The sequence below is a fragment of the Actinokineospora sp. NPDC051303 genome, assembly GCF_055586285.1.
Genome location: NZ_JBVJIN010000010.1, coordinates 28,229 through 83,451, shown reverse-complemented (window position 1 = coordinate 83,451; position 55,223 = coordinate 28,229). Strand labels below are relative to the sequence as shown.

At 71.1% G+C, this 55,223-nt stretch carries 58 protein-coding genes and 1 pseudogene (1 of these 59 cut by a window edge); 35 read left to right on the top strand and 24 right to left on the bottom strand.

The window, feature by feature from the left end:
- The 3 genes from ACZ6SD_RS10605 to ACZ6SD_RS10595 all read right to left on the bottom strand — a co-directional run.
- A protein-coding gene (locus tag ACZ6SD_RS10605) for a GH92 family glycosyl hydrolase (protein ID WP_465316667.1) crosses the window boundary here: on the bottom strand, window positions 1–88 show its beginning. The gene continues 3,005 nt to the left of window position 1, outside the view; the window shows 88 of its 3,093 coding nt (coding positions 1–88); it begins with the start codon at window positions 86–88; its stop codon lies beyond the left edge, outside the window.
- 118 nt (window positions 89–206) lie between these two features.
- Window positions 207–1,577 (bottom strand): pyridoxal phosphate-dependent decarboxylase family protein, encoded by a 1,371-nt coding sequence (locus tag ACZ6SD_RS10600; protein ID WP_465316666.1) that lies wholly within the window; start codon window positions 1,575–1,577, stop codon window positions 207–209.
- A 98-nt stretch (window positions 1,578–1,675) separates the two neighbouring features.
- Window positions 1,676–2,599, bottom strand: coding sequence for an NmrA/HSCARG family protein (locus tag ACZ6SD_RS10595; protein ID WP_465316665.1), 924 nt, complete (start codon window positions 2,597–2,599; stop codon window positions 1,676–1,678).
- Between the two features lie 105 nt (window positions 2,600–2,704).
- Between ACZ6SD_RS10595 and ACZ6SD_RS10590 the strand changes: the two genes are divergently transcribed.
- The gene (locus ACZ6SD_RS10590) at window positions 2,705–3,271 is read left to right on the top strand and encodes a TetR/AcrR family transcriptional regulator (protein ID WP_465316664.1); all 567 of its coding nucleotides are present in this window, start codon (window positions 2,705–2,707) and stop codon (window positions 3,269–3,271) included.
- A 56-nt stretch (window positions 3,272–3,327) separates the two neighbouring features.
- Here ACZ6SD_RS10590 and ACZ6SD_RS10585 read toward each other — a convergent pair whose 3' ends face one another.
- A complete protein-coding gene (locus ACZ6SD_RS10585; RefSeq protein WP_465316663.1) occupies window positions 3,328–4,026 on the bottom strand; it encodes an alpha/beta fold hydrolase in 699 nt (232 codons plus the stop codon).
- Between the two features lie 118 nt (window positions 4,027–4,144).
- Between ACZ6SD_RS10585 and ACZ6SD_RS10580 the strand changes: the two genes are divergently transcribed.
- The 6 genes and pseudogenes from ACZ6SD_RS10580 to ACZ6SD_RS10555 all read left to right on the top strand — a co-directional run.
- Window positions 4,145–4,483 (top strand): winged helix-turn-helix transcriptional regulator, encoded by a 339-nt coding sequence (locus ACZ6SD_RS10580; RefSeq protein WP_465316662.1) that lies wholly within the window; start codon window positions 4,145–4,147, stop codon window positions 4,481–4,483.
- A 372-nt stretch (window positions 4,484–4,855) separates the two neighbouring features.
- Entirely contained in the window at window positions 4,856–5,884 is a 1,029-nt protein-coding gene (locus tag ACZ6SD_RS10575; RefSeq protein ID WP_465316661.1) for a DUF4158 domain-containing protein, read from the top strand.
- Entirely contained in the window at window positions 5,856–6,782 is a 927-nt protein-coding gene (locus tag ACZ6SD_RS10570) for a hypothetical protein (protein WP_465316660.1), read from the top strand. The genes ACZ6SD_RS10575 and ACZ6SD_RS10570 overlap by 29 nt, the downstream gene beginning before the upstream one ends.
- Window positions 6,783–6,930: 148 nt before the next feature.
- Complete coding sequence (locus ACZ6SD_RS10565) at window positions 6,931–7,263, top strand: hypothetical protein (protein WP_465316659.1); 333 nt, start codon at window positions 6,931–6,933, stop codon at window positions 7,261–7,263.
- Window positions 7,264–7,285: 22 nt separating this feature from the next.
- Window positions 7,286–8,371: a hypothetical protein gene (locus ACZ6SD_RS10560; protein ID WP_465316658.1), complete on the top strand. Its 1,086-nt coding sequence runs from the start codon at window positions 7,286–7,288 to the stop codon at window positions 8,369–8,371.
- A 225-nt stretch (window positions 8,372–8,596) separates the two neighbouring features.
- Window positions 8,597–9,076 (top strand): annotated as a pseudogene (locus ACZ6SD_RS10555) (recombinase family protein); the annotation flags it as partial.
- A gap of 320 nt (window positions 9,077–9,396) precedes the next feature.
- Here the strand turns inward: ACZ6SD_RS10555 and ACZ6SD_RS10550 are convergent.
- Window positions 9,397–9,831 (bottom strand): hypothetical protein, encoded by a 435-nt coding sequence (locus tag ACZ6SD_RS10550; protein WP_465316657.1) that lies wholly within the window; start codon window positions 9,829–9,831, stop codon window positions 9,397–9,399.
- Window positions 9,832–10,230: 399 nt separating this feature from the next.
- On the opposite strand from ACZ6SD_RS10550, the gene ACZ6SD_RS10545 reads away from it, so the two are divergent.
- Both ACZ6SD_RS10545 and ACZ6SD_RS10540 read left to right on the top strand, forming a co-directional pair.
- Window positions 10,231–10,758, top strand: a complete 528-nt coding sequence (locus ACZ6SD_RS10545) for a hypothetical protein (RefSeq protein WP_465316656.1) — start codon at window positions 10,231–10,233, stop codon at window positions 10,756–10,758.
- Window positions 10,759–10,862: 104 nt separating this feature from the next.
- A complete protein-coding gene (locus ACZ6SD_RS10540; RefSeq protein WP_465316655.1) occupies window positions 10,863–11,594 on the top strand; it encodes a hypothetical protein in 732 nt (243 codons plus the stop codon).
- On the opposite strand, the gene ACZ6SD_RS10535 is transcribed toward ACZ6SD_RS10540, so the two are convergent.
- Window positions 11,591–12,238: a TetR/AcrR family transcriptional regulator gene (locus tag ACZ6SD_RS10535; protein ID WP_465316654.1), complete on the bottom strand. Its 648-nt coding sequence runs from the start codon at window positions 12,236–12,238 to the stop codon at window positions 11,591–11,593. The two genes, ACZ6SD_RS10540 and ACZ6SD_RS10535, sit on opposite strands and share 4 nt — an antisense overlap.
- A 68-nt stretch (window positions 12,239–12,306) precedes the next feature.
- On the opposite strand from ACZ6SD_RS10535, the gene ACZ6SD_RS10530 reads away from it, so the two are divergent.
- Window positions 12,307–13,728, top strand: a complete 1,422-nt coding sequence (locus ACZ6SD_RS10530) for a carotenoid oxygenase family protein (RefSeq protein WP_465316653.1) — start codon at window positions 12,307–12,309, stop codon at window positions 13,726–13,728.
- Window positions 13,729–13,732: 4 nt separating this feature from the next.
- Here ACZ6SD_RS10530 and ACZ6SD_RS10525 read toward each other — a convergent pair whose 3' ends face one another.
- From ACZ6SD_RS10525 to ACZ6SD_RS10515, 3 genes are all read right to left on the bottom strand, one after another.
- On the bottom strand, window positions 13,733–14,407 hold the full coding sequence (locus tag ACZ6SD_RS10525) for a J domain-containing protein (protein WP_465316652.1): 675 nt from the start codon (window positions 14,405–14,407) through the stop codon (window positions 13,733–13,735).
- Between the two features lie 90 nt (window positions 14,408–14,497).
- Complete coding sequence (locus ACZ6SD_RS10520) at window positions 14,498–15,811, bottom strand: M20/M25/M40 family metallo-hydrolase (RefSeq protein ID WP_465316651.1); 1,314 nt, start codon at window positions 15,809–15,811, stop codon at window positions 14,498–14,500.
- 8 nt (window positions 15,812–15,819) lie between these two features.
- On the bottom strand, window positions 15,820–16,647 hold the full coding sequence (locus ACZ6SD_RS10515; RefSeq protein WP_465316650.1) for a M55 family metallopeptidase: 828 nt from the start codon (window positions 16,645–16,647) through the stop codon (window positions 15,820–15,822).
- Between the two features lie 91 nt (window positions 16,648–16,738).
- Here ACZ6SD_RS10515 and ACZ6SD_RS10510 point away from each other — a divergent pair, with 91 nt between their 5' ends.
- From ACZ6SD_RS10510 to ACZ6SD_RS10485, 6 genes are all read left to right on the top strand, one after another.
- On the top strand, window positions 16,739–18,529 hold the full coding sequence (locus ACZ6SD_RS10510) for an ABC transporter substrate-binding protein (protein ID WP_465316649.1): 1,791 nt from the start codon (window positions 16,739–16,741) through the stop codon (window positions 18,527–18,529).
- Window positions 18,530–18,535: 6 nt separating this feature from the next.
- Window positions 18,536–19,555 (top strand): ABC transporter permease, encoded by a 1,020-nt coding sequence (locus tag ACZ6SD_RS10505; RefSeq protein ID WP_465316648.1) that lies wholly within the window; start codon window positions 18,536–18,538, stop codon window positions 19,553–19,555.
- Complete coding sequence (locus ACZ6SD_RS10500; protein WP_465316647.1) at window positions 19,552–20,394, top strand: ABC transporter permease; 843 nt, start codon at window positions 19,552–19,554, stop codon at window positions 20,392–20,394. Before ACZ6SD_RS10505 ends, ACZ6SD_RS10500 begins: the two co-directional genes overlap by 4 nt.
- The gene (gene nikE, locus ACZ6SD_RS10495; RefSeq protein ID WP_465316646.1) at window positions 20,395–22,020 is read left to right on the top strand and encodes a nickel ABC transporter ATP-binding protein NikE; all 1,626 of its coding nucleotides are present in this window, start codon (window positions 20,395–20,397) and stop codon (window positions 22,018–22,020) included.
- Between the two features lie 102 nt (window positions 22,021–22,122).
- Complete coding sequence (mptB, locus tag ACZ6SD_RS10490; RefSeq protein ID WP_465316645.1) at window positions 22,123–23,706, top strand: polyprenol phosphomannose-dependent alpha 1,6 mannosyltransferase MptB; 1,584 nt, start codon at window positions 22,123–22,125, stop codon at window positions 23,704–23,706.
- A 157-nt stretch (window positions 23,707–23,863) separates the two neighbouring features.
- Entirely contained in the window at window positions 23,864–24,256 is a 393-nt protein-coding gene (locus ACZ6SD_RS10485; RefSeq protein ID WP_465316644.1) for a hypothetical protein, read from the top strand.
- Window positions 24,257–24,374: 118 nt separating this feature from the next.
- Here the strand turns inward: ACZ6SD_RS10485 and ACZ6SD_RS10480 are convergent, their stop codons facing one another.
- Window positions 24,375–25,292 (bottom strand): S66 peptidase family protein, encoded by a 918-nt coding sequence (locus tag ACZ6SD_RS10480; RefSeq protein ID WP_465316643.1) that lies wholly within the window; start codon window positions 25,290–25,292, stop codon window positions 24,375–24,377.
- Window positions 25,289–27,262 carry an alpha/beta hydrolase family protein gene (locus ACZ6SD_RS10475; protein ID WP_465316642.1) on the bottom strand — a complete coding sequence of 658 codons (1,974 nt, stop codon included), beginning with the start codon at window positions 27,260–27,262 and terminating at the stop codon, window positions 25,289–25,291. Before ACZ6SD_RS10475 ends, ACZ6SD_RS10480 begins: the two co-directional genes overlap by 4 nt.
- Window positions 27,263–27,373: 111 nt before the next feature.
- On the opposite strand from ACZ6SD_RS10475, the gene ACZ6SD_RS10470 reads away from it, so the two are divergent.
- From ACZ6SD_RS10470 to ACZ6SD_RS10455, 4 genes are read left to right on the top strand one after another with little or no spacing between them, the layout of a single operon-like run.
- A complete protein-coding gene (locus ACZ6SD_RS10470; RefSeq protein WP_091446823.1) occupies window positions 27,374–27,940 on the top strand; it encodes a DUF3090 domain-containing protein in 567 nt (188 codons plus the stop codon).
- Window positions 27,941–27,945: 5 nt separating this feature from the next.
- Complete coding sequence (locus ACZ6SD_RS10465) at window positions 27,946–28,740, top strand: SCO1664 family protein (RefSeq protein WP_465316641.1); 795 nt, start codon at window positions 27,946–27,948, stop codon at window positions 28,738–28,740.
- 19 nt (window positions 28,741–28,759) lie between these two features.
- Window positions 28,760–29,707 (top strand): MBL fold metallo-hydrolase, encoded by a 948-nt coding sequence (locus ACZ6SD_RS10460; protein ID WP_465316640.1) that lies wholly within the window; start codon window positions 28,760–28,762, stop codon window positions 29,705–29,707.
- Between the two features lie 14 nt (window positions 29,708–29,721).
- Window positions 29,722–30,945 carry an epoxide hydrolase family protein gene (locus ACZ6SD_RS10455; RefSeq protein WP_465316639.1) on the top strand — a complete coding sequence of 408 codons (1,224 nt, stop codon included), beginning with the start codon at window positions 29,722–29,724 and terminating at the stop codon, window positions 30,943–30,945.
- Window positions 30,946–30,962: 17 nt separating this feature from the next.
- On the opposite strand, the gene ACZ6SD_RS10450 is transcribed toward ACZ6SD_RS10455, so the two are convergent.
- Window positions 30,963–31,742 carry a VOC family protein gene (locus ACZ6SD_RS10450; RefSeq protein WP_465316638.1) on the bottom strand — a complete coding sequence of 260 codons (780 nt, stop codon included), beginning with the start codon at window positions 31,740–31,742 and terminating at the stop codon, window positions 30,963–30,965.
- 124 nt (window positions 31,743–31,866) lie between these two features.
- Between ACZ6SD_RS10450 and ACZ6SD_RS10445 the strand changes: the two genes are divergently transcribed.
- The 3 genes from ACZ6SD_RS10445 to ACZ6SD_RS10435 all read left to right on the top strand — a co-directional run bounded on the left by ACZ6SD_RS10445 (window position 31,867) and on the right by ACZ6SD_RS10435 (window position 34,346).
- Window positions 31,867–32,694 carry a DUF3097 domain-containing protein gene (locus ACZ6SD_RS10445; RefSeq protein WP_465316637.1) on the top strand — a complete coding sequence of 276 codons (828 nt, stop codon included), beginning with the start codon at window positions 31,867–31,869 and terminating at the stop codon, window positions 32,692–32,694.
- Window positions 32,695–32,764: 70 nt separating this feature from the next.
- Window positions 32,765–33,199 (top strand): NfeD family protein, encoded by a 435-nt coding sequence (locus tag ACZ6SD_RS10440; RefSeq protein WP_465316636.1) that lies wholly within the window; start codon window positions 32,765–32,767, stop codon window positions 33,197–33,199.
- An 82-nt stretch (window positions 33,200–33,281) separates the two neighbouring features.
- Window positions 33,282–34,346 carry an SPFH domain-containing protein gene (locus ACZ6SD_RS10435; RefSeq protein WP_465316742.1) on the top strand — a complete coding sequence of 355 codons (1,065 nt, stop codon included), beginning with the start codon at window positions 33,282–33,284 and terminating at the stop codon, window positions 34,344–34,346.
- Between the two features lie 65 nt (window positions 34,347–34,411).
- Here the strand turns inward: ACZ6SD_RS10435 and ACZ6SD_RS10430 are convergent, their stop codons facing one another.
- Together ACZ6SD_RS10430 and ACZ6SD_RS10425 are read right to left on the bottom strand one after the other, a co-directional pair.
- Complete coding sequence (locus ACZ6SD_RS10430; protein WP_465316635.1) at window positions 34,412–35,149, bottom strand: class I SAM-dependent methyltransferase; 738 nt, start codon at window positions 35,147–35,149, stop codon at window positions 34,412–34,414.
- A 241-nt stretch (window positions 35,150–35,390) separates the two neighbouring features.
- On the bottom strand, window positions 35,391–36,485 hold the full coding sequence (locus ACZ6SD_RS10425; protein ID WP_465316634.1) for a DNA glycosylase AlkZ-like family protein: 1,095 nt from the start codon (window positions 36,483–36,485) through the stop codon (window positions 35,391–35,393).
- A gap of 97 nt (window positions 36,486–36,582) precedes the next feature.
- Here ACZ6SD_RS10425 and ACZ6SD_RS10420 point away from each other — a divergent pair, with 97 nt between their 5' ends.
- Window positions 36,583–37,389 carry a GNAT family N-acetyltransferase gene (locus ACZ6SD_RS10420; protein ID WP_465316633.1) on the top strand — a complete coding sequence of 269 codons (807 nt, stop codon included), beginning with the start codon at window positions 36,583–36,585 and terminating at the stop codon, window positions 37,387–37,389.
- 4 nt (window positions 37,390–37,393) lie between these two features.
- On the opposite strand, the gene ACZ6SD_RS10415 is transcribed toward ACZ6SD_RS10420, so the two are convergent.
- The 3 genes from ACZ6SD_RS10415 to ACZ6SD_RS10405 form a co-directional block, all read right to left on the bottom strand.
- Window positions 37,394–38,305, bottom strand: coding sequence for a sucrase ferredoxin (locus ACZ6SD_RS10415; RefSeq protein ID WP_465316632.1), 912 nt, complete (start codon window positions 38,303–38,305; stop codon window positions 37,394–37,396).
- Between the two features lie 115 nt (window positions 38,306–38,420).
- Window positions 38,421–39,386 carry a helix-turn-helix transcriptional regulator gene (locus ACZ6SD_RS10410; RefSeq protein ID WP_465316631.1) on the bottom strand — a complete coding sequence of 322 codons (966 nt, stop codon included), beginning with the start codon at window positions 39,384–39,386 and terminating at the stop codon, window positions 38,421–38,423.
- A gap of 52 nt (window positions 39,387–39,438) precedes the next feature.
- Complete coding sequence (locus tag ACZ6SD_RS10405) at window positions 39,439–40,101, bottom strand: O-methyltransferase (protein WP_465316630.1); 663 nt, start codon at window positions 40,099–40,101, stop codon at window positions 39,439–39,441.
- Between the two features lie 85 nt (window positions 40,102–40,186).
- On the opposite strand from ACZ6SD_RS10405, the gene ACZ6SD_RS10400 reads away from it, so the two are divergent.
- Together ACZ6SD_RS10400 and ACZ6SD_RS10395 are read left to right on the top strand one after the other, a co-directional pair.
- Window positions 40,187–41,041: an SRPBCC family protein gene (locus tag ACZ6SD_RS10400; protein ID WP_465316629.1), complete on the top strand. Its 855-nt coding sequence runs from the start codon at window positions 40,187–40,189 to the stop codon at window positions 41,039–41,041.
- A gap of 9 nt (window positions 41,042–41,050) precedes the next feature.
- Complete coding sequence (locus ACZ6SD_RS10395) at window positions 41,051–41,572, top strand: DinB family protein (protein WP_465316628.1); 522 nt, start codon at window positions 41,051–41,053, stop codon at window positions 41,570–41,572.
- Between the two features lie 98 nt (window positions 41,573–41,670).
- Here the strand turns inward: ACZ6SD_RS10395 and ACZ6SD_RS10390 are convergent, their stop codons facing one another.
- Window positions 41,671–41,943 (bottom strand): hypothetical protein, encoded by a 273-nt coding sequence (locus ACZ6SD_RS10390; protein ID WP_465316627.1) that lies wholly within the window; start codon window positions 41,941–41,943, stop codon window positions 41,671–41,673.
- Window positions 41,944–42,047: 104 nt separating this feature from the next.
- Entirely contained in the window at window positions 42,048–43,028 is a 981-nt protein-coding gene (gene add / locus ACZ6SD_RS10385) for an adenosine deaminase (protein ID WP_465316626.1), read from the bottom strand.
- Window positions 43,029–43,162: 134 nt separating this feature from the next.
- Here add and ACZ6SD_RS10380 point away from each other — a divergent pair, with 134 nt between their 5' ends.
- From ACZ6SD_RS10380 to ACZ6SD_RS10365, 4 genes are all read left to right on the top strand, one after another.
- Window positions 43,163–43,576: an STAS domain-containing protein gene (locus ACZ6SD_RS10380; protein WP_465316625.1), complete on the top strand. Its 414-nt coding sequence runs from the start codon at window positions 43,163–43,165 to the stop codon at window positions 43,574–43,576.
- 443 nt (window positions 43,577–44,019) lie between these two features.
- Window positions 44,020–44,820, top strand: a complete 801-nt coding sequence (locus ACZ6SD_RS10375) for a class I SAM-dependent methyltransferase (protein WP_465316624.1) — start codon at window positions 44,020–44,022, stop codon at window positions 44,818–44,820.
- Between the two features lie 15 nt (window positions 44,821–44,835).
- Complete coding sequence (locus tag ACZ6SD_RS10370) at window positions 44,836–45,393, top strand: acyl-CoA thioesterase (RefSeq protein ID WP_465316623.1); 558 nt, start codon at window positions 44,836–44,838, stop codon at window positions 45,391–45,393.
- Between the two features lie 111 nt (window positions 45,394–45,504).
- Window positions 45,505–46,047 (top strand): VOC family protein, encoded by a 543-nt coding sequence (locus ACZ6SD_RS10365; protein WP_465316622.1) that lies wholly within the window; start codon window positions 45,505–45,507, stop codon window positions 46,045–46,047.
- A 117-nt stretch (window positions 46,048–46,164) separates the two neighbouring features.
- On the opposite strand, the gene ACZ6SD_RS10360 is transcribed toward ACZ6SD_RS10365, so the two are convergent.
- Window positions 46,165–46,524: a hypothetical protein gene (locus tag ACZ6SD_RS10360; protein WP_465316621.1), complete on the bottom strand. Its 360-nt coding sequence runs from the start codon at window positions 46,522–46,524 to the stop codon at window positions 46,165–46,167.
- 530 nt (window positions 46,525–47,054) lie between these two features.
- Here ACZ6SD_RS10360 and ACZ6SD_RS10355 point away from each other — a divergent pair.
- Both ACZ6SD_RS10355 and ACZ6SD_RS10350 read left to right on the top strand, forming a co-directional pair.
- Complete coding sequence (locus ACZ6SD_RS10355; RefSeq protein ID WP_465316741.1) at window positions 47,055–48,035, top strand: tyrosine-type recombinase/integrase; 981 nt, start codon at window positions 47,055–47,057, stop codon at window positions 48,033–48,035.
- 10 nt (window positions 48,036–48,045) lie between these two features.
- On the top strand, window positions 48,046–48,984 hold the full coding sequence (locus tag ACZ6SD_RS10350) for an RluA family pseudouridine synthase (RefSeq protein ID WP_465316620.1): 939 nt from the start codon (window positions 48,046–48,048) through the stop codon (window positions 48,982–48,984).
- A gap of 66 nt (window positions 48,985–49,050) precedes the next feature.
- On the opposite strand, the gene ACZ6SD_RS10345 is transcribed toward ACZ6SD_RS10350, so the two are convergent.
- On the bottom strand, window positions 49,051–49,269 hold the full coding sequence (locus tag ACZ6SD_RS10345; RefSeq protein WP_465316619.1) for a hypothetical protein: 219 nt from the start codon (window positions 49,267–49,269) through the stop codon (window positions 49,051–49,053).
- On the opposite strand from ACZ6SD_RS10345, the gene ACZ6SD_RS10340 reads away from it, so the two are divergent.
- Window positions 49,262–50,131, top strand: a complete 870-nt coding sequence (locus ACZ6SD_RS10340; RefSeq protein WP_465316618.1) for an alpha/beta hydrolase — start codon at window positions 49,262–49,264, stop codon at window positions 50,129–50,131. The two genes, ACZ6SD_RS10345 and ACZ6SD_RS10340, sit on opposite strands and share 8 nt — an antisense overlap.
- A 41-nt stretch (window positions 50,132–50,172) precedes the next feature.
- Here the strand turns inward: ACZ6SD_RS10340 and ACZ6SD_RS10335 are convergent, their stop codons facing one another.
- Window positions 50,173–50,721 carry an EF-hand domain-containing protein gene (locus ACZ6SD_RS10335; RefSeq protein ID WP_465316617.1) on the bottom strand — a complete coding sequence of 183 codons (549 nt, stop codon included), beginning with the start codon at window positions 50,719–50,721 and terminating at the stop codon, window positions 50,173–50,175.
- Between the two features lie 305 nt (window positions 50,722–51,026).
- The gene (locus tag ACZ6SD_RS10330) at window positions 51,027–52,220 is read right to left on the bottom strand and encodes a hypothetical protein (RefSeq protein ID WP_465316616.1); all 1,194 of its coding nucleotides are present in this window, start codon (window positions 52,218–52,220) and stop codon (window positions 51,027–51,029) included.
- Window positions 52,221–52,375: 155 nt separating this feature from the next.
- Here ACZ6SD_RS10330 and ACZ6SD_RS10325 point away from each other — a divergent pair, with 155 nt between their 5' ends.
- The gene (locus ACZ6SD_RS10325; protein ID WP_465316615.1) at window positions 52,376–53,614 is read left to right on the top strand and encodes a tyrosine-type recombinase/integrase; all 1,239 of its coding nucleotides are present in this window, start codon (window positions 52,376–52,378) and stop codon (window positions 53,612–53,614) included.
- Between the two features lie 17 nt (window positions 53,615–53,631).
- Here the strand turns inward: ACZ6SD_RS10325 and ACZ6SD_RS10320 are convergent, their stop codons facing one another.
- Entirely contained in the window at window positions 53,632–54,465 is an 834-nt protein-coding gene (locus ACZ6SD_RS10320; protein ID WP_465316614.1) for a phosphotransferase enzyme family protein, read from the bottom strand.
- A gap of 232 nt (window positions 54,466–54,697) precedes the next feature.
- Here ACZ6SD_RS10320 and ACZ6SD_RS10315 point away from each other — a divergent pair, with 232 nt between their 5' ends.
- Window positions 54,698–55,102 (top strand): peptidase inhibitor family I36 protein, encoded by a 405-nt coding sequence (locus ACZ6SD_RS10315; RefSeq protein ID WP_465316613.1) that lies wholly within the window; start codon window positions 54,698–54,700, stop codon window positions 55,100–55,102.
- The last annotated feature ends 121 nt before the right edge of the window (window positions 55,103–55,223 follow it).

Here is a 55,223-nt window from a genome sequence, read left to right as displayed (position 1 = left end):
CCCCGTCCGCTGCGCCGCCCTGGTCCGGCGTGTCCGTCCAGGCGGGCACCGGATCGGCGGCTTCAAACGACGTGCGGAAGGCGTCCACCAATCCAGCCTACGGCGAGACCGGGCCTATTTCGCCTGATCAACCACCCACCCGTGCCCTGCCCACTGTCTAGCAAGGAGATGCGGCGCAGCGGAGGTGTGACAGTGGTTGAGGCCGATCAGTTCGCCGCGGCGGCCCGAAGGATGGCTGCGGCCGAGCGCTCGACGTCGGACTCGGTGGTCGACCAGTTGGAGACCGAGATTCGCAGGTAGCGACGACCGCGCCAGGTGGTGCCGCCCAGCCAGCAGGTGCCGTCACGTTGCACCGCGTCGATGATCGCGTCGGTGCGGTCGTCGTCGCCGAATCCGACCAGGACCTGGTTCAGGACGACGTCGTTGGCGATCTCGGCGCCACCTTCGGCGAGGATCGTGGCGAACAGCCGCGCAAGCCCGCAGCAGCGGTCGACGAGGTCGGCCACACCCTCGCGCCCCAACTCCCGCAAGGCCGCCCACACCGCGAACACCCGTGCGCGACGCGAAGCCTCCAGCGTGAGGTCGCCCATTCCGGACAGCTCGGCAGAGCCTGCGAGGTAGGGAGCGCGATAGGCGATGGTCTCGGCGTGCAGCGCCGGGTGAGCGCAGAACGCGAAGCCGGAGTCGTAGGGGACGTTCAGCCACTTGTGACCGTCACACGCCCAGGAGTCGGCCAGCTCCAGGCCGTCGACCAGCGCCGCTGTCGCCGGGTTGGCGCCTGCCCAGAGTCCGAAGGCGCCGTCGATGTGGACCCAGGCGCCGTGCCCCTTCGCGAGTGCGCAGGCGGCGCGCAGGTCGTCGCAGGCGCCGGTGTTCACGTTTCCCGCCTGCAGGCAGACGATCGTGGGACCCTCGCCCGCGGCCAGCACCCCGGCCAGGTCCGCGACGTCGATCGCGCCCTGCGGACCCGCGGCCACCGCCTGAATCGCCCTGGTTCCGATACCGAGCAACCGCAGCGAGCGGTCAATGGTCGCGTGCCGTTCCACGCTTGCGACAACCCGGAGAGCGGGCGCCCCAGCCAGGCCGTCCCGTTCGACGTCCCACCCGGCTTGAGCCAGGACGTGGTGACGCGCCACCGCGAGCCCGACCGTGTTGGCCGCCTGGCCTCCGGTGACGAACCCGGTCGACGCGGTGGCCGGAATGCCCAGGAGATCCCTGAGCCACCTGCCCGCGACGTCCTCCGCGGCGGCCGCGGCGGGCGACAGAGCGGGGTTGAAGCTGTTCTGGTCCCATGCCGCCGCCAGGAAGTCCGCCGCGACCGCGGACCGCAAGGCCCCGCCGATGACCAACCCGAAGAACCGCGGACCCGCCGTTGCCACGAGCCCGTCCTCGGCGATGCGAGCGAGTTCCTCGATGACGGCGTCAGGAGGGCTGGAGTCACGGGGAAGTTCTTCTCCGAAAGCCTGCCGCAAGACCGCGAGATCGACAGGCCGCGCGACAGGTCGGTCACCCAGACCGGCCACATAGTCGGCAGCCAGCTCCGCGGCCCGCGTGAAGAGAGCGTGCTCCTCGTGCATGAACGTCCTTCCGGAAATGCCACGACTACGTGGTTTTGTCAGACTGTCCCGTGCGGTTCCGGCGCGTGAGCCGCGCGCACTTCGGCACCGAACCTCTCCTAGGTCCTGGCCCGCAGGTGCTCCTGTGCCCAGTCCTCGAAGCTGGTGAGCGGGATGCCGAGATCTCTGGCGTACTGGGGCCGGGCAGGTTTGCCGACCACGTTCAGCAGCTCGTGCGCGGCGCCCATCGCGGGCATTCCGGCGGCGAGGGCCTCTTCTTCGGTCATGTCCGGCGCGGACACCCGCGTGCCCAGCGCACGGGAGAGAAGCTCGGCGATCTCCGTCATCGACAGGTAGTCGCTCGCCAATTCCAGCTCGACGCCATGGAACCGCTCCGGTCCGGCGATCGCCGCCGCGGCCGCCCTGCCGATGTCATCCACGGCGACGAGGGACAGCCGGGTCTCCGGCTTGAGGACGCTCACCAGGCCGCCCTCGATGCCACGCGGGAACAGGAAAGCCATGGCGGGCAGGAAGTTTTCCATGAAGAAGCCCGGCTTGATCAGCGTCCAGTGCTCGAAGCCCGCTGCACGGACCCGCTGCTGGATCCCGGCTTTGGTGGCGTAGTAGGGCTCCATCGACGCCCAGCGGCCGTCGGCCCAACCGGGAGCTTGGGTGTGCTGGCCTGCGCCGCTGACGGACGTGTGCACGAACTGCGGCACTCCGGCGGCCTTCGCGCCCTCGACCAGGTTGACGCCCTGGGTCATCTCCCCGTCGAAATCGGGGCCTGCCTCGGTGAAAGCAGGCATCTGCACGGAGAACACAGCGCGGGCGCCGTTGGCTGCCCGGATCACGGAATCGCGGTCGTGCAGGTCGCCGGTGACCAGTTCCGCGCCGAGTGCCTCGACGGCCTTGGCCCGGTCGGTGGACGGGTCGCGCACCAGCGCGCGGACGGGAACGCCTGCCGCGCGCAGGGCGCGGACAGTGGCGCCGCCCTGCCTGCCGGTGGCGCCGGTGACCAGGACGGGCACGGAATCTGTGGACATGCCGCTCCTCAGACGAACTTGGCAACCGAAAACGGCGGGGCCCGCCGTTTCTACTGAGCTACGATACGGCGGGCCCCGCCACTTAGTAAACGTGGAGGTGACACGATGCCCGAGCGTCAGCGCGCCGATGCCCGGCGCAACCACGCGCGGATCCTCGCCGTGGCCGAGGATGAGGTCGCCGCCCATGGCGCCGACGCTTCCCTGGAACAGATCGCCCGCATCGCGGGAGTCGGCTCGGCGACCGTGCGCAGGCACTTCCCCACCCGCCGCGCTCTATTGGAAGCGGTCTCCCGGAAACGGATCGAGGCCCTGTGTGTCCGCGCCCACGAACTGGCAGGCGCGAGCGACAGCCGGAACGCGCTCATGGACTGGCTGGGCGACGTCGTCTCCTACTGCGTTTCCGCCCGGGGTCTGGCGGCCGCACTGGCCTACGACGGCGCCGAGCCAGCCCAGGTGCGCGAAAACACCTGCTCGGCAACTCTGGAAGAGGCGGCAGGCCCTCTGCTGCGCCGTGCCGTGCGGGATGGCGCGGTAACCGCGGGCGTCACTGTCGCGGATCTGATCACGCTCGCCGTCGGCATCGTCCTGGCCACCGAGCACCACCCTGACTTCGGCGCCCAGGCGGACCGGCTGTTCCGGCTGGCCGTGACGGGACTGAGCCCGCAGGGCTGAGAACGGGTGTGCATCATTCATCACGCACTCACCTCCGAGTCCCCGTAGCGTCAGAACTAGGCTGCCTCGACCAGCAGTCCGACGAGCTCGACGGGCATGGTGATCATGCAGTCGTGGCCGGTCGGCAGCTCCCGCACCCGCTCGCCCGCCGGGACGGGACGTTGGGTGATGCCCGCGGGCCGACTCCCGACGCAGTGGATGTGCGTACGCGGGATCGTGCGCGCGGCCGGGTTGCCCAGCCGGACCGGCTCCTGAAGGCACCGCACCGGCTGGTCCGACAGCATCGAGCGCAGCCAGGCGACGTCCTCGGGATCGGTGACCCCGAACAAGCCGAGCGGCGGCGGCTGCTCCGGCATCGGCGGAACCCGCCAGCCGTCGACGGCGACGTCGATGAGCCGCTTGGTGACCGGAAGGACATCGACCGCGGTTTCGCCGTCTTCGGGAACCATCGCGTCGAGGAACACCAGATGCGCGATCCGCTCCGGGACCCGGTGGGCGACCCCCGAGATGACCATCCCGGCGTAGCTGTGCCCAACGAGCACGACGTCATCGAGACGCTCGCCTTCGATCAGGCCCGCGACGTCGTCAACGTGGGTGCCGAGCCCGACCTCAGGGTCGAGCAGATGTGCCTTGTCGCCATAACCGGTCAGCGACGGCGCGAGCACCCGGTGCCCGGCCGACTCCAGCAGCGGGACTACCCGGTCCCAGCTCCGCCCGCTGTGCCAGGCGCCGTGCACCAACAGAAATGTGGCCATAGCCGTGCGGTTCCTTTTCGTTCCTCGGTACCCTTTGGTAACCGAGAACATCGTGATCCACACGACGAGGACCGGGCAATACGGCACTTTTCGGTGCCTCGGTTCTCCGGAGGTAACCATGCCGGACCCGTGCCAAGCCCGCGAAGTCCTCGGGATCGTCGGGGACAAGTGGGCGCTGCTGATCGTGCGCATGCTCAAGGACGGGCCGCGACGCTTCACCGAGCTCAAGCGGACCATCGACGGCATCAGCCAGCGCATGCTCACCGTGACGCTGCGCGACCTTGAGCGCGACGGGATCCTGACGCGCACGGTCCGCGACGTCATGCCGCCGCACGTCAGCTACGAGTTGACCACGATGGGCCGGACCCTGTGCGAGGCCACCGCGCCGCTGCTGGAGTGGAGCATCACGCACCTGCCGCACATAGACGCCGCCCGCGCGGCGTACGACAACCGCTAGGTCGCCGCGTCATCGGCTGCCCAGCTTGCACCGACCGTCCCAGCTAGTTGGCTCGTTTTCCGTTGTAGCCCGGCCAGCGTGCTGGGCACGGTCCCGGTCGTCGCCTCAGTGGCCGAGTTGCCGGATCAGAGACACCCACCTGCCCCGAACCTCGGTCGATGGCGCCTCCGATGGCACCGAAAAGTTGATGTTTTCGCTGCTGCCGGGGAGATGCGCGCGAGGACTTCGTCGTTGACGCGGCGGCCTCCCCGCTAGATCCCTTCCTCTAGGGGTCGCCGTAGCATGGCAGGAAAGATCGGGCGGATATGGCTGAGTAGGCTTCTGACCAGGGGATCTTGGGGTCTTGTGGGAGGTTGCCGGGCGGTCGCTGCGGTGTTCACGGATGAGGAGTTGGAGGGGCTGCGGCGGTTCCCGGAGATCGGTCGGGAGGAGTTGTTCCGGTTCTTCACTCTGACCCCGGCTGATCTGGCGTTTGTTGATCCGGGTCGGGGTCGAGGTCCGGCGGATCGGTTGGGGTTGGCGGTGGCGGTGTGCACGCTGCCGTGGTTGGGGTTTGTGCCCGATGATGTGGCGTCGGCGCCGTGGGCGGCAGTGGTGCGCTTGGCCGAGCAGTTGCGGGTGGATCCGGAGATGATCCGGTCGTATGGGCGGCGGGCGAAGACCCGCACGGAGCATCTTCGGTTGGCGGCGCAGTATGTGGGGTGGCGGGCGCCGTCGACGTTGGAGTTGAAGGAGCTGGACGAGTTCCTGCTGGCGCGGGCGATGGAGCACGATTCGCCGACGTTGTTGTTCCGATTGGCGTGTGAGTACTTGGTCTCGGTGCGGGTGATCCGGCCTGGTCCGGTGACGGTGGTGAAGCGGGTCGCGCATGCTCGGGAGGTGGCGCGGGCGGAGACGTTCGAGCGGTTGGCGCACGAGTTCACCGAGGAGCGGCGGGCCGCGTTGGACGGGTTGTTGGTGACCGATCCGGTGGTGGGGATGACCCGGTTGCGGTGGTTGGGCAAGGGGCCGGTGGAGGCATCGCCCGCAGCGGTGAAGGCCGAGATCGCCAAGCTGGAGTTTCTGCGCGGCATGGACGCCCAGAGGCTGGATCTGTCGGTGCTTCCGGCGGAGCGGCGCCGGTTCCTGGCCACGATGGGTCGCCGGTTGACGGCCCAGGCGTTGGCGCGGCGAGCCGGAACGCCGGTATCCGATCCTGTTGACGGTCGTGGCGCTGTCGGCGACCGAGGTGTTGGACGAGGTCGTTGGGTTGTTCGACCAGGCGGTGTCGGCGCGGGAAGGCAAGGCCGCGCACCGGATGCGGGACTGGTTGGCCGAGCGCGCCAAGGCCGGGGAGGACCGACAGGCGTTGTTGGACGCGATCCTGGCGGTGGTGGCGGATCCGGCGGTACCGGACGCTGACGTCGGCGGGTTGTTGCGCGGTGAGCGGGTCGGATGGGAGCGGTTGCGTTCGGCGCAGGCGTATCTGCGGCAGTTCACTCCGCAGGTGCTGGCGGCCGTGCGGTTCGGCGGCGGCACCGCGGCTGCGGAGCTGGTTGCGGCGGTGGAGGTGCTGCGGGGGCTGAACGCCAGCGGCGCCCGCAAGGTCCCCGACGACGCGCCGACCGGCTTTGTCTCGGCCCGCTGGCGCGGCTACCTGGACACTGCGGCCGCGACCGGCAGCGCCAGCGCGTATCGGCACTACTGGGAGTTATGCGTGCTGCTGGCGCTGCGTGACGGGCTGCGCAGCGGGGGCGTGTTCGTGCCGGGTTCGCGCCGCTACGCCGATCCTGCCATCTACCTGCTCCCCCCGGCCCGGTGGGTCGAGCACCGGGCGGAGTTCTGCCGCCTGGTCAGCAAGCCCGCCGACGCTGCCACGGGCTTGGCCCAGGTCGAGGACGAGCTGCGGTCCGCGCTGGGCGAGCTGGAGGACACGCTGGCCGCCGGGGACGGCCCGGTCCGGCTGGACGAGACAGGCGAGCTGGTGATCTCCCCGCTGACCGCGGAGGATGTTCTTGCGGAGGCGGTGGCGCTCAAGGCAGAGCTGACCGAGATGCTGCCGTTCGTGCCGATCGTGCCTGACTCTGGTCACCAACGCCGTGATCACCTGGACAACCGACTACTACGGCCTCGCCATGGACTCGATGCGCCGCGCCGGACGCCGTGTGGACGACGAGGTCCTGGCCCACATCTCCCCGGCGCACAGCGAGAACATCAACTTCTTCGGCGCCATCGACGTCGACATCGACGGCGAGCTCGCCCAACTCGGACCCACCGGCTACCGACCACTTCGGGTGCGCGACACCCTCTTCTGACCTGACGGGGTTCGCTTGCCACATCGGAGTTCTTACGAATCGCCACGCTTGGTGGCCGTCAACTGTCGGTCACCAAGAGGACTCCCTAGTGGGTTACAACTGTCTCCGTTCGGCCTACTCTCTTGTGATCCACTTGCCGATAGAATCCCACTCGTGGCAGACAGCTCCGAGGTATCGACCGACTGGCTGCGCGCATGCGCGGACGACTGTGACAGTACGATCTCCTCGGTACGCGGGCAACTCGCGGCAGCCGATGACGCGACTGATTCCATACGGCGCGCTGCGCCAGGATGGACATTCCTCAATAGCTTGTCCACCATGAATGAGCGATGGGAGAACCTGAACAAGCTGATTTGCGACCAGCTCGCAAAGGCTGCGGAAGAGTTCCGTTTCAGTGCGAGCAATTACGACGGCAATGAGAACTGGTTCGAGCGCGCATTTCATGAACTCTGGAAAGGCTGGGACGAAGTCCTCGACTACGACTGACGCAAACCTTCCGGAGAAGCGAATGATCACAGTCCGACAGCTCCTCGATCTCGACATTGCCAAGTTGGAAGCCGCAGCCGCGATGTGGTCCGGGATCGCCGCGAAGCTGCTCAGCTATCAGGACAGCCTCGGCAGTGCTGTAACCGGGCCGCTGAAGGACAAGTGGAAGGGAGAAGCAGGCGACGCCGCAGCGAAGGTTTGCGGCAACATCGAGACAGATATGGAAGCCGTCGCCATCGAGTGCGCAGCAGTGCAACGCTTCCTTGACGACGTCGCTACCGGCAGCGGCGACGGCTTTGGCAACCTCCGAACCCACCAAGCCGATCTCATCGAACTTATCCATCTCGCATACGGCAAGGGTTACCAGGTCGAAAACGATGGCACGGTCCGATGGATCATTATCAAACCCCCAGGGCCGTTGAGTCCCGAGGAGCAGCAGCGAATCGCCGAGGCAAATGATCTTGGAGACAAGATAAAAGAGATCCTGAAAACCGCCACGGACATCGACGACAGCCTGGCACGGGGTCTCGCAGTCATCTTCGGCACCGAGGACACCTTCCGTACCGAGCACCGCGGTCGTGCGACTGCGGACCGCGAACCCGGCGACCACGACAACGAGGTGTACCTTTCGAGCATTTCAGGCTACATGGGAGTGTTCAAGGGGTGGGCTGATGCTTCTACCCTGCTGAACCACTATCTTGCGGGCAGCGGAAAGCCGTTCCAGATCGACGCCGGAAAGCTGCTGAACGACGTACCTCAGTTCAGGACGGATGTCAGCGGCGCACTCGGAGGTATCCGAAGCCTGCCAGACGGACCGTTTCAGACAGCGTGGAAGCCGAGCAGTTCGCCACATGACCAGAATCTCAACTGGTACTACGCGCTTAACAACTTCCAGTATCGCCTTGTCGGCAACAAGAGCGGAAGTCACATCGAGTACCAGGTCGAAGTGCAGAAGCGTTACGACTGGGGCATTCCGAGCGAGCATCGCCGCGACCTGAAAGCGTGGCCCTTCCACTTTGAGCAGGCCGAGTTGGCGCGATTGAACATGCTGGGCATCGCTAAGGACTTCACGGTGCATGGGTCGACCGGCAGGATGACCAGCCCGTGAGCTTGATCCGGTGTTGTTCAACAAACGGTCGATAACTGAACACCCGGCCGCCGCCGCGCCCATCGGGCCTCCGTTCAGGTGATGATGTTCAACAACCCGTTCAACAACCGATAGGCTCCACACCGGTTGTTGAACGGGTTTGCTGAACGAATCGAGGGGTTGACGTAGCGCTGGTGGGGCTGGTGCGGGTCAGCACGAGCAAACAGGAGACCGCGGCAGCACGACGCGCTCGACGGCCTGTGCGTGAAGGTGTTCGAGGAGAAGATCAGCGGCACCCTCGCCGTCGATGCCCGCCCCGCGCTGACCGCCGCGATCGACTACATGCGCCCCGGCGACATGCTCACCGTGCAGGAGGTCGATCAGCTCGGCCGCAACCTGCTCGAAGGGCTGCTCGTGCTCAACGACCTGTTCTCCCGCGGCATCGCCGCCGGTGAGCACACCGAGCGCAACCTGATCCTCGACATGGCGCTCGCCCTGGCCGAGGATCGCCGACGCGACATCGTCCGTAAGACCCGCAACGGCCTCGACGCCGCCCGAGCCCGAGGCCGCACCGGCGGCCGACCCCGCGTCGTCGACACCGACAAACGCCGCATCATCCTCGCCCGCCACGCCGACGGCGAATCCATCCGCACCATCGCCCGCGCCACCAAGCTCTCTATCGGCACGGTCCACACCGTCATCACCGAACACCGCACCAGCAGCTAGATCACCGCTGATCAGCCTAAATCCGCCCGATCTTTCCCGGATGCTACGGCGACCCCCTCTATCCGCACGCGCCTTGCCTACTCCACCATCCTTGATGCCATCTACACTATCTTGTATCTAGATAATAGAAAGAGGCGAACCAAGACTACGGTAATCAAGATCAGCAAAAACATGAGTTACATAATTCCAAAAACGCCCAGAAGGGCAGGGCCTTTGGTCGGCGCGGTTGTCTGTTTTGGCTCGTGCGATGGTGCTTCCGGGTGGGATGCGGCGCTGAGTGTCGCGGCCCACCCGGAAATCACTCGCTGAATGGGGATGGGTCAGCTGCAGTGTTCCCATCCGCTGTTGTAGAAGTCGTAGGTGCCGTTGGTGTGGGTGACTCGGCCGCCGTAGCGGATGCACACGCCCGCCGCGGGCAGGTAGACCGGTCCGGCGTAGTAGCGGTAGTTGCCGTCGTCGGTGACGCAGCGGCCGTCGCTGGCGCGACAGAGGTAGGCGGAGGTGCGGGTCGGGGTTCCCACGGCGACGGCTTTCTCGGTGAACACGCAGTTCTGGCCGTTGGCGCTGTTGTAGTACAGGTACACCACCCCGTACAGGGAGCCGGGCGCGTTGAGGTTCTCGTGGTCGATCTGCACGTATCCCGAGCCGCACCGGTTGGTCACCTGGGCCTGCTCGGGCGTGGCCTGCGCGGTGGGCGCGGGCACGGTCACGGCCGCCACGATCGCCAGCACGGCGATCATGATTCTCCGTGTCATGTCAGTTCATCTCCCCAAAGTGGATCAAGACAGTAGATCAAGACGAAGTCGTCTGGCCCGCGGGAAGAAGCGAAGATCCTGGTGTCCGAATGCGGTGGAACAGCGATCGGTCTCCGCTGTCACGTTTCCCGCGTTGGCGAGAGCACACTATGCCACTCATTCCGACTATTGGCGGGTGTATTCGTCGCGGTTTACCGGATCGAGCTAGCCGGGGTCGGGAGGAATGGTCCGCAGCGCGACCCACACGGGCCCGTCCGGGGGTGGGCAGGCCCGTGTGGGTGAGGCGGGCTCGGCCCGTTGGTCGCGGCTGGTGCGGCGTACGGGGATCGCCCGTTTTCGCGTCGGTGTAGTGGCAGGTCAAGTAGGGTTTGCCTTCCTGTCGATAGTGGAGGGAGCACGATGGCGCCGGGGGTCGGGGAGCTGTTCATCGCCGAGGTGGACCAGGAGGCGTGGCGGCGGCCGCTGGTGCCGTGGGCCGCTGGTGGGGGCGTGGTGGCGTTGACCGGTGTGGTGCTGTTGTCCGCCGGGTGGGTCGACCGGGTGCTCGGCCTGGTCGTGGTGGTCGCGGCGCTGGTGGTCGTGGCGGCGAAGGTAGGCGCGTACGTGGCGCGGCGGAAGCGGCGGTCGTCGCCGTTCACGGTGGATGTGACGGGGATGCGGCTGCCGACGGGGCAGGGTCCGGCGTTCCTGCCGTGGGACGCGCTGCGGTCGGTCGTGGTCGACGGGCCGACGCTGTATGTGCGGGTGCGGCCGAGCATCACGCCGAGCACGCCGGGGGTGGAGGGGCTGCACCGGCGGGACGCGTGGCCGGTGGCGTCGGGGCCGGGGCTGCCGGTGGACACGCGGCTGTTCACCCGGGACCGGGATGAGATCGTGGCGGCGGTGCGGTCGTTCTCCGGTGACAGTGTGCGCATCGCGGAGGCCTGAGCATCACTCAGTTGGAGTGATCACAGAACGCCGTCGTACCACTACAGTTCGCGCTGGCCCGGCCGGGCCGTACTCCGGTGCCGAGCGTGGGAGAGGTGGTTCGGGTGGTGATTTCCAGTGCCGATCCTCGACATCGGGCGCGCTCGCCGCTGTTGGACCTGGTGCGGTTGACCCCGGTGATGCGGCGGGGCTCCGGCGCCGGGCTGGTGTCGGTCGAGGTGGTCGCGAGCGCGGCGGACACGCCTTTTCTGGCCGCGGTGACCGGGTGTTCGGCGTTATCGATCTGCCCGCTGTCACCGGTGCTCACCCGTTCGGTGGCGCAGGGGTGTGGGCCCGCGGAGTTGGCCGAAGCGCTGGTGCTGGGGTCGGCGCGGGTGCTGCTGGTGAGCGTGCCGTTGGTGGACGGGACGACGCGCGAGAACCGGGTGCTGCACGACGTGCTGGATGAGGCGGCGGTGCGCGGGGTGCCGGTGGTGGCGGCCGCGGGGGCGGCGTCGAGTGTGCTGACTCGGCATCCGTGGGTGCTGCCGGTGTTGTCGTGCACGGCGTCGGGCCGGGTGAGTTGGTTCGTGGACTTGGACCCGGATGTGGAGCCGCGGGGGTTGTTGGCGCCGGGGGAGGACGTGCCGGGGCCGCATGGGGCGGCGACCGGGAACGGGATCGCCGCCGCGGTGGTGGCGGGCGCGGCGGCGTTGCTGTGGTCGCTGTTCCCGAAGGCGTGTGGCGGTCAGGTGCGGTCGGCGTTGTTGATCGGGGCGACGCATCCGCGCCGGTTCGGGCCGCCGTTGCTCGACGCGGAGCGGGCGCACGAGTTCTTGAGTCGGCACGCGCGCTAGCTGGGTGCGGCGGCGGCGCCCGCGAGCAGGTTGGCGATCATCGGGCGCAGGACGCGTTCCGCGCCGTCCGTGCCGTGGAATCCCGCGATTTCCAGCAGGACGAAGCCGTGGGTGGCGCTCCAGAGTTGCGCGGCGAGGGCGCGGGGATCGCCGGGGCGGACGAGGCCGCGGTCGATGACGGCGGCGACGAACTCGGCGAGGACGTCGAAGGTGGCCAGCGCGGTCGTGGCGGTGTCGTCCTCGACTGAGTCGGCGCCGTCGGTGGTGCCGTCGCTGTCGGGGGTTTCGGTGGCGCCGGTGGGGTCGCCGAGGGCGGCGCGGTGGCCGTTGATGGCGGTGACGCCGAACATCACCCGGTAGAGGTCGGGGTTGGTGATGGCGTGGTCGCGGTAGGCGTCGCCGAGGGCGATCAGGTCGGCCATCGGGTCGTCGGTTCGCTCGACGGTGGCGAGGGCGTGGCCGAGGCGGGTGAAGCCTTCGGCGACGATGGCCTGGACGAGGCCTGCCATGCCGCCGAAGTTGGTGTAGACGGCCATGGTGGAGGTGCCGATCTCGGCGGCGAGTTTGCGGGTCTGCACGGCGTCGGGGCCGCCGGTGGCGAGCAGGTCGATGGCGGTGGCGACGAGCCGGTCGCGGATGTCCATGCTTGCCATTCTGGCATAACCACGTTATACCTGTCCCCATAACCGTGTTATGCGATTGGGGAGGTCTCGTGGGGAACAGCTACTTGGAAGGCAACTACCGGCCGGTGCGGGAGGAGAGCACGCTCACCGGGTTATCGGTGACCGGGGCGATCCCCGAGCACCTCGACGGCCGGTACCTCAAGATCGGGCCGAACCCGGTCGCGGAGGTCGATCCGGACACCTACAACTGGTTCATGGGCGACGGCATGGTCCACGGCGTCCTCCTGCGCGACGGCAACGCCGAGTGGTACCGCAGCCGGTGGGTGCGCACGCCCGCCCTGGGCGGCCCGAAGGGCGCGCGGGGGACTCTGGACACGTTGGGGGCCAACACGAACGTGCTCGCGCACGCGGGCCGCACGCTGGCGCTCATCGAGGGCGGGGTGTCCAGCTACGAGCTGTCCGATGAGCTGGAAACGGTGCGGGCGTGCGATTTCGACGGGACTCTGCGCGGCGGCTACACCGCGCATCCGTTGCGGGACCCGGTTTCCGGGGAGTTGCACGCGGTGTCGTACTTCTTCGGGTGGGGCGACAAGGTGCGGTACACGGTGATCGGCGCGGACGGTCGGCTGCGGCGCCAGGTGGACGTCGAGGTCGGCGGGAGCCCGATGATGCACAACTTCTCGCTGACCGAGAAGCACGTCGTGTTCTACGACCTGCCGGTGACTTTCGACCCGCGGCTGGCGGTGGGGCCGGAGGTGCCCGCGGCGGTGCGCCCGGCGGCGCGGTTGGTGCTCTCGTCGGTGATCGGGCGGGTGCGGGTGCCGGACCCGATCGCGACGGCGATGGGGACGACGCTGCGGGCGAACGGCCCGCTGCCGTACCGGTGGAATCCGGCGTATCCGGCGCGGGTGGGGGTGATGCCGCGGTCGGGTGGCGCGGCGGACGTGCGGTGGTTCGAGATCGAGCCGTGCTACGTCTATCACCCGTTCAACGCCTACGACGACGGCGACCGGGTGGTGCTGGACGTGGTGCGGCATCCGAAGACGTTCGACGTGAACATCGCGGGCCCGGCTGAGGGGCTGCCCACGGTGGAGCGGTGGGTGGTGGATCTGGCCAAGGGTGTGGTGTCGTCGTCGCGGGTGGACGACCGGCCGCAGGAGTTTCCCCGGGTGGATGAGCGGGTGGTGGGCAGGCGGCATCGCTTCGGCTACAGCGTCGCGTTCGGCGCGGACGGTCTGGCGGGGACGCTGCTCAAGCACGACTTCGGCCGCGGTGGCGCGGTGGCGCGGGAGTTCGGCCGGGGCCGCTCGATCGGGGAGTTCGTGTTTCACCCGAACAGCGCCGATGCCGGTGAGGACGATGGTGTGCTGATGGGGTATGTGCACGACGCGGGGTCCGACCGCAGCGATCTGGTGTTGTTGGACGCGGAGACCTTGGAGACGGTGGCGGCGGTGCATCTGCCGACGCGGGTGCCGAACGGGTTCCACGGCAACTGGGCGCCCGCGGGCTAGTGCTCTAGAGGTCCATGCTGTAGCCGAGTTTGAGCAGGGTGGAGATCGGCGGGTAGCAGGCGATGCGGTGGTGGACCTTGGCCGCGGTCTCCAGGCGGGCGGCGGTGGTGCGGCGGCGCATTCCGCGCACGACCGCGGCGGCGCAGGCGAGCAGCAGGGCGCAGCAGCCCGCGAACACGGCGAGGCCGCCGGGGTCGAGCGGGGCGAGGCCGTCGACGAGCATCATCGCGACGAGCAGCGCCGCGCCCGCCGCGGCGGCGCCCGCGGTGGCCAGGCCGGTGGTGCCGAAGATGATGTAGCGCGACCAGCAGGAGTCGCAGCAGGGGACGTCGACGGTCCTGGGCTGGTTGGCGGTGTGTTCGAGGGTGATGCGCAGCAGGGGCTGGCCCGCGCGGCGCACGCACAGCCAGCAGGGGCCGGAGGTCCACTGGGCGAGCGGGACCGGTGGGCGGGGTTCGGGGGCGACCGGCGGCGGCGTGGGTCGGGTGCGGTCGTGTTCGGCGCGGGCGGCGGGGTCGATCAGGGTTTCGTAGGCCTGGTGGACGCGGTGGAACCGGTCGACGTCGCCGCCGAGGTCGGGGTGGGCGGCGCGGGCCTGTCTGCGGTACGCGGCCTTGATCTCCTCGGCCGAGGCGTCCTGGGACACGCCGAGGACGTCGTAGTGGTCGGCTCCGGGCACGCTGCTTCCCCCGTCGATGACAGCGCGGTCATCTTAGGCCCTGTCTCGAAGCGCCCGCGCGGGCGCTTCGAGACAGGGCTACTGGGCGGGTCAGCAGTCGGACAGGAACCGGTCGAGGACTTCGACGCCGAAGCGCAGGCCCGCGACGGGGACGCGTTCGTCCACCCCGTGGGCCATGGCGCGGTAGTCGAACCCTTCGGGCAGCAGCAGGGGTGCGAATCCGAAGCATTCGACGCCCAGGCGGGAGAAGGCTTTGGCGTCGGTGCCGCCGCCCATGCAGTAGGGGACGACGACGGCGTCGGGGTCCTGGGAGCGCAGCGCGGCGGCCATGGCGTCGAACCAGGGTGAGTCGACGCGGGCTTGGACGGGGGGCTGGTTGGCGATGAACTCGCGGCGGATGCCGGGGCCGAGGAGCCGGTCGACTTCGGCGAGCAGGTCGTCTTCGGTGCCGGGCAGGACGCGGGTGTCGACCTGGGCTTGGGCGACGCTGGGGACGACGTTGACCTTGTAACCGGCGGAGAGCACGGTGGGGCGGGTGCTGTTGCGCACGACGTTCTCGACCAGTTTCGCGGCGTGGCCGAAGCGGGCGATGGTGGCGTCGACGCCCGCGTCGGTGCGCAGGTCGACGTCGACGCCGAGGGCGGCTCCGGTGCGTTCGAGGAAGGCGCGCACGGTGGGGGTGAGCACGACGGGCCAGGGGTGGGCGGCGAGTCGGTGCAGCGCGTCGACCAGTTTGACCACGGCGTTGTCGTCGTTGCGGCGGGAGCCGTGGCCGGCGCGGCCGGTGGCGGTGAGCAGCAGGTGCGCGGTGCCGCGTTCGGCGGTGCCGATGGGGTAGAGGCGGACGAGTGCGCCGTCGGCGCGGCGCACGGGCATGGTGTAGGCGCCGGATTCGCTGATGGCGGCGGCGCAGCCGTCGAAGAGGTCGGCGTGGTGGTCGACGAGCCAGTGGGCGCCGTATTCGCCCGCGTCTTCCTCGTCGGCGACGAAGGCGACGACGATGTCGCGGCGGGGGACGCGGCCCTCAGCCGACCAGCGGGCGAGGACGGTGAGGACGGTGGCGCACATGTCTTTCATGTCGACCGCGCCGCGGCCCCAGACGTAGCCGTCGCGGATTTCCCCGGCGAAGGGCGGCACGGTCCACTCGGCCGGGTCGGCGGGGACGACGTCGAGGTGCATCTGGACCAGCAGGGCGGGCAGGTCCGGGTCGGCTCCGGAGACCCGGGCCACGACGTTGCTCCGGCGGGGGGCGCGTTCGAGCAGGGTGGGTTTGAGGCCCGCGTCGGTGAGCCGGTCGGCGACGAACTCGGCCGCTTCCCGTTCGCCGTTGCCCTGCCCGTGGCCTCGGTTCGTGGTGTCGAACCGGATCAAGCGGGCGCACAGGTCCTCGACCGCCTCGGTCATGGTCCTCCTCAGCCGTAGATTCCGTCCATGGCCGCCGCCGCGATGGCGGTGACCACCTTGAACGCCTTCATCGCCTCGGTCATGGATGGGGCGGTGAACCGCACGGTGCGGGTGGCGCTCAGGTCAACAGTGGGCACGACAGCGGCGGCGTGCGCAAGATGAGTGGCGTCGAAGTCGACTTCGATCACGTGCGCGCTGGCGTCGCCGTGGCCGCGTCCAGCGGTGGACATGGCGCGCGCGGCGGCGGTCTGGATGGTCTCGGCGGTGATCTGGGGTGGGTCGCAGATCGCGGCGTAGCGGCTGACGCATTCCTTGACGGCGGCGGTGGTGGCGCGGGGGGCGTAGCCCGCGGCTTCGGCGCAGGTGAGGTTGTCGCCGGTGACCATGATGACGGGGACGCCGTGTTCGGCGGCGAGGGCGGCGTTGAGCCTGCCCTCGCTGGCGGGGACGCCGTCGAGTCGGACCTCGGTGATCGCGTTCTCCAGGTAGGTGTGGGCCAGGACGCCGTCGGCGCCCGCGCCGGTGTGGTACCCGAGGAAGACGACGCCATCCACGCGGGTGTCGATTCCCTGCATCATGGACAGGGGTTTGTGCCTGCCGGTGAGCAGGCGGGCGCGGGGGTCGAGGTCTTCGATGAGGATGTTGCGCTGGGCGGAGTGGGCCTCGTTGACGAGGATGTCGGTGGCTCCCGCGGAGAGCAGGCCGGTGACGCAGGCGTTGACGTCGCCGGTGAGCAGGCGGCGGAAGCGTTGCCATTGCTCGGTTCCGGGGACGACGTCGGCGGTGCAGGTGACGCCGGTGGCGCCTTCCATGTCGGCGGAGATGAGTATGCGCACCGCCCACACGGTACTTCTGGCTGTCAGTCGTTGACTTGGGTGGTGGCCGGGTGGTTACTTTTTGCCACCACATGGGGAAGGGGTGATCGCGGTGCGGGTGCGGCGATGGGGGTTGGGCGGCGCGGCCGTGGTGGTGGCCCTGTCGGCGGGCATGGCCGCGGGCGCCCCGGCGGGGGCGCAGCCGGGGACCACGTTGCGGGTCGCGGTCACCCAGGAGGTGGATTCGCTCAACCCGTTCCTGTCGATCACCCGAACGGGGACCGACATTCTGCGGGCGAACTTCGAGCAGTTGACCACGGCGAGCGCGGACGACTTGGCCCCGGAGCCGGGGTTGGCGGAGCGGTGGGAGCCCTCGGCGGACAAGCTCACCTGGACGTTCACGATCCGCGCTGGCGCGCGGTGGAGCGACGGGGCGCCGATCACCGCGCGGGACGCGGCGTTCACCTTCGACTTGATGCTGCGTGACGAGGTGGCACGCACGGCGAACGGGAACTATGTGGCGCCGTGGGAGTCGGTGCGCGCGGTCGACGACCGCACGCTGGTGGTGAAGACGAAGACGCCGCAGGCGACGATGACGGCGCTGGACATCCCGATCGTGCCGGAGCACGTGTGGTCGAAGGTGGCCGACGTGGGCGCGCCGCCGGCGTTGCCGATGGTGGGCAGCGGCCCGTTCGTGATCACCGAGTTCAAGGAGAGCCAGTACACGCGGCTCACGGCGAACAAGAACTACTGGCGGGGCGCGCCGAAGATCGACCATCTGGATTTCGTGTACTACACCAACGCCGACGCCGCGGTGCAGGCGCTGCTCAACGGCGAGGTGGACCTGGTCAACCGGCTGACTCCGGCGCAGTTCGACCGGTTGGCCGGTGAGCCAGCGGTGGAGCGCAACAACGCCAAGGGCAAGCGGTTCAACGAGCTGCTCATGAATCCGGGGGCTGCGGACGACACCGGGGCGCCGATCGGCGACGGGCACCCGGCGCTGCGCGACCCGAGGCTGCGGCGGGCGATCGCGCAGGCGATCGACACCCGGGCGCTGGTGGACAAGGTGTGGGGCGGGTACGGGGAGCCGGGCAGCGGATATGTGCCGCCGCTGTTCGCCGAGTTCCACTGGTCGCCGCCGCCGGAGCTGGCGCGCCCGTTCGACCTGGGCAAGGCGAACGCGGCCCTGGACGCGGCCGGGTACGCGCGCGGCGGCGACGGGGTGCGGGTGGACCCGGCCAGCGGGCGGCGGCTGGCGTTTCGGCTGCTGGCGCACGCGGGCACGAACTTCGACGAGCAGTCCGCCCCGTTCGTCAAGGAGTGGCTGCGGGAGGTGGGCATCGAGGTCGAGGTGCGGGCCGTGTCGGACACCAAGGTCAACGAGGCGACCACCGCGGGCACGTTCGACTTGGCCTACAGCGGGTGGAACGGCAACCCGGACCCGGATTACATCCTGCGGTTGCAGACGTGCGCGGCGCGGCCGGACGCGGGGGGCAAGGGCGCGACGCCGGACAGCTTCCTGTGTGACCCGACCTATGACGCGCTCTACGCGCAGCAGTTGCAGGAGTTCGACCGGGCCAAGCGGGCCGAGTTGGTCAAGCGGATGCAGCAGGTGCTGCACGAGCAGGCGCCGATGGTGATCCTGGGCTACGACAACATGCTGGAGGCCTACCGCAAGGACCGGTTCGCGCCGTTCCAGGTCTCGCCCGACCCGGGTGGGATGATCATGAACCAGCAGTCGTACTGGGGGTACTACAGCGCCACCCCGGTGGCGGTGTCCGCCAGTGGGGGCCGCTCGACCGGGGTGGTGCTCGGTGTGGTGGGCGGGGTGGTGGTCCTGGCCGCGGCCGGGGCGCTGGTGTTCGCCCGGCGCCGCGCGGCCACCGCCGACGAGCGGGAGTGAGGGCCGGTGTCCGATGTGCTGGCCCCGAGCGGGGACCCGCCCGCCACGCCCGCCCCGCGCGGTGGCGGGGCCGTCCGGTACGCGCTGACCAAGGTCGGCGGGGCGCTGCTGAGCGTGGCCATGATCGTGGTGCTGGGTTTCCTGCTGTTCCGGGCGCTGCCGGGGGACCCGGTGCAGACCATGACCAGGGGCCGCCCGGTCAGCGCCGAGCAGATCGCCGAACTCCAGGCCCGGCTGGGGCTGGACCGGCCGCTGCCCGAGCAGTTCGCGCGCTATCTCAGTGGGCTGCTGCGCGGCGACCTGGGCGTGTCCTACACGTTCAACGTGCCGGTCGCCCAGAAGATCGGCGAGCGGATCGGCCCGACGCTGCTGCTGGTGGGCGTGGGCACGGTCCTGGCGGTGGCGCTGGGGCTGTGGCTGGGCGCCCGGTCGGCGTGGCGGCGCGGCAGCCGCTTCGACAAGGCCGCCACCGGGATCGCGCTGACCCTGTGGTCGGCGCCGACGTTCTGGCTGGGGCTGCTGCTGCTCTCGGCCACCGGCGGCCTGTTCCCCTCCGGGGGCATCACCTACCCCGACACCCCGCCGGACTTCCTGTCCCAGGCGCTGGACACCGCCCACCACATGGTGCTGCCGGTGACGACCCTGGTCGCGGTCGTCTACGCCCAGTACCAGCTGGTGATGCGGTCGTCGCTGGTGGAGGAGATGGCCGCCGACCACCTGCTCACCGCCCGCGCGAAGGGGCTGCGCGACGACCAGGTCCGCAGGCGCCACGCCGTGCCCAACGCGCTGCTGCCCACCGTCACCCTGGTGTTCCTGCACCTGGGGCTGGTGGTGTCCGGGGCGATCACGGTGGAGACGGTGTTCTCCTGGCCGGGGTTGGGGCTGCTGACCTATGAGGCGCTGCGCGGGCCGGACCTGCCGCTGTTGCAGGGCACGTTCATCGTCCTGGCGGGCGCGGTGGTGCTGATGAACCTCGCCGCGGACCTGCTCTACCGGGTCCTCGACCCCCGGGTGCGTGCCTCGTGAGCGCCTGGCGGGAGTTCACCCGTCACCGGGCTGGGGTGGTTGGGCTGGGCGCGCTGGTGCTGATCGTGGCGCTGGCCGTCCTCGCGCCGCTGATCACCGACCCGCAGGGCTTGGAGGTCACCAAGGCCACCGGCGGGCGGCTGGAGCCGCCCAGCGGCCAGTACTGGCTGGGCACCGACGAGAACGGGCGGTCGGTGCTGCTGCTGACCCTGTGGGGGGCGCGGGTGTCGCTGCTGGTCGGGTTCGCCGCGACGCTGCTGTCGATCGCCATCGGCACCGTCGTCGGGCTCGTCGCCGGGCACTTCGGCGGTCTGGCCGCCGCGGCTCTGATGCGGGTGACCGACTTCTTCCTCGTGCTGCCGTCGCTGGTGCTCGCGATCGCGCTGTCCACCGTCCTCGACCGCGGTGTGGGCACCATCGTGCTCGCCATCGGCCTGACCTCCTGGCCGTCGGCGGCCCGGCTGGTCCGCGCGCAGACGCTGACGGTGTCCGCCCGCCCTTACATCGAGCGGTCCCGCGCCCTGGGCGGCGGGCACCTGCACGTCATCGGCAGGCACGTGCTGCCCGGGGTGCTGCCGCTGGTGTTCGTCAACACCACCCTGGCCGTGGGCACCGCCATCGTCGCCGAGTCCACTCTGTCGTTCCTCGGGCTGGGCGACCCCACCCAGGTGTCCTGGGGGGCGATGCTGCGCTCGGCGTCGGGCAGCGGCGCGGTCACCGCGGGCGCCTGGTGGTACCTGGTGCCGCCGGGGCTGGCCATCGCCGGGGTCGTGCTCGCGTTCACCCTGTGTGGGCGCGCCCTGGAGTCCGTGCTCAACCCGAGGCTGCGGGAGCCGTAGATGACCCTGCTCGAACTGCGCGACGTGCACGTGCGCTACCCGGGAGAGCACGCCGTGCGCGGGGTCGATTTGTCCCTCGACGCCGGGCAGACCCTCGGCCTGGCCGGGGAGTCCGGCTGCGGCAAGTCGACCCTGGCGCTGTCGGTGCTGCGGCTGCTGCCCCCGACCGCCCAGGTCAGCGGGCGGATCCTGCTCGACGGCGCGGACGTGGCCACGATGACCTGGGGGGCGCTGCGCGCGGTGCGCTGGGCGCGGGCGTCGGTGGTGTTCCAGGGCGCCATGCACGCCCTCAACCCCGTGCACCGCGTCGGCGACCAGATCGCCGAGCCGATCCGCCTGCACACCCCCACGACCAGCCCCGCCCAGGTCCGCGCCCGCGTGGAGACCCTGCTGCGGCAGGTCGAGCTGCCCGTCGACCGCGCAGGCGCCTACCCGCACGAGCTGTCCGGCGGGCAGAAGCAGCGCGTCATGATCGCCATGGCGCTCGCGTGCGAGCCGAAGCTGATCATCGCCGACGAGCCGACCACCGCCCTCGACGTCGTCGTGCAGGCCCAAGTCCTGGGCGTGCTCACCCGCCTGGTCGCCGAGCGCGCCATCGGGCTGCTGCTGATCAGCCACGACCTGTCGGTGCTCGCCACCACCTGCCAACGGCTCGCGGTGATGCGCCAGGGGGAGATCGTCGAGGAAGGCCCCGCCCGCGCGGTCATCGCCGCCCCCACCCACCCGCACACCCGGGCGCTGGCCGCGGCGTTCCCCACCGTCGGCGACCCCCGCCACCGCTACGCCCCCGCCACCGCCGGAAAATCACCCGAACCGGGGACCGCGATGGTGAGGGAGGAGCTGCTGCGGGTCGAGGACCTGCGGGTGCGGTTCGGCGCGGTCGAGGCCGTGGCCGGGGTGAACCTGAGCGTGTGCGCCGGGGAGATCGTCGCCCTCGTCGGCCAGTCCGGCTCGGGGAAGACGACCCTCGCCCGCGCGATCCTCGGCCTGCGGCGCCCGTATTCCGGGCGGGTTCTGTTCGCCGGGAAACCGCTGCCAACCTCGGCGAAAGGGCTGCGCGCCCACCGGCGGCAGGTGCAGCTGATCCTGCAAGACCCGACCAGCGCGCTCAACCCCCGCCACACCGTCGGCGAGGCCGTCGCCGAGGGCCTGCGCATCCACCGCGTCCCCGGCGACGAAGCCGACCTGGTGGCCGCCGCGCTCGCCGCGGCCGAACTGCGCCCGCCCGAGCGCTACGCGGGCGCCCTGCCGCACGAGCTGTCCGGCGGGCAGCGCCAGCGCGTGGTCATCGCGGGCGCGCTGGCGCTGGCGCCGCGGCTGCTGGTCGCCGACGAGCCGGTCGCGTCGCTGGACGCCTCGGTGCGCGGGGAGATCCTCGCCCTGCTGCTGCGGCTGCGCGCCGAACTCGGGCTCGCCGCCCTGGTCATCACCCACGACCTCGGGCTGGCCTGGAACATCGCCGACCGGGTCGCGGTCATGCGCGGCGGCGTCATCGTCGAGCAGGGTTCGGTCGAAGACGTGCTCGGCGACCCGAAGCACGCTTACACCCGGTCACTGCTCGCCGCGCTGCCCGACCCCGGCCGCGGCGAGCCCGTCGACCACCTCGACCACGGGCCGAAACAGTGACACCACGACTGACCCCACGACTGACCCCGCGGCGGCGGCCGGCGGCCATTGCGGACCATTGCGCGAAAGTGTCGGACACCCCCTGTGTAATCTCATCCAACGATGGCCACCACCACAGATCCGTCTCCAGACGTGGAAGAGTCCTTGGTCGCTGAGAACGCAGTGAACGTTGAATCCGCTGTCGACGGTCGCACCGACCGGCCCGACGAGCGGGTTGGTCCGCTGCCCGTGCGCACGATCGCGCTGGGCGCCGCGGGCAGTCTGCTGATCCTGCTCAGCTCCTTCGGCGCCGCGGGCGTCCTGGTGAGCGACCCCGTCCTCGGACACGGACCGCTGTCGTGGATCCGCTACGGCCACGGGCAGATGCTCGCCACCGGCACCCTCTACCTCGGCTTCGCCCTGGTGGTGTGGGCGTGGGTGCGGCTGGGCAGGCACGTCATCGCAGGACGCGTCGGGTCCCGCCCGGTGCTGGTCGCCGCGGCGTGCTGGATCGCGCCGCTGGTGTTCTCCCCGCCGATCTTCACCCGCGACGTGTTCTCCTACATCGCCCAGGGCACCCTGCCGCTCTACGGGCAGGACCCGTACGCGGTCGGGCCGATCGTGCTGGGTTTGCAGGAGGTCGTGCAGAACGTCCACCCGTTCTGGCAGACCACCCCCGCCCCCTACGGGCCGATGTTCATCCTGCTGGCCAAGGGCGTCGCCGCCGTCGCGGGCACCAACATGATCCTCGGCGTCGTCCTCATGCGCCTGGTCCTCATGATCGGCTTGGTGCTGCTGGTGTGGGCGCTGCCCGGCCTCGTCCGCCACCTCGGCGGGCACCTGCCCACCACCCTGTGGCTTGCCATCGCGGGCCCGATGACCGTCGTGCACCTCACCGGCGGCCCGCACAACGACCTGCTCATGGTCGGGTTCCTCGCCGCGGGCACCCTGTGCGTCCTGGAACGCAAACACGTCCTGGGCATCGCCCTGGTCACCCTCGGCGCCGCGGTCAAGGCCACCGCCACCATCGCCCTGCCGTTCCTGGTGTGGGTGTGGGCCGGGCACCTGAAGTCGACGTTCTGGAAGAACTTCGCCCGCGCCCTGGCCGCCGCGTTCGCGACCTTCGTCGTCACCTTCGCGGTGACCACCCTGGTCGCCGGGGTCAACCTCGGCTGGTTCAAGGCGCTGCAGGCCCCCACGATGATCGTGAACTGGCTGTCGATCCCCACCGCGGTCGGCGAGATCGCGCACACCGTGGTGGACGTGTTCATCGACGCCAACAAGAGCTGGTTCGTCAACACCACCCGCGTCATCGGCGGCCTGGCGTTCTTCGCCATCGGCATCCGCCAGTGGTGGCTGTCCCGCCACGGCGGCTCGGACGCGGTCCGCCGCATGGCGTTCATCCTCTTCGCCGTCGCCGTCCTCTCCCCGGCCACCCTGCCCTGGTACCTGACCTGGGGCTTCGTCATCGCCGCCGCCCTGCCCTGGCAGCGACGACAGCTCGCGATCCTGGTCAGCGCCGCGGTGTTCCTGGTGCTCACCTACTCCCCGGCCGGAGAAGACCTGCTCTACAACTGGCCGTTCATCGCGGGCGCCGTCGCCGTGTCGATCCTCGCTGGCTTCACCCTCCTGCGCAACGACCCCCTGCGCCTGTTCGGCGACCGCGAAGAACTCGTCACCGTCGACCCGGCCCCCGCCAAAGCCTGACCGGGGCGAAGCTCCACTCGGTCGGGGGATGACTCGGCTGGCTCGCCCGCACGCAGCGGTGTAAACACAGGGCGACGGTCCAACTACTTGCCGTCACCTGAATGCTGAGCGCGCCCTCGACCGGTCCGCCTCAGCCGAGCAGACAGGCGAGACGACGATGAAGCACCTCGCACACCTGGCCGCCACCGCGATGGCCGTCGGCGCGCTCCTCGGCGCGGCGGCGCCCGCCCAAGCAGACACCGCGCAAGACGCCTTCTCCTTCGTGGGAGCCCGGGCGACGCCCTCGCCCAAGGACATCACCCTGCACTGGCGCGGCACCTGCACCCAGCCCGGCACGAAGGTCATCGGCATGGTCGGAATGCAGGGGTACGGCGGCACGTTCCACACCGAGTGCGAGGTCGAGGGAACCTACGAGGGCAGCATCATGGTTCTCGACTACGAAGACCACGACTTGAAGTTCGGGCAGCCCTTCACCTACACGGCCACCGTCTTCGGCGAACCGTCCGGCCCCCAGAACCACACCGGCGAGGCCACGCTGCGGTGGGGATAGGCCCACAACCCGGTCCCCGTCGTCACCCTCGATATCGCCGCTTTCTCGGCTCTGTGCCGCCCGCACCCGATAGCAGCACCCGGTCCGAACACTCCGGCGTCCCAGCCGTTGCCGGTGGTCACCGCAGGGCGGGCTCGGCCATGGTCAGGGTGCCGTCGTCGGCGTCGAGCACCGCGTCCACACCCAGCGGCACCGTCAGCTGCCCCGGGCAGTGCCCGAACCCCAGCTCCCACACCATCGGCACCCCCAGCCCGCCCAGCAGGTCCGCGACCACATCGCGCACCAGCGCCAGGTCCCCGCAGTCGGCCCACGAGCCCAACGCGATCCCCGACACCCCGGTGAACCAGCCCGCCCGCAGCAACTGGGTCAGCATCCGGTCGATCCGGTACGGGGGCTCCGCGACGTCCTCCAGCAGCAGGATCGCCCCGTCCGGCGGCGGCGCCACCCCCTCGGCGCCCACGCCCGCGGCGAGCAGGGTCAGGTTCCCGCCCACGGTCACCCCGCGCGCGACACCGTGGCAGGCGGTGGCGGTGGCCGGGCCGATGAGCCGCTGCACGCTTTCCGGGGCGAACAAGGTGTCGCGCAGGTGGCGCTGGGCGTCGGCGTCGAACAGGGCGCCCGCGATCATCGGGGCGAACAGGGTCGCCACCCCCAGGGTCGCGCCCAGCGCCTCGTGCAGGGCGGTGACGTCGCTGGACCCGGCGAACACCTTCGGGCCAGCCGCGGCCATCGCGTCCCAGTCGAGCAGGTCCAGGACGCGCTGGGTGCCGTAGCCGCCGCGGGCGCAGACGACCGCGTCGACCCGGGGGTCGCACCACGCCCGCTGGAAGTCCGCGGCCCGGTCGGCGTCGGCGCCCGCCAGGTAGGGCAGGGTCGGGTGCCGGTCGAGCACGTGCGGGGCGACCTCGACGGTCAACCCCCACGACCGCAGCACCGCCACCCCGGTGTCGAGCAGGGCGGGGGAGACCGGGCCCGCGGGGGCCACCACGGCGACCGTCGACCCCGGGCGCAGCCGGGCCGGTCTGGTCCGCGTCATCGGCGCAGCTCCAGCACCGGCACCCCGGGCGGGGTGAACCCGAACACCTGCCCGTAGAACGACAGCTCGGCCTCGTGCGCCGCGGTGATCGTCTCCGCCTTGCGGAACCCGTGCTGCTCGCCCTCGAAGGTCAGGTACGCGTGCGGGACGCCGGTGCCGTCCAGCGCCGCGACAAACCGGTCGGCCTGCTCGGGCGGGCAGATCTCGTCCTCCAAACCTTGCAGCAGCAGCACCGGGCCGGTCAGGCGGTCGACGTGGTTGGCCGGGGAGCGGTCGCGGTAGCGGTCGCGGTGCTCGGGCAGCGGCCCCACCAGGCGCTCGACGTAGCGGGACTCGAAGTCGTGGGTCTCGGCGCCCTCGCTGGTCCAGCCCTCCAGGTCCAGGATGGGGAACATGATCGTGGCGCACGCGTAGGTGTCGACCGTGGTCATCGACGCCGCGGCGGTCCACCCGCCCGCGCTGCCGCCGCGCACCGCCAGCCGGGCCGGGTCCGCGACGCCCTCCGCGGCCAGCGCGGCGGCCACGGTCGCGCAGTCGCGCACGTCGACCACGCCCCACTGCCCGTCGAGGGCCTCGCGGAACGCGCGGCCGTAGCCGGTGGAACCGCCGTAGTCGACCGCGACGACCCCGAAGCCTCGGCTGGTGAAGTACACGAACTCCACGTCCAGCACGGGGGAGAACTGCCCGGTCGGGCCGCCGTGGACGTGCACCAGGTACGGCGGCAGCTCCCCCTCGGGGGCGGCGTGGTCGGGGTTGGTCGGCGGGTACAGGTAGGCGGGGATCTCGCGGCCGTCGGGGCTGTGGAAGACCCGGGCGACCGGCTCCGGCAGGTACGCGGGGTCCGGCAGGTTCTCCGCCGGGGCGCTCAGCTCGGTCAGGTCCCCGGTGGACAGGTCCAGCCGCACCGCGGTCCAGTCGGCGAACGGGCCAGCAGCGCACGCCGTGACCACCCCGTCCGGGCCCGCGGACACATCACTCCAGCGGGTGAAGTCGCTGTCGACGTCGGTGACGGTGCCGGTGCGCTCGTCGAGGACCGCGAGCCGGTGCCCGCGCAGCACCGCGAACCGGCCGCGGCCCAGGGCGGCGAACCACCGCTTGCCCAGCTGCCACAGCGGGCCGCCGATCTCCCACGGCCCTGGCGCCAGGTTCACCGCGGTCCCGTCGAGGCCGACCCGGTGCAGGTTCCACCAGCCGTCCGGGTCGGTCAGCGCCAGCAGCGACTCCGGGGACTCCCACTCGACCTGGCAGACCGCCTCCCGCCGCCCACCGGCGAGGACCCGGTGCGGGCCGAACCCGCCGTCGCCGAGGATCTCGGCCACGCACAACTGGGCTCCGTCCCAGGGCATGTCCGGGTGCGCCCACCCGATCCAGGCGGCGTGGCGGCCGTCCGGGCTCGGCTTCGGCGCGGTCATGAAGTGGTGGCTCGCGGCCAGCGCCCGGGCGGGGCCGCCGTCGACGGGCAGGGCCACCAGGTCGCGGCGCACATCGGTGGGCCGCTGCCCGGTCACGGTCTCCCGCACGCACCACACGTGCGTGCCGCCGGGCCCGGCGACCAGGTCCGCGTGGCGGACCCCGTGCGGGCGGTCCGGGGCGGCGCTGATCGCGGCCGGGGCGGCATCGGGGTCGTCCGGGTCGAGCAGGTACACCCGCTGATCACCCCAGTGGGTGAACGCGACCCGGGTGCCGCCGGGGGTGTCGAGCAGCGTGAAGGGCCTGCCGCCGTACTCGTGGACCCGGTTGCGGGTGTTCCACGGCGTGCCCAGCACCTCCCGGGCGCCATCGCCGTCGTCCCGGCCGTCGTCCCGGCCGTCGCGGGTCAGCGCCAGCCGCCCGCCCTCGGCGGGCTTGGTCTGGGTCCACCACACTCCGCTGGCGTGCCGGGTCACCCACGCGGGGCTGCTGCTCGCCCGGGCGACATCGGCCGCGGCGACCGGCGAACCCCAGGTACCGTATGAAGCGATCTTCACCACAAGCAGGACCCTACCGACTGGGCAAGGGCGGCCCGATACGGTGGACGTGTGCGGCAAACCGGCGGGTAAGGCCTGCTCGATCCGGCGATGTCCCATAAGGTCGGAGGTGCCATGGCCCGTGTCATCCACGTCTTCCGTCAGCCCGACCGCTTCATAGCAGGCACGGTCGGGCAACCCGGTGACCGAGTGTTCTACCTGCAGGCGGTCGAAAGCGCCCGCACGGTCAGTGTGACCATCGAGAAACAGCAGGTCGTGGTGCTCGCCGAGCGCATCGGGTCGCTGTTGGAGGAGGTCCACCGCCGCTTCGGCGCGGAGATCCCCGCCGACGTGCCTGATGACCTCGTTGACGCCGACCCGCTGCAGGTGCCGGTGGAGGAGGAGTTCCGCGTCGGCACCATGGGGTTGGGCTGGGACGCCGAGACCCGCGCGGTGGTGATCGAGTTGCTCGCCGCGACCGAGGGCGAGGTCGACGAGTCGGTCGTGCTCGACGACACCGAGGAGGGGCCCGACGCGGTGCGGGTGTTCCTCTCGCCCACCGAGGCGCGCGCGTTCGCCGAGCGCGCCGACCGGGTCGTCAACGCCGGGCGCAAACCGTGCCCGCTGTGCGCCGAGCCGCTCGACCCGGCCGGTCACGTCTGCCCCCGGCAGAACGGGTACCGCCGCGGCGAAGAGGACTGAGCCCCGTGCTTCCCACCGACCCGGACGCCGGGGAGTTCCTGCTGCGCGGGGACATCGAGGTCGAGGGCAGGCTGGTGGACGCGTCGAACGCGACCCTGTTCTGCGCGATCGAGGCGGCCGGGGTGTCGGCGAAGTGCGTGTACAAACCGGTCCGGGGTGAGCGCCCGCTGTGGGACTTTCCTGATGGCACCCTCGCTGGGCGGGAGGTGTCGGCGTATCTGGTGACCCGGGCGGCGGGGCTGGCGCTGGTCCCGCCCACGGTGCTGCGGCCTGGCCCGTTCGGGCCGGGCATGGTGCAGCTGTGGGTGGAGACCAAGGAAGGCGACGACCTGGTCGACGTGATCGCCCCGGAGGACCTGCCCCCGGGGTGGCGGCCGATCCTGCGCGCGCACGACCGGTTCGGCGAGCCCGCGGTCCTGGCGCATTCCGACAACCCGGCCGTGGCGCTGATGGCGGCGCTGGATGTGGTCCTCAACAACGCCGACCGCAAGGGCGGGCACGTCCTGCACGGCACCGACGGCGGCGTCTACGGCGTGGACCACGGCATCTGCCTGCACAGCGAGAACAAGTTGCGCACGGTTCTGTGGGGGTGGGCGGGGGAGGCGCTGCCGGATGAGGCGGTGGCGGCGCTGCACACCCTCAACGCCGCCCTCAAGGGCGACCTGGCCGAGGATTTGGCCGAGCACTTGACCCGCGCCGAGGTCGACGCGCTGCGGTCGCGGACCGCGGCGCTGCTGGCCGCCCCGGTGTACCCGACCCCGGACGCCGATGGCCGCCCGATCCCGTGGCCCGCGTTCTGATGGCCGCGCCGGTGGGGCCGTGACGGCCGATCGGGTGTGGCCCGCGTCGTTCGCCGACCGGCTGACCTCGCCGCTGCCCGGGCTCGGCGACGTCGTGCGGGTGCTGCGGACCGGCGGGTTCCGCGGGCCGACCGACCAGGCGCACCGCATCCCGGTGACCCAGGTGGGGCTGCCCGAGGTGGGCGCGGCCGAGGTCGCGCTGACCTGGGTGGGCCACGCGAGCTACGTGATCAGGATGGGCGGGGCGTGCGTGCTGGCCGACCCGGTGTGGTCCGACCGCATCCCGGGGACGCCGCGGCGGATCACCCCGCCCGGGGTGGCGTGGGAGTCGTTGCCCGCGGTGGACGCGGTGGTGATCAGCCACAACCACTACGACCACCTCGACCTGCCGACGCTGCGGCGGCTGCCCAGGGACACGCCGCTGCTGGTGCCCGGCGGGTCCGGGAAGTGGTTCACCCGGCGCGGGTTCACCGGCGTGGTCGAGTTCGACTGGTGGGAGTCGGCGACCGTGGCGGGCGTGACGTTCGACTTCGTGCCCGCGCACCACTGGAGCAGGCGCGGCCTGCGCGACACCTGCGCGTCCCTGTGGGGCGGCTGGGTCATGGCCGCGGCGGGCGCCCGCGTGTACCACGCCGGGGACACCGGCTACGGGCACTGGTTCGCCGAGATCGGCGCCCGCTACCCCGGCATCGACGTGGCGATGCTCCCGATCGGCGCCTACGAGCCGCGCTGGTTCATGTCGCCGGTCCACATGGACCCCGACGAGGCGGTGCGCGCCCTGGCCGACCTGGGCGCGCGGCGGCTGGCGGCAATGCACTGGGGCACGTTCGTGCTAACCCGGGAACCGGTCGCCGAGCCGCTGGACCGGGTCCGCGCCGCGTGGGCGGCCACCGGGCGCCCAGTCGAGGACCTGTGGGACCTCGCGATCGGCGAGACCCGCGTGCTGCCAACTCCGCCGCTGTCCTGACCTGGTGAGGAACCGTGACCGCCTTCCCCTTGGAGCCCACCCCGATCCACGTTCCCGACCGGGTCCTCGACGACCTGCGCGCCCGTCTCGCGTCGACTCGGCCGCCGGTGGACGAGGGCAACGAGGACTGGTCCTACGGGGTCCCCAACAGCTACCTGCGTGAGCTGGTCGCCTACTGGCGCGACGCCTACGACTGGCGCGCGGCCGAGGCCGCCATCAACGCCTACGAGCACTACCAGGTCAGCGTCGCCGGTGTCCCCGTGCACTTCCTGCGCAAGCCCGGCCGCGGCCCCCGCCCCATCCCGCTGATCCTCACCCACGGCTGGCCGTGGACGTTCTGGCACTGGTCGAAGGTGATCGACCCGCTCGCCGACCCGGCCGCGTTCGGCGGCGACCCCGCCGACGCGTTCGAGGTGATCGTCCCGTCCCTGCCCGGTTTCGGCTTCCCCGGCCCGCTCACCGGCTTCCCGGACGTCAACTTCTGGAAGGTCGCCGACCTCTGGCACACCCTGATGACCCAGACCCTGGGACACGGGAAGTACGCCGCCGGGGGCTGCGACATCGGCGCGCTCGTCACCAGCCAACTCGGCCACAAACACGCCGAGGCGCTCTACGGCATCCATATCGGCTCCGGTCTGCCGCTGGACTTCTTCACCGGCCCCCGCGCCTGGGACTTCGCCCGGAACCGGCCGCTGACCGACGACCAGCCCGCCGACGTCCGCGCCCGCGTCATCGAACTGGACCACCGCTGGGCGTCCCACCTCGCCGCGCACATGCTCGACGGCGCCACCCTGGCCCACGGGCTCAGCGACTCACCGGCCGGGCTGCTCGCCTGGCTGCTGAAGCGCTGGCACGCCTGGAGCGACAACGGCGGCGACGTCGAGTCGGTGTTCACCAAGGACGACCTGCTCACCCACGCCACCATCTACTGGGCGAACAACTCCATCGCCACCTCGATGCACTACTACGCCAACGCCAACCGCCACCCGTGGACCCCCGCCCACGACCGCACCCCGCCCGTGGCCGCCCCGGTCGGGCTCACGTTCGTCACCTACGAGAACCCGCCCGGCGTCCACACCGCCGAGGAGCGCGTCCAGGCGTTCACCTCCGGTCAGCAAGCCCGCTGGTTCAACCACGTCAACGTCAACGCCCACGACCGCGGCGGCCACTTCATCCCCTGGGAGAACCCCGACGCCTGGGTGAGCGACCTGCGCCGCACCTTCCGCACCCGCCGCTGACCACCAGGCCCGCGCCGCTACCCGGCGGCCTCCCACAGTTGGAACACCGCGCCGAGGGGATCGACGCAGTCGGCGATGAACCCGTAGGGCTGGCGGCGCACCGGGCCGGTCTCGCCGCCGTGCTCCCGGACCCGGCGCAGGGCCGCCTCGATGTCGTCGGTGCGGAAGCAGAGCTGCACCTGCCCGGTGGCCCCCGGGCCCGCGCCGTGGAGGCCGAGGTCGTCATGGTCGGCCACGGCCCACCCGCCGGGGGTCGATCCCGGGTGGTAGGACCAGCCCAGGACGTGGGCGTAGAACGCCTTGGCCGCCTCGGCGTCGGCGACGACCATCGTCACGTACGCGACGTCGCCGACGCGGCGGCGGGTGGCGCGCGCGGGCGGGGTGTCGAGCAGCCAGCGGTGCCCGAAGGGGTCGATGACGACCGCGACCCGGCCGTAGTCCTCGTCGGTGGGCGGGCGTTCGACGGTGGCGCCGCCGGTGACCGCGCGGGTGAACGTGGCCTCGACGTCGGGGACCTGGACGTGGACGGTGTGGGTGAACACGGCGGGGGAGTCCGGCGCCGCGACCGGGGCGCCGCCCGCGCCAGCGTCGGCGAGCATCAGCACGGCGTCGCCGATGCCGACCTCGGCGTGCCCGACCGCGCCGTCGGGCATGAGGTGGACCTCGCCGCGCTGGTGGCCGTCGAAGACCTCGATGTACCAGGCGATGGCGCGGCGCGCGTCGGCCACCACGAGGTAGGGGCTCAGCGTCGGCGGCCAGGCCAAGGTGCTCTCCGGGACGGGCGTCGCGGCTGCCATGGGTCCTCCCGTGCGTCGGGTCCGCCGCCCCATCGTCGCCCGGCCGCGGGGACCCCGCACGCGGATCACGCGGTGACGGCGTGCCTGCGGGCCCCGATCGGGCGACCTCGCTAGCGTGGCGGCCGTGCGCACCCACGACTACGGCCGCGACGTCCTCTCCGGCGGCACGCGGCGCGAGCGGATCCCGGAGGTGGTCGCCGAGCCCGGCCTGGTGGCCGAGGACCCGGCGAGCGGGTTCTGCGGGGCGGTGGTCGGGTTCGAGAAGGGCGCCGTCACGTCGGTGGTGCTGGAGGACCGGCACGGCAGGCGGCGGCTGTTCCCGCTGGTCGCGGCCGGGTTCCTCGTCGAGGGCCGACCGGTGACTCTGGTGCGGCCTGCGGCAGCGGCGTCACCGGCGCGTCCTGCGGTGTCGGCGTCGGGGTCGGTGCGGGTCGAGGGGCTGCGGGCGCGCACGGCGCGGGAGAGCCGCATCTGGGTCGAAGGCGTCCACGACGCGGAGCTGGTGGAGCGGGTGTGGGGGCACGACCTGCGCGTCGAGGGCGTGGTCGTGGAGCCGCTCGACGGCGTCGACCGGCTCGCCGAGCGGGTCGAGGAGTTCGGGACCGGGCCGGGCAGGCGGCTGGGCGTGCTGGTCGACCACCTGGTCGAGGGCAGCAAGGAGTCCCGGATCGTGGCCGAGGTGCGCGACCGGCGGGTGCTGGTCACCGGGCACCCGTACGTCGACATCTGGCAGGCGGTGAAACCGGCCGCGGTGGGCATCGCGGCGTGGCCGTCGGTGCCGCGCGGAGTGTCCTGGAAGGACGGTGTGTGCGCGGCCCTGGGCTGGGGCGACCCGGCCGACGGGTGGCGGCGGGTGCGGGCGGCGGTGACCGGGTTCCGCGACCTGGAGCCGCCCCTGGTGGGCGCGGTGGAGCGGCTGATCGACTTCGTCACCGACCCCGGCGACGACTGAGACCGGCCCCACGGGTCACGAGTGGATCGTTTCGGCCACCTCCGGCGGCGCGGTCTGCCACGATGGGCGCATGGCGGCCCTGATGTGGTTGATCGGCGGGATCGCGCTCGTCGCGGCCGAGGCCCTGTTCGCCTCCGGCGAGTTCGTGCTGCTGCTGCTCGGCGTGGCCGCGCTCGCGGGCGCGGGCGCGGAGGCGGTCTTCGGTGTCACCGCGGTCAGCGCCGCGGTGTTCGCGGTAGTGGCGCTCGGGCTGGTCACCGTCGCCCGCCCCGCCCTCAAGCGGCGGTTCAACGCCCCGCGCGTGGCCGACAACGTCGCCGCGCTCGTCGGGGCGCAGGCGGTGGTGACGGCCACTGTGGACGGTTCCGGCGGGCGGGTGCGGCTGCGCGGGCAGGAGTGGTCGGCGCGCGCGCTCGACGCGACGCAGGTGCTGGAGCCGGGGACCACCGTCACCGTCATGGAGATTTCCGGGGCGACCGCGGTCGTGTGGGCGGACCGGGCATGAGAGTCGACCCGATGTGGAGGAAAGGCACGTGAACGTCTCACTCGTCGTCACGATCGCGGTGGCGCTGGTCGCTTTGACGATCATGGTGAAATCGGTCCTGGTGATCCCGCAGGCGCAGTCCGCGGTGATCGAGCGGCTGGGCCGGTTCCGCAACGTCGCCGAGCCGGGCCTGAACTTCCTGGTGCCGTTCTTCGACCGGGTCCGCGCCCGGATCGACCTGCGCGAGCAGGTGGTGTCGTTCCCGCCGCAGCCGGTGATCACCCAGGACAACCTGACCGTCTCCATCGACACGGTCGTCTACTTCCAGGTGACCGACTCCCGCGCCGCGGTCTACGAGATCTCGAACTACATCATCGCGGTGGAGCAGCTGACCACCACGACGCTGCGCAACGTGGTCGGCGGCATGAGCCTGGAGGAGACCCTGACCTCCCGCGACCAGATCAACGGGCAGCTGCGCGGGGTCCTCGACGACGAGACCGGCCGGTGGGGCATCCGGGTGGCCAGGGTGGAGCTCAAGGCGATCGACCCGCCGCCGTCCATTCAGGACTCCATGGAGAAGCAGATGCGCGCCGACCGGGAGAAGCGCGCCATCATCCTCAACGCCGAAGGCCAGCGCGAGGCCGCGATCAAGACCGCGGAAGGCCAGAAGCAGAGCCAGATCCTCGCCGCGGAGGGCGCGAAGCAGGCCACCATCATGGCCGCCGAAGCCGAACGCCAGTCCCGCATCCTCAAGGCCCAGGGCGAGCGCGCCGCCCGCTACCTGCAAGCCCAGGGCCAGGCCAAGGCCATCGAGAAGGTGTTCGCCGCGATCAAGGCAGGCCGCCCCACCCCCGAGGTCTTGGCCTACCAGTACCTGCAGACCCTGCCGCAGATGGCCCAGGGCGACGCGAACAAGGTCTGGATGATCCCCAGCGACTTCGGCAAGGCCCTGGAAGGCTTCGCCCGCCAACTCGGCGCCAAGGGCGACGACGGCGTGTTCCGCTACGAACCCGCCACCGACGTCGCACCCTCCCAACCGGAGGAAGACGACCCGTCCATCGCGGACTGGTTCGACACCTCCACCGACCCCCGCATCGAGGAAGCCGTCCGCGCGGCCGAAGCGGTGGCCCGCAAAGAGGTCGAAAGCCCGCTGAACCCCGGCGCCTGACGCGTCCGAGGGCGCCATACCAGATCACCGGGTATGGCGCCCTTTTTTTTCGCGGCTATCGCGAATCAGGCGACCAGCAGACGCACGCCGAGCTCTGCCGCGTCGAGGGCGATGAGGTCGCGGTTGCGTTCGGCCCACCGGCCGGATGCGAGGTCGTCACGGAGGCCGCGCACCGCCCGCTGCTCGGCGGCCGGGCCGACTCTGGCCCAGATGGACATTCCGCGGCGGATCTCCTCGTCCAGATACGCCTCCGGCCTGCGCCAGTAGGCCTCGTAGAAGCCGTCCGCGCAGTCCCACGGAATAGGCACCGGTTCCACCCTGGCTCCGATCGAGCGGGCCAGCTCGGTCAGCGACGGCCTGCCGAGGAGGAGACCGGCGCGCTCGGGCAGATAATCACGGTCCAGCCAGAACAGATCGAGGGCGGCGAAGTCCTTCGTGCACACCACGACGCGGCGAGCGACGCGCCGCATCTCCCGTAGACCCGCGAACGGGTCCTGCCAGTGGTCGATGGTGGCGAACGCCATCGCGGCGTCGAAGGACTGGTCGGCGAACGGCAGGCTCTCCGCGACGCCTGCCACGCACGGCGCAGCACCCGCGGGGCGCTGCGCCCGCATGACCGCCGACGGCTCCACAGCGGTGACGTCACGGTCGGGCGGCTCGTAAGAGCCCGCGCCCGCGCCGACGTTGAGCACGGTCCGCGCGTCGCCGAGCGCGGCCCAGACCTGCGCCGCGATCCGCGGCTCGGTGCGCCGCGTCAGGGCATAGGTCGCGCCGATGGCGTCGTACAGCCGCGCGCGGGACATCAAACTCCACCCTCCAGGTGGCGATCGCCCGCCGCCGCGGATCGTTGACGGGGTCCACCTGAGTTCCATCCTGCCGACACCGGGCAGACCGCGTGAGCGGCACCGTGGCCAGGCACCAGCGACGCACCCCTCATCACCGACGAGTAAGCCCCAGACCAGGGCGATCATCGGCGGAAGCGACACCGAACCCGACCGTCGCCAGCGGCCGCCAGGCGCCGAGCCGCCCGCGCGGCGACTTGGGTCAGTCGGTGATCGTCACCCGGGCCTCGGTGTGCCCGCGGGCCACCGCGACCCGCTGCGCCTCCTCCTCCACCACCTTCCGCGTCGCCGCGGCGAGGCGGCCGAACGGCTCCACGGTGACCGCCAACGCGCGGCCCGCGGTCTTGGTGCGCCAAGTGCCCGCGACCTCGCCGCCGACCAGGAGCGCGCCGGGGTTGCCGATCATCCGCCACACCTGCTTGCGGCGGGCCTGGTCGGGTACCAGCAGGTCGCGGTCGCGCAGTTGCAGCAGCGGGTCGTGTGGGGGCAGCAGCCGCACCAGGTCCGGGGGTGGGGCGGCGAGCAGGGCGGGCACGTCCTCCTCAGGCAAGTAGCACGGTGCGCCGTCGACCCGGACCTCGACCAAGCCCTCGGGCCACACGGGCTTGACCTGCGCCTGCGTGGTGCCCAGGAAACCCGCCGCGTGGGCGAGGGTGCTGGGGCCGTGCAACCGCAGGTAAGCCTCGACCACCGGGCCCACCCCGGTCGACTCGGCGGGCACCGGGCGCCGGTCGGCGACCGGGCGCAGCATCGTCGGGCGGGCCTGGGCGCGCACCTCCACCCCGGCGAACAGCCCGACCAGCTGGAACAGGCTCCCGTAGACGTGGGTGGCGGCGCACACCCGGCAGTCGTAGGAGTACTCCGGCGGCAACGCGGCGGTCACCTCGGCGCTGACCTGCCCGCGCGGCTTCTCCCGGTCCACCACGTCGTGCAGCGCGCGGGCCCCGTTGGCGAACACGGTGAGCCCGGGTATCCCCGCCTTCTTGAACGTCGTGCCGGCCCCGCCCAGCCGGGCGATCGCGTCGGCGTCCGACCGCGGCCACAGGCTCCCCGCCAACCCGGGCAGATCCGCGCGGCGCAGCAGGTGCGGCGCGCCCCGGAACGCCCACACCACCACCAGCGCCGGGTCGTCCACGTCCGCGCCGTCGGGCAGCCGCGCCGCCAACGCCGCCCGCGGCGCGCCGCCGTCCTGCACCCCCAAGTCCAGCACCGCCAGGTCCGCGACCCGGGCGGTGTCGCGGTGCAGCCCGTGCCGGGCCACGCGGTAGGCGAGCACTCGCTCACGGGTGACGTCCACACCGCCATTGTGGACGAAGCCCACGCCACCGCCGAGATGTCCGGACGCCCGCCAAAACCATGTGCGACCGTCGCCCAGGTCATGCTGGAATCCCGTTGTGGGCACCGCTTTCCTCGATGAAGCCGACTTGGCCGCCAGGATGGAGAACAACCTGGCCGAACACGCCTGCCACCTGCACCGGACCATGACCGGCGCGACCGTCACGGAGACCGGCGACCTCCTCGTCGCCGACAGCGGCCTGGACGACGACACCTTCAACATCGTCGCCGCGGCCCGCTTCACCGCCGCCACCGCCTCCGCACGCGTCGCCGAGACCGCTCGGGCGCTGGCCCGCACCGGCCGCCGTTTCTCCTGGTGGGTCGGGCCTGCCTCGACACCACCGGACCTCACCGCCCGCCTGACCGCCGCCGGACTGCCCGCATCCGAACGCGAAACGGCCATGTGGTCCGAACTGGACGACGCCCTGCCGCCGCCCGACGCCCCAGCACTGGCCATCCAGCCGGTGGCCACCCCAGAACAGCTCGCCGACTACGCCGCGGTCCTCGCCGCGAACTGGACTCCACCCGCCGACACCGTCCGCCGCTTCTACGCCCAAGCCGCCCCGCGGGCACTGGCCGCACACTGCCCAGCCCGCTACCTCATCGGCTACGTCGACGGCCGCCCGGTCAGCACGGCCGAAGTGTTCGATCACGCAGGCGTCGCCGGGATCTACAACATCAGCACCCTCGCCGCGCACCGCGGGCGCGGCTACGGCGGCGCGATCACGCTCGCCGCGCTCCACACGGCCCGCGACCGCGGCCACCGGATCGCGGTCCTGCAAGCCTCCGCCGACGGCGAGCCCGTCTACCAGCGGCTGGGATTCCGTTCCTGCGGCCAGTTCACCGAACACGCCGTCCGACGATGAACGCTCAGTCGATACGGGTGACCACGTGCGTGGTCCGCTCGCCCGGCGCGGCCCCGCAGCTGAGGACCCGGCCGCCCACGGCCCGCTCGGCCACCGTGACCCGCCACCCCCGCCCGTCCACATGCCACACCACGACCCGCCAGTGCCCGTCGTCGTCCAACTCGGGATCGCGCACCCGCAGCACGTCGGGGTGGACGGTGTTGGTGAGCTCCCGGACCGCGAGTTCGGCCGCCTGACCCGCCGCGGCCCACGTGGACCGGCCACGGCAGCGGTCGGTCACCACCGCGGAGGACGCCAGCAGCGCCCGCGCGCGGGTCGCGTCGAGGTCCCCGTAGGCGTAGCCGGTGGGCAGCAGTAGACCGGTGGGGGCGAACCGGTGCCCGCCCAGGTGGCTGGCCTCCCACACCGCGTCGCCGTGGGTCGACGCGACCTCGCCCGCGATGGGCCTGCCGCGCACCGCGCAGCACAGGTCGCGGCGCCCGTTGGTGCACACCAACAGCACCGGCCAGGTGATCTGCTCGCCGAACCCGGCGGGCTCACCCGCGCCCACCGCGGCGAAGTCCAGGTCGAGCAGGTGCTTGGCGTCGGTCACCACGTCACGGCGCAAGAACGCGCGCCCGGGCGCGGTGTGGGCGAGGTAGACCCGCCGCGGCGCCGGGCGGTGCCGGTCGGGGTGCGCGCCGGGGCGGCGGATGAGCACGACCCGCACCCCGGCGCCCGCCGCGCGGGCGACGAGTTCGGCGCCGACCCCAGCGTCGAGGTGGCTCTCCCGCGGCGCGTCGCGGCCCCACGGCCCGGGCTGCTCCACGCACAGCCAGGTCGCCGCCGTCACCGCGGTGCCCGCCATGGGCTCGTCGAGCGCGCGGGAGAGCACCGAGCAGGCGTCGCCGGGCAGCGCCGGGGGAGTGGTCACCATCAGCACAAGGCTCTCACGCCCGGTACCGCCGTTCGTGTGCGCCCGGCCGTGACCGCCCGTCACCGGCAAAGGGTGATCAAGGCGCCCCACCGGCCGCTGAGCGCGCGCGGACCGGTCACCGGCGGGACCGCTGCGCCGCCCTGGTCAGCCGGGCCGCGATCCCCGTCATCCGCTCGGCCAGCTCCGGGGGCTCCTGGACCTCGAACTCGCAGCCCAGCAGCGAGATCCACACCACCAGCCCGTCCAGCGAACTCGCGCCAGCCCGCAGCGTGCAGGACCGATCGTCGCGGGCTTCGAGGACCCCGTTGGTCGGGCCGATGTGCTCGGCCGCCTCGTCCAGCGGCAGGTGCAGGGTGATCACCGCCTGGTGCCGGTAGGCGGCGTTGGACAACCCGTAGGAGGTGTAGGCGGCCAGGTCCTCGTCGGGCGGGTCGCGGGGCGCGAACCGCGGCCCGGTCGGGGTGCGCGGGACGAGCCGGTCGACGCGGAACGTGCGCCACGCGTCCCGGTCGAGGTCGTAGGCCACCAGGTACCAGCGGCGGCCGGTGTGCACCAGGCGCAGCGGCTCGACTTGGCGCAGGCTCTCCCCGCCGTCGCGGTCGCGGTAGTCGAACCGCAGCCGCTCCTGGTCGCGGCAGGCGCCCGCGATCGCGGCCAGCGTGCCCGGGTCCACGGTCGGGCCGCGCCCGCGCAGCGGCACCATCATCGACCCCAGGGCGTTGACCCGGCTGCGCAGCCGCGCGGGCAGCACCTGCTCCAGCTTCGCCAGCGCCCGCACGGAGGTCTCCTCAATGCCCGCGACGGTCCCGTTGGACGCGGTGCGCAGCCCCACCGCGACGGCCACCGCCTCCTCGTCATCGAGCAGCAGCGGCGGCAGCGCCGCGCCCGCCCCGAGCCGGTACCCGCCCGCGATCCCGGTCACCGCGTGCACCGGGTACCCCAGCGACCGCAGCTTGTCCACGTCGCGCCGCACGGTCCGGTCGGTCACGCCCAGCCGCTCGGCCAGCTCCGCGCCGGACCAGTCGCGGCGGGTCTGCAACAGCGACAGCAGCCGCAGCAGCCGCGCCGAGGTCTCCAACATGGCCCCAGTGTCGCAGCCGTCGCGGACAGCTCCGGTCCGCGACGCCCGCCCGCTAGCCGTCGACCAGGATCAACGCGAACCCGTCGTACCCCTTCGACCCCACCGTCTGGACAGCCGTCGCCGACACCCTCGGCTCGGCGGCGATCAGCTCGTTGAGCGCCCGCGTCCCCACCACCGCCGGATCAGCGCTGCCCGCGTCGGCGATGGCCCCGCCGCGCACCACGTTGTCCACCACGATCACCCCACCCGGCCGGGTCAGCCGCAACGCCCAGGTGAAGTAGTGCGGGTTGTTGGGCTTGTCCGCGTCGATGAACACGAAGTCGAACGGCTCCTCGGCGACCAGCGTCGGCAGCGTCTCCAGCGCCGCCCCCACCCGCACCTCGGCTATTCCGCCCAACCCGGCCTCGGCCAGGTTCTCCCGGGCCACCTCGGCGTGGCGCGGGTCGAACTCCAAGGTCACCAGCCGCCCGTCCGGCGGCAGCGCCCGTCCCAGCCAGATCGCGCTGTACCCGCCCAGCGTGCCGATCTCCAGCACCCGCCGCGCCCCCCGCACCCTGGCCAGCAGGTTGAGCAGCTTGCCCTGGTTCGGGGCCACCGCGATCGGCGGCAACCCGGCCGTAGCGCAGCGCCGAAGCGCCGCGTCCAGAATCGGGTCCTCAGGCAGAAGCGCGGCACAAAGGTAGTCGTCCACAGCCGTCCACAGTGTCTCCGTCACCTCCTCACCCTAACTACATTCCTTGACCGGCATATACTGCGATCGGTATGTTCACCGGCGGAGGACCACCGAGAAGGGAACAGCCATGGACGCGACACTGCGCACCGACGCGGGCCGCTGCGTGCTCCGCTTCACCCGCGCCCTCGCCCACCCACCGGACAAGGTCTGGCGCGCCATCACCGAACCCGACCACCTCGCCCACTGGTTCCCCGCCACCCTCCACGGCGAACGCCGCCCCGGCGCCCCCATCACCTTCGCCTTCGACAGCGACGACGGCGGCTCCGGCGTCATCACCGACTACGACCCGCCCCGCCTGTTCGCCTTCACCTGGCAAGGCGAGAACCTCCGCTTCGAGCTGCGCCCCACCGACGACGGCTGCCAACTCGTGTTCACCCACCACTTCGACGACCGCCCCGGCGCCGCCAGCTTCGCCGCGGGCTGGGAAGGCTGCCTCGCCGCCCTCACCGCCCACCTCGACGGCGACCCCGCCCCCGACTACGACTGGGCCACCGCCCACGAGACCTACGCCGCCCGCTTCGGCCTCCACCACGGCGCCGCCCACCGCGACGGCGACACCTGGCTGGTCCGCTTCGAGCGCCAGCTCACCGCCCCCGCCGACCAGGTCTGGCCCCACCTCGCCGCACTGGCGGGCGGCGCCCCCGTCACCGAGAACGCCCCCGACACCCTGCGCACCCGCCACGACAACGGCGACACCGTCCAGATCGACCTCACCCCCGGCCCCGGCGGCGCCCGCCTACAGCTCACCCACCGACTGCTCGCCCCATCCGGCAACGCAGAAGACCGCGTCGTCACCGCCCTCGTGCACTGGCACACCGCCATCCGCACCCTCGCCGCCCACCTCATGGGCACGACCCCCGGCGACCCCGACGCCGACCTGCACGCCTTTTACCGTCACACGATCGAGGCGACCATGCCGTAAACTGAGCCCATGTCGATCATCGGGTCGGCGCGGACGACGGACCGCGCCTGGCCACGCGCCGACGCTCACGACGAACTCCGCCTCCAGTGGGAGTTCCTGACCTACCTGCGCACCACCGCGCTCACCAAAGCCGCGGGCCTGACCCCAGCCCAGGCCACCGAGACGCCCCTGCCGACCTCACCGCTGATGAGCGTGACCGGCATCCTCAAACACCTCACCGCCGTCGAACGGCACTGGCTCACCCGCACCGCGGGCGGCGCCACCCTGCCCGCCCTGTGGGACCCGCACGACGCCGACGCCGAATGGCGCATCACCCCGGCGGACACCCCCACCGCCGTCGCAGCCGCCTACCGCGTCGAATGGGACCTCGCCGAAGCCGCCATCACCGGCCTCACCCCCGACGACCCGGCCCGCGGCGACGCCACCTACACCCTGCGCTGGATCCTGACCCACGTCACCCAGGAAACCGCCCGCCACATCGGCCACCTCGACATCCTGCGCGAACTCGCCGACGGCCACGTGGGGGAGTAGCGCCCGGGGGTGTGGCGCCGCCCCGCCGGAACCCCGACGAGGCGACGCCACACCAGTGCGCTCACAACGGCCCGACAACACCGCCGGATACGCCAGCCCTAAGCGGCGGCCCTCACCTCACCCAGCAACCGCCGCCCGGCCTCGGTCGCCCGCACCTGGACATCCCGAGTCCCCACACCCGGCCGGATCGCGACCAACCCGCGCCGCTCCAGCAACGCCATCGCCTCCTCCTCCCACTGCGGCAACCGCCCAGCGGGAGAACCATCCGAACCAGCCCACAGAAATCCCATCGGCGCCCCCCACAACCCGTTGTGGAACAGCACCGCCCCCTGCGCGGCGTCTCGCAACGCCGTTCTCTCGTTCTCCGTCATCTCGCCCCTCCCAGTGCAGTGGTGACGGTCACACCATGTGGTAGCAGGCTCCACTGACCGCGCGCTGACCCCGAAACCCCCGGCCACCCGCACGTTCCCCCAGCTCACCCCAACCACGAACCAATACCTGCCAACAACCGCGCCTTCGTCCCCGCCGAAGCGAACGACGCCTCGACCGACGACCGCGCCAACCCGGCCAACACCGAGTCGTCCCACCCGAACGCCACCCGCAGCGCCGCGTACTCCGCCGCGAGCCCCCGCCCGGTCACATTCGGCACATCCGTGTTCACCGTGACGACCAGCCCCGCCGCCAACAGCCGCGGCAGCGGATGCGCCGCCAACGACGGAACCAGCCCCAACGCCACATTCGACGACGCGCACACCTCCAGCGGCACCCCCCGGTCCCGCACCTCGGCGACCACCTCCGGGTCCTCCAGCACCCGAAACCCGTGCCCGACCCGCTCGGCCCCGCCGACGGTGATCACCTCCCGCACACTCTCCGGCCCACCGCACTCGCCCGCGTGGTGCACCAACCGCAACCCCGCCGCCCGCGCCTGGGCCAACACCTCCGCGAACGGCACCGCCGGATACGCCTCGTCCCCGGCCAACCCGACCCCGACCACACCCTCGAACCGCGACGCCAACTCCACCGTCCGCCGCAACCGCGCCACCGGCTTGCGCCGCGAATGGTCCAGCAGCACCCGCACCTCGATCCCGTGCCGCCGCTGCCCCTCGGCCAACCCGTCCAGCACCGCGGCCAACGGCATCTCCAGATCACCCAGCCGCTCACCATGCGACGCCGCGGTGAACGTCACCTCCGCGTACCCGGTGCCCTGCGCCGCCTCGTCCGCGCAGAACTCCACCGCGATCCGCCGAAAGTCCTCCGGCCCGCGCAGCACATCCCGCACCCGCGAGTTCTGATCAGCGAACTCCCGAAACCCCCGAAACCGAAACGGCCCATGACTCACCTCAGGCGGAACCGCGATCCCGTGCGCCGCACCGATCTCCACCAACGTCGACGGCCGCACCGTGCTTTCCAAATGCACGTGCAGATGCGCCTTCGGCAGCAGTGCCAAATCCCCCATGCCGTCCAGGGTAAGAGGTACCACGCTCCCCGCGCTCCTTGTTTTTCAAAAACCTGAAAAAGCTGGCAACCTTTTCCCCGGCGGGCGGATCAAGGAAGCAAGACCCACTACCAGTCGAAGGGCATGGGATACCCGTGGCACTGAGTTTCGCCCGGTCAGCCGAGGAACAGGCACTCCGAGAACTCACCATCACCGTCGACCGCGACGACCGCACCGCCGTCATCGGCGCCGTCGGCCGCATCGACCTCGCCACCGAAACCCCCTGGCACGACGAGGTCATGACCGCCAGCACCGCCGACGACGGCACCACCCGCGTCGTCATCGACCTCACCGCCGTCACCTTCCTCAGCTGGGCCAGCACCGCGGTCCTCGTCCGCGCCAACCGCGCCTGCCGCCGCCGCGGCCGCACCCTGCGCGTCCTCGCCTGCGGCCCCGTCCTCACCGGCCTGCAGCTCACCCGCCTCCCAGAAGACATCACCATCACCCCCAGCGCCCGCACCGCCCCGACCCCGGCCGCCCGCGCCACCAGCAGCTGGCTCATCGCCTAACCGCCCGAGCCACCCACCCCGCCAGCGCACCGCCGAACCCCGGCACACCGCCCGCCAGCGCCACCAGCCGCGCTCGCCGACGTAGAACCGCCCGGCAAACCCGCACCCCGAGAACCACCTGCCGCCGTGCCCCGGTACGGGGCGGCGTCGTCGGCCAACCACGCGAGCAGATGTCGTCGGTCCGCATCGAGAACACGGACGATCGCGAATCGCAGCAGTCGCGAACGCGCGGCGCTGTTTGGAGGCTGTACCCGCCATTTGGCCGTGCGGATTAGCCCAGATGCGACATCGGCAGTACGCCGTACGTGTTTCACAGCACCTGCCGCTTCATTGAAGACGGTTACCGTTGGTAGCATTTAAAATTCGTAGAGTTATTCGGGGCAGGATCTCCGACAACTTGCTGCTCCGGATGGTCAACCCGCCAAATCCCGAGGGGGTGCCTGATGGGGCGCAGCGGCGAGCAGTACGGTGACCGGCTGTTCACCCATGCCAGCGTCGAGGAACAGCGCAGACTCGACAGTCTCGCTTCCGCGGTCTCCGGCTTCACCTACCAAGCGCTCGCCGGGTTGGACATTCCCCCCGGGCTGCGTCTGCTGGACGTGGGCGGCGGTAACGGGGTGGTCGCCGAATACCTGGCCACCCAGCACCCGGGAGCGGACATCGTGTGTGTCGATCGTGACACCGCGCTCATGCGCGGGGGAGCGGGCTACACCGTGCTGGAGCACGACGTGTGCGACATGGACGTCTGGGACCAGCTAGGCGCCTTCGGCTTGGTCCACTCCCGCAATCTGCTGTTGCATCTCCGCGACCGGGACCAGGTGTTCGAGCGGATGGTGGGCGCGGTGGCGCCCGGCGGCTGGCTGGTCGTGGGCGACGTGATCGACGCCCGCGACCTGATGCGCTCCTCGGACTACCGCGAGGTATTCGGGCTGTTCCGCCGCTACATGGAAGCCGAACTCGGCACCGATATGACCTACGGGACCGGGCACCCGCAGCGCCTGCAGGACGCGGGCCTGGTCGACATCGACGTCTCGTACAACGCGCTGGTCGTGGGACCGGGAAGGTCCGGGGCAGGGTTCATCGCGCGCTCGTTCCGGCACGTGTGGCCGGACATGGTCGCCAAGGGCTACGCGGAAGACGGCGGCGCGGACGAGGTGATCGCCTACCTTGAGTCGGGCAGACACTGGGACACGGCGATGGGATTCGTGACGGCCTGGGGCCGCAAGGCGCAGCAGCAACCGTGATCAGGTGATACCGCGGTGGAACAGCGCAGCACACAACCCGACGAGTACTGGGCCGCCATGGTCGAAGCCTACGATCACCAGCCTCCGCGAGCGGGCAGCAGCATCATGGTGCAGCGGCGGGTGGACTGGTCCGACACCGACGCCTCCGGTCACTGGCACCACAGCGCGAGCCTGCGGTGGCTCGAAGCGGCCGAATCCCTGCTGCTCGAACGGCTCGGTCTCCGGAAGGAGATCTACCACCGCCTCGTCCGCGTGCACCAGGAGTTCGACTACCACACCGCGCTCCATCACATGGACGTCGTGGACATCCATGTGCGCGTCCAGCAGGTCAACAACACCTCGATCGCCTACCAGCTCAGCGTCATGCACCACGGCCAATGCTGCGTCTCCGGCCACATGGTGTGCGTCCTGGTGGACCCCGAAACACGCAAGCCGACACCGTGGCACGACGATCAGCGAAGCCTGCTGGAGGCCCCGGTCGCGCTGGAGTCCGAAACACTCTCGTCGGACTCGGCCCCGGCGTCGCGCAGCGGCCGCAGCTCGCCGGTGAACTCGGGGTGGGCGATCGGGTAGCGGCCGTTGAAGTCGATGTGGTCGAAACCGCAACGGCGAGAGCCGTTCCCGGGTCTCCAGCGGGACCGGACACGAGCCCATCCGGCCGAGCCGCGCATCGCCCCGCCGCACATGTCACCCAAGCCCGAGGCGGTCGAGCTGGCGCTGATCGACCACGCCCGCCACGTGCATGCCGCGCTGACCCCGCCTTCCACTAGCTTTTCGCTTATGTTGGCCGACGCCCGACGGGCGGGCACCCGACGGAAGGAAGCCTTCATGCTGCGCGGACTCACCACCACAACCTTCTACGCCGACGACCTGGACGAGGCGGCGCGCTGGTACACCGAGGTCTTCGGCGTCGCGCCGTACTTCGTCGTGCCCAGCGGCTACATCGAGTTCCGCATCGGCGACTACCAGCATGAGTTCGGCCTAGTCGACAGCCGCCACGCCCCGCACGACACCACCACCGCGGCGGGCGCTATCGCCTACTGGCACGTGGACGACATCGACGCCGCCTTCGCCCGTCTACTGTCCCTGGGCGCCCAGGTCCACGACAGCCCGCGCGTGCGCGGCGAAGGATTCGTCACGGCCTCGGTGATCGACCCGTTCGGCAACATCCTGGGCATCATGTTCAACCAGCACTACCTCGACATCCTCGCCTCGACCCAGACGTGACCGCGCGGCTCGCCCCCGCGCGAGGAGAAGCGGGGGCGAGCCGCGATCAGAAACGATCAAGCCCGGGCCTGGGGGAGTGGTCCGCACCCGTCAGCCAGGCCGGGCCGGGTAACGCACTCATTTGTCATAACGGTCCGCGTCGGCGGTCTGGGCGATCACGAGAATGTCGACGCTGCCCTTGTACTTGTCGTCGTAGTGGTTCGAGGAGTGGTCCCGAAGTCCGTATTCCACGGTGACCTCGACCTGTCGCGTCGAGTAGTCCGCCTTGCGCACGTCGGTGATGCGGTGGAACAACAGGTGCACCGGACGCTCCTGGTCCACGAACTCAGCTTCGAAGCCCCTCAGCGCCGCGTTCGCGCTGATGACGGGGGTGTCGAAGTGGAAGGTCAGCGTCTTCCTCTGCGGATGCTGGGCGTCGGACTGGTACTCGAAGGTCTGGGTCTGGAACCTGAGGGTCGGTGCCACGGTCGGCAACACTGCTTCCTGCCTCCTTGGGTTCGAGTTCCCCGGCTCGTGTGAGCCGGTTACTGATCGATTACCCATCGTGGCCGAGTCGTCACTGCGACGAACGGATGAAAGCGCTACTTGACATAATGTAGATTATCGAACCAAAGACACCCGGCTGATCAGCCGCCGGAAGGGGCTCCGAACCGCCCGAACTGGCGCACCGCGCGCTGACCGCAAGCCCTCGGGCGCCTGAGCGGCACGTGCCGCGCGGCACGGGGTCAACGTCGACTCGACCAAGCGCTCACCGGAGGCGCATCGGCTTTGCCGACGTTGCAGGCACCCCGAAGGCTGCCCAGGACGCCTCGACGCGCCTGTCCGAGACATCCCATAACGTCACCGTGACGGTTTACCCCGGCCCTTTGGACCTGACCGACTCGGGCTCCACGGGCCGCGTCCGACTCCCTGTCGAACACATGTTTCATGGATAACCGCGATTATCCATCACTCGAACCCCTCGTTGATCGACTTTTGTCGGTGGGGTCAGGTAGGCACGCATTGTGATGTTGATCGAGGCGCACGAGGCGTTCTTTGTGGCGCGACGCTCCCGTAAGGACTCTCCACATACGACGGCGGCCTACCGCCGTGATCTCGCCGGGGTGACCGCGCGGCTGGCCGAGGTGTTGGAGCGAGACGCTGCGGGGATCGCGCTGGCCGAGGTGTCCGCGCAGGCGCTGCGGGCCGCGTTCGGGGTGTTCGCGGACACGCATGCGAAAAGCTCGGTGGCGCGGGCGTGGTCGACGTGGAACCAATTCTTCCAGTTCTGTGTGGCCGATGGGCTGGCGGCGGGCAATCCAATGGGGGCGATCGGCAGACCGCGGCCGGGGCCCCTCTCCCCCAAGCCGCTGCGCGGTGAGCGGACGCCGGAGCAGTTGCTGGCGGCGATCGCGGGTGGGGCTCGGCGGGCTCGGCGGCCGTGGCCGGAGCGGGATCTGCTGGTGCTGGCGCTGGGGCTGGTGGCGGGGTTGCGGGCGTCGGAGATGCGGGCGCTGCGGCGGTCGTCGGTGGTGGGGCGCCCGGGTGAGCGGCGGTTGTTCGTGCACGGCAAGGCGAACCGGGAGCGGTCGATTCCGATCGAGGCGCCGTTGGAGCGGGTGATCGAGGCGTATCTGGCCTCGTGTGCGGCGCGGTTTCCGGGTGCGCGGTTCTCGGCGGAGTCGCCGTTGGTGTTGGGGTCCGACGGTGAGGGAATCGGTCGCGGTGCGTTGGATTACCTGGTGAAGGCGTGTTTTCGGGGTGCGGGGATGCATGACCGGGTGCCCGCGGGGGCGAATCTGCACGCGTTGCGGCACACGTTCGCGACGCGGTTGGCCGAGGACGGGGCGAACGCGGTGGAGATCATGGTGCTGCTGGGGCACGCGAGCCTGAACACGAGCCAGAACTACATCGACGCGACCGGTAGGGAGCGGCGGGCGGCCGCGGCGAGCAATCGGACGTATCGGACGCTGGCGGAGTTGGCGGGTGAGGGTCCGGCGGGTCAGTAGGCTGGCGGGGATGCGACGCAAGCTTCGTTCCCCACTCCCCCAGCGCCACGGTCTCGACGCGGCGCGCCTGCGGCTGCCCGAGGAGGGGGCGTGGGCGACGGTGCTGGAGCACCTGGTGGAGCGTCTCCCCCGGGTCGATCCGGCGCGGATCGAGTCGATGCTGCGCGAAGGGCTGATTGTCGGGGTGGACGGTCCGGTGGCGGTGGACGCGCCGTACGCGCCGGGGTCGTTCGTGTGGTTTCACCGGGATCTGCCGGTGGAGACGCCGGTTCCATTCGAGATCGGGATCGTGCACCAGGACGAGGATCTGGTGGTGGTGGACAAGCCGCATTTTCTGGCCACGATTCCGCGGGGGAAGCACATCGCGCAGACGGCGTTGGTGCGGTTGCGGCGGCAGTTGGGGATTCCGACCTTGAGTCCGGCGCATCGGCTGGACCGGGTGACGGCGGGGTTGCTGCTGTTCGTGGTGCGGCCGGAGCTGCGTGGCCGGTATCAAACGTTGTTCCGGGATCGGTTGGTGCACAAGGAATACGAGGCGGTGGCCCGGCATGATCCTGGGCTGGCCTCGCCGGTGGTGGTGCGCAGCCGGATCGTGAAGGAGCGTGGGGTGATCACCGCGCAGGAGGTGCCGGGGGCGCCGAACGCGGAGACGCGGGTGGAGTTGCTGGAGCATCGCGCGGGCCTGGGCCGGTACCGGTTGGTGCCGTTGACCGGGCGGACGCATCAGCTGCGGCTGCACATGAGCGGATTGGGGTTGCCGATCCTGGGCGATGACTTCTATCCGGTGCTGACGGAAAAGCCGTTGGACGATTTCTCGCGGCCGTTGCAGTTGCTGGCGCGGGTGTTGGAGTTCACCGATCCGGTGTCGGGGGTGCGGCGGCGGTTCGAGAGCGGGTTCCGGTTGGCGGCGTGGGACTCCCCCGAGGTGTGGCGGGCTGGGGCGGGGTGAGGTGTTCACGGGGAGAACGTCGGGCGGGCCCGGTTTGTTCCTCAGGTGTTGAATTTGTGTGGACGTTTACATCCGAGTGCTCTCCGGTTTCGCCGGGGCCAGCATGGGGGTCATGAAGAACTCGGTGTCAGGCAAGGGAAGCAGACGTAGGGCGCTGTGGTCGGTCGCCGTGGTGGCCGCGGTCGCGGCGGCGTTGCCGGTGACCGCGGGGACGGCCGCGGCGGCGACGTGCATGTCGAACAAGGCCAAGAGCGACGACGGTTCGTGCATCACGTCGGTGGTCACTGTGGACACCTCGCGGCGGGTGTTCGACCTGGTGATCAATTCGACGGCGGGGAACCGGGTCACCGAGCAGCGGGCGCGGATCATCCTGCCCTCGGGGTACGGCGCCGACCCGGGTCGGCGGTGGCCGACGCTGTACCTGCTGCACGGTGGCGGGTCGCCTGGTTCGGCGAGCTATCGGGACTGGACGCAGAACACCGACGTCGAGGGGGTGACGGCGGGGTATGCGGCGCTGGTGGTGATGCCGGAGGCGGCGTCGGCGGGGTGGTATTCGGACTGGGTCAACGGCAGCGCGTACTGGGAGACGTTCCACCGGGTGGAGTTGCGGCAGCTGCTTGAGCGCAATTACGCGGCGAGCGACCGGCGGGCGATCGCGGGTCTGTCGATGGGTGGTTTCGGTGCGGTGTCGTATGCGGCGCGACATCCAGGTGAGTTCGCGGCGGTGGCGTCCTACAGTGGGGCCTTGCACCCGTTCGCGGATTTCAGTTTCATCCAGTCGCTGCTGTTCGTGAACTTCCAGGATATCAATGGCCTGTGGGGTGATCCGACGATGGCGGCGGGTCGGGCGAGGTGGCAGGAGCACGACCCGTATTACAGCGTGGACACCCTGTTCGACATTCCGGTTTATGTGGCGTCGGGTGAGCCGCCGTTCGGGGGTGATCCGCTGGGTTTGGAGACGGTGACGAACCGGGAGACGCGGGCGTTCGAGGATCGGTTGAACGCGGCTTATGTGGCGGCGCATCCGGGTAGTTCGGGTGCTCCCCTGTTGCGGACGCACCATTACCCGGGCACGCATGAGTGGCGGTATTGGGAGGCGGAGTTCGTTGCGTCGGTGGACATGTTGATGGACGCTGTCGGGGGTTGAGGCGCGCTGACGGCCACCGGGCGCCGGTGGCCGTCGCGGGTCTATCCGAGGTGGAGCATGTGCGCGCCCTTCATCGACTCGTGGGTGGCGGTGAAGACGCCGCGCACGTTGGCGCAGAACTCTTCGTTGTCGATCCGGTCGTCGTTGTCGGAGTCCATGGCGGCGAACGCGTTCGCGGCGACGGCCGGGTCGGTGATGCCCGCGCCGCGGTAGATGCGGGTCAGTTCGTCTTGGTCGATGTAGCCGTCCCCGTCGGTGTCGGCGATGGCAAAGCAGGCGTCGGCGGCGGCCAGCCACTTGTCCATGAGGTCGCCCGCGGTCAGCAGCCCCTGGTCGTGGGCGTCGCGGAACTCGGCTTTGCCGACCGAGTCGTCCTGGTCGACGTCGGCGGCGTCGCGGACGCAGTCCCATACCCTGGCGTAGGCGGCGACCAGTTCCCGAACGAGCCCCGAGTCCGCCTCTTGGCCGAATTCCGCGGCGACTCCGGCGCTCACCTGCTCGAAGTCGGCCCAGGTGATCTCCTCGTTTCCGTCCATGTCGAGCACGGTGAACACGCGGTCGATGTTTTCGGTTTGCAACTGGCTCAGCATTGGCGGTGTCTTTCTCTTGGCGCCGTGTTTCGTGCCCGGCCGAGATTAGCGGCCGCGAAAAGCGCGCGGCAGCGGCGATTCGGGTCTGGTGGGTCACTCGATGTGCTTATTTTCCGGGGGTGGAAAACCTGTGTCGGTGGACTGTTGCCGAGTGGTTCGGCCGAAGTGGTGATCGTGTGGGGCAACTCGGTGACGTCGCGCGGGTGGCGAAGCTGGCTGGATCGGCGTGGGGAAGCGGTCGAAGTGTTCCGGGTTCGGCCGCTGTCGGTGACATGACCGGCCCGGTCATGGGGTTGGTGCGCGGCTCATTCGTCGGGCGCGTCGGTGAAGGCGTCGGTGTTGGTGATGGTGGTGAGCAGGTAGCGCGCGGCGGGGTGATCGAGGGCGTCTTCGGGGACGGCGGCGGCCAGGCGGCGCAGGGCGCGCAGGTGGACGGTCGCGGCGGTGTGGGCGTGGCGTAGGGCGGTGAGTTCGGCTGAGTGGCGGGCTTCGTCGGCGGTGCGGGCGTCGAGGGTGGCGTGGGCCACGGCCAGGGCGGCGGTGAGCCTGGTGTGTTCTGCGGTCAGGTGGTCGCGGGTGGTGGCGAGGGTGGCGACCTGGTCGGCGAGGTCGGTGAGGGTGGCTTGGGTGGTGTGGGCGGCGGCGGTGGCGGCGTCCAGTTTCCGCTGGGTTTCGTGGAGGGTTTCCTGGTCGGCGGCGCGGGCTTGGGTGAGGTCGGCGACGGTGGTCTGGGCGGCTTGGGTCGCGGCGGTCGCGGTGTCGAGGTCGGCTTGGAGGTCGCGCAGGGTCGCGCGGTCGGCGTCGCGGGCCGCGGTGAGTTGGTCGACGGTGTCGGCGAGGGTGTCGGCTCGGGCGGTGGCGGCGTCGCGGGTTTTGGCGGCGTCGGCCGCTGCCGCGGCGGCGTCGTGGCGGGCTTGTTCGGCGATGGCCGCGTGTTTCGCCGCTTCGGCGGCCTTCTTTCGGTCTTCGGTGGCTTGTTTGCGGGCGTCGTCGCGGTCGCGGCGGGCCTGGTCGGCTTCCGCGCGGGCTTCGGCCGCGGTGGCGAGGGCTTCGGCGCGGGCGTGCTCGGCTGCCCGCGCCGCCCGTGCGGCGTGTTCGGCGTGGGCTTCGGCTTCGGCGACGCGCAGCGCCTCGTGTCGGACGATCTCGTGTTGGCGTTCCACGGCGGCGGTGGTGGTGGCGAGTGCGGTGGTGACCGGGGCCAGGACGGTGCGCAGGCTGGTCAGGGTGTGGTCGAGCACGGCCAGGGGGTTGTCGGCGGCGGTGTCGCCGCGGGCGGTGCGGTAGAGGACCACCGCGGCGCCGTGGCGTTTGCAGGAGAAGGTCCCGTCGTCCCAGCGGCCCTCGCCTTCGGGGCAGTACCGCAGCCGGGGGCCGCCGCGGGCACCGGCGCGCTCGGGCAGTGGCTGCGCGCAGCACAGGCACCGTGATTCCGCCTGCCCGCCCGGCTCGTCGTTTCCGGCGTCGTTCGCGGCGCTCTCGGGCGACGGCTGAGTCATGACACTCCTCTAGTTGGTCGTAACTATATAACTATCTTAGTTACAACTAACTAACTCGATCGAACCGGATGGAGATGGCATCTATGCCAACAGAAGTGTGCTTCTGTTGGCATAGACTTGCGGAGTAACCACGGGGTATCGGAGCGAAGCAGCCAGTGACCGAAACACACCTGACCGTGACCGCGCGGGCGGCGGAAAACCAGGACCCCGGTGACGACGTGCTTGTCGCCGGGGTGTGGCCGGGGGTGGCGGACCCGCCGGAGCTGCTGACCGCCGTGGCGGACTGGCTGGCCGGGTACGGCAACACCGGCACCCGGCACACCTACGCGGGACAGGCGCTGGGCCTGCCCACCAAACCCGAGGACATCGGCCGGTGGGCCACGGTCCCCGACGCGCCGCGCGGCTGGTCGACCGCTGTCCGCCGCTACGCCGCGGTGATGCGGCGGCCGACCGAACCCACCCGCGCGGGGCACGCGCCGCCGCCCGCGCCGCCGGGGCGGTTGCGGCACCTGCACTGGTTCCGGTGGTGCGCCACCCAGGGACTCGACCCGCTGGCGGCGCGCGCCGCGCACGCGAAAGCGTGGCTGGCCGACCTCGCCGCGGCGGGGGCCGCGGTCAGCACCTGCGACAAGATGCTCGGCGCCGTGCGCGCCCTCTACGACCACCTGGTCGCCGACGATCTCGCCGAGACCAACCCGGCCGCGCTCAACCGCAAAAGGCTCGGCCTGACCGCGGCCCGCGCGGGCGCCTCCCGGACCATCACCCTCGCCGACGCCGAGGTCGCCGCCCTCTACCACTTCGCCGGGCGGCTGCCGCGGCAGCGGGAGCTGGACCGGCTGCGGGCCCGCGCGGTCGTGGCGCTGTTCACCGCCGGGGTCCGGGTCAGCGAGCTGTGCGACCTCGACCGAGGCGACCTGCACCGCAACCGCGGCCACCGGGCTTTGCGGGTGCACGGCAAGGGCGCCAAGGACCGCATTGTCTACCTCGCCACCCCGGTCGCCGCGGCCGTGGACGACTACCTGCGGGCTTTCGACAGCGCCACCGGCAACTCCCCCGCCGTCTGCGGGCGTCAGACGGCGGGGGGTTCACCGCTGCTGGTCAACCGCGGCGGGCGCCGCTGCACCCGGCAGGCCATCTGGGAGTTGCTGCGCCGCATCGCCCGCGCCGTCGACCCGGATGAGAAGGGCCTCGCGGCGACCCTGCACCCGCACGCGCTGCGGCACTACTACGTCACCACCGCGATCCAGGAAGGCGCGCAGGTCGCCGACGTCGCGGTCGACGTCGGGCACGCCAGCGTCGACACCACCCGCCACGTCTACAGCTCCGCTGCCCCCGACCCGGCCCGGTCCTCCGGCGACCTGGTCGCCCGACGCGTCTTCGGCGCCGCCGACTGACCGGCGGCGCGCCCCGCTCATCCGCGTGGCGCGCCGTCGAGGTCGGGCGCCCACGCGGCCGCGATGGCGTGACACAGCGCCGCGACCGGCGCGCGGGCGGCCAACTCGGCGTCGGTGAGGGGCACCCACCGCCGGTAGGCGGCCAGCAGGCGGTCCCCGGCCGCCGGGTCGTCGGGGCGGTGGCGGGCGGCGAACAGCTGCCAGCTCACCAGGTCGTGCAGCAGCGGGCCGCGGCTGGGGGTGCCCCAGTCGATCAGGGCCAGTGTCTCGGCGCCTGGGCGGCGCAGGACCTCCGGCGCGGGGTCGCCGTAGAGGACGCCGTGGGTGAGGCCGACGCGCCGGTCGAAGTCGCGGACCTCGGCGACGGCGGTGGCGAGGTCGCCGCCGAGGCGTCCGCCGATCCGGTCCGCTTCCTCGGCGTAGAAGTCGAGCAGCGCGCCCGCCGGGGCGGCCCGCTCGATCCGGGACAGGGTGTGGTGCACGCGGCCGAGCAGGTCGCCGCACGCGTGGGCGGTGTCCGGGGCGGCCCAGTCGACGGGCTCGCCGTGGACGAACTCCAGCAGCGCGACCGTCCACGCGCCGCGCCACCGCCGCACCCGCGCGCACAGCGCGCCGGTGCTGGTGGGCACTGGCGCCCCGGTGGTGATTCCGGCCCTGTCCGCGGCGGCGGCCACGCGCAGGCCGGGCTCGACGAAGCGCGGGGTGTCGAAGAACAGCTTGGCGGCGTAGTCGGCGCCGCCCGCGCGCACTCGCCAGACCCGGGACCGGTCGCCGAGGTCGGTCAGTTCCTCGACCACGTGGATCTCCGGCAGCCGCCACGCCCGTAGCCACCCGCGCAGACTCCTCGTCACATCGCCCAATGCCCTGTCCCCCCGTTTCAGTGGGGAAACAGTACTACCGGCGCTGTCGGTCGGGCTCGTGAATTACACGCTGCCCCAGCGGGGCGGGTGGACGGATTATCAAACCAAGTGTCGATTCCCGGTCAAGGCGCGGAACGCGGTGTTGTCGGCATGCTTGGCAGTGGCTGTGAAAAGGCCGCAGCCGGGGGCCGGGAATGGCCCACTGTCCTATGGGGAGAACCGAATGAAAAGGCTGTTCCGGGGAGCCGCTGTCGTCGCCATCGCCGCTGCCTGCGCCATGCCGGTGCTGGCGGGCACGGCTTCGGCCGCTGACGAGTTCAACGGGGTGTGCGAGGTCGGCGAGTTCTGCGTTTACGAGCACGACAACCAGGGAGGTCACCGGCTCGATTTCATCGGCTCGGAGCAACTGTATTCCAACAACCGGTGGTACAACACCTCCATCATCATGGACAACCAGGCCAGCTCGGCGTGGAACCGGGTCACGAGGTGCTCGGTTCGGTTGTGGCGGGACGCCGGTGGCACCGGCCTCTACACCGGATTCCCGCCGGGCCAGGCGCACAACGACCTGAGCGATTTGCGGATCGGCGACAACCAGGCAAGTTCGCACACGCTCGTGTTCTGTTCCTGAGTCGACCGCCGGGGGGGCTCGGGGGGGGGGCGAGGGCACCCAGGCCGCTGGGGGGGAGTGGTGAGGAAACAGGGGGGGAAGGGGGGGGGGGGTTTTTTGGTTCCTGGTGTCCCGGTACCTT

Bases quoted from the DNA above. Each gene is read 5' to 3' on its own strand.
- ACZ6SD_RS10350 (WP_465316620.1), top strand. From the start codon at position 48,046: ATGCGACGCAAGCTTCGTTCCCCACTCCCCCAGCGCCACGGTCTCGAC.
- nikE (WP_465316646.1), top strand. From the start codon at position 20,395: ATGACCCTGCTCGAACTGCGCGACGTGCACGTGCGCTACCCGGGAGAG.
- ACZ6SD_RS10435 (WP_465316742.1), top strand. From the start codon at position 33,282: ATGGTGAAATCGGTCCTGGTGATCCCGCAGGCGCAGTCCGCGGTGATC.
- ACZ6SD_RS10410 (WP_465316631.1), bottom strand. From the start codon at position 39,386: ATGTTGGAGACCTCGGCGCGGCTGCTGCGGCTGCTGTCGCTGTTGCAG.
- ACZ6SD_RS10395 (WP_465316628.1), top strand. From the start codon at position 41,051: ATGTCGATCATCGGGTCGGCGCGGACGACGGACCGCGCCTGGCCACGC.
- ACZ6SD_RS10580 (WP_465316662.1), top strand. From the start codon at position 4,145: ATGCCGGACCCGTGCCAAGCCCGCGAAGTCCTCGGGATCGTCGGGGAC.
- ACZ6SD_RS10600 (WP_465316666.1), bottom strand. From the start codon at position 1,577: ATGCACGAGGAGCACGCTCTCTTCACGCGGGCCGCGGAGCTGGCTGCC.
- ACZ6SD_RS10560 (WP_465316658.1), top strand. From the start codon at position 7,286: ATGATCACAGTCCGACAGCTCCTCGATCTCGACATTGCCAAGTTGGAA.
- ACZ6SD_RS10535 (WP_465316654.1), bottom strand. From the start codon at position 12,238: ATGGACATCCGCGACCGGCTCGTCGCCACCGCCATCGACCTGCTCGCC.
- ACZ6SD_RS10335 (WP_465316617.1), bottom strand. From the start codon at position 50,721: ATGCTGAGCCAGTTGCAAACCGAAAACATCGACCGCGTGTTCACCGTG.
- ACZ6SD_RS10450 (WP_465316638.1), bottom strand. From the start codon at position 31,742: ATGGCAGCCGCGACGCCCGTCCCGGAGAGCACCTTGGCCTGGCCGCCG.
- ACZ6SD_RS10330 (WP_465316616.1), bottom strand. From the start codon at position 52,220: ATGACTCAGCCGTCGCCCGAGAGCGCCGCGAACGACGCCGGAAACGAC.
- ACZ6SD_RS10400 (WP_465316629.1), top strand. From the start codon at position 40,187: ATGGACGCGACACTGCGCACCGACGCGGGCCGCTGCGTGCTCCGCTTC.
- ACZ6SD_RS10430 (WP_465316635.1), bottom strand. From the start codon at position 35,149: ATGTCCCGCGCGCGGCTGTACGACGCCATCGGCGCGACCTATGCCCTG.
- ACZ6SD_RS10590 (WP_465316664.1), top strand. From the start codon at position 2,705: ATGCCCGAGCGTCAGCGCGCCGATGCCCGGCGCAACCACGCGCGGATC.
- ACZ6SD_RS10365 (WP_465316622.1), top strand. From the start codon at position 45,505: ATGTCACCCAAGCCCGAGGCGGTCGAGCTGGCGCTGATCGACCACGCC.
- ACZ6SD_RS10315 (WP_465316613.1), top strand. From the start codon at position 54,698: ATGAAAAGGCTGTTCCGGGGAGCCGCTGTCGTCGCCATCGCCGCTGCC.
- ACZ6SD_RS10485 (WP_465316644.1), top strand. From the start codon at position 23,864: ATGAAGCACCTCGCACACCTGGCCGCCACCGCGATGGCCGTCGGCGCG.
- ACZ6SD_RS10595 (WP_465316665.1), bottom strand. From the start codon at position 2,599: ATGTCCACAGATTCCGTGCCCGTCCTGGTCACCGGCGCCACCGGCAGG.
- ACZ6SD_RS10355 (WP_465316741.1), top strand. From the start codon at position 47,055: ATGTTGATCGAGGCGCACGAGGCGTTCTTTGTGGCGCGACGCTCCCGT.
- ACZ6SD_RS10480 (WP_465316643.1), bottom strand. From the start codon at position 25,292: ATGACGCGGACCAGACCGGCCCGGCTGCGCCCGGGGTCGACGGTCGCC.
- ACZ6SD_RS10375 (WP_465316624.1), top strand. From the start codon at position 44,020: ATGGGGCGCAGCGGCGAGCAGTACGGTGACCGGCTGTTCACCCATGCC.
- add (WP_465316626.1), bottom strand. From the start codon at position 43,028: ATGGGGGATTTGGCACTGCTGCCGAAGGCGCATCTGCACGTGCATTTG.
- ACZ6SD_RS10440 (WP_465316636.1), top strand. From the start codon at position 32,765: ATGGCGGCCCTGATGTGGTTGATCGGCGGGATCGCGCTCGTCGCGGCC.
- ACZ6SD_RS10545 (WP_465316656.1), top strand. From the start codon at position 10,231: ATGGCGCCGGGGGTCGGGGAGCTGTTCATCGCCGAGGTGGACCAGGAG.
- ACZ6SD_RS10585 (WP_465316663.1), bottom strand. From the start codon at position 4,026: ATGGCCACATTTCTGTTGGTGCACGGCGCCTGGCACAGCGGGCGGAGC.
- ACZ6SD_RS10550 (WP_465316657.1), bottom strand. From the start codon at position 9,831: ATGACACGGAGAATCATGATCGCCGTGCTGGCGATCGTGGCGGCCGTG.
- mptB (WP_465316645.1), top strand. From the start codon at position 22,123: ATGGCCACCACCACAGATCCGTCTCCAGACGTGGAAGAGTCCTTGGTC.
- ACZ6SD_RS10470 (WP_091446823.1), top strand. From the start codon at position 27,374: ATGGCCCGTGTCATCCACGTCTTCCGTCAGCCCGACCGCTTCATAGCA.
- ACZ6SD_RS10415 (WP_465316632.1), bottom strand. From the start codon at position 38,305: ATGGTGACCACTCCCCCGGCGCTGCCCGGCGACGCCTGCTCGGTGCTC.
- ACZ6SD_RS10390 (WP_465316627.1), bottom strand. From the start codon at position 41,943: ATGACGGAGAACGAGAGAACGGCGTTGCGAGACGCCGCGCAGGGGGCG.
- ACZ6SD_RS10520 (WP_465316651.1), bottom strand. From the start codon at position 15,811: ATGACCGAGGCGGTCGAGGACCTGTGCGCCCGCTTGATCCGGTTCGAC.